The sequence below is a fragment of the Myxococcus sp. NMCA1 genome (assembly GCF_026810205.1).
In the GTDB taxonomy this organism is placed as follows: Bacteria; Myxococcota; Myxococcia; order Myxococcales; family Myxococcaceae; genus Myxococcus; species Myxococcus xanthus_A.
The window spans coordinates 5,541,631-5,599,301 of record NZ_CP113950.1; the positions used below are offsets into that span (position 1 = coordinate 5,541,631).

Here is a 57,671-nt window from a genome sequence, read left to right on the forward strand (position 1 = left end):
CATCGAGAAGACGGACAACTTCGCGCAGGCCGGCGCCTTCTATCTGGCGCTCGACGCGGGCGGGAAGGACCGCCTCATCAAGAACCTGGCCGCGGACCTGAACCAGGTGCGTGACGCCAAGGTGAAGGCGCGCATGGTGGGCCACTTCTTCATGGCCAACCCTGACTACGGCACCCGCCTGGCCAAGGCGGTCAACGTCAAGGTGGACGACGCCAAGGCCGCCGTGGCCACGCTCGCCGCCCGCTGATTCACTCTTCTCCGGGCCCTGGCAGGCGTGCTTCCGCCAGGGCCCGGCGTTTCCCGCCACTCCCCCTGGGAGAAGGCCGGGATGTGGTGGCGCACGGCGACTTCCCCCCTCTCGCCGCCCGTCACATCCCGGTCTTCCCTCAGCGGGAGCAGGCCCCCTCTCTTCTGGAGTCCTCCATGATTCGCAAGCTGCTGCTGGGAACGCTGGGCCTGTTGATGCTGGGTGCTGGGGTGCTGACGGCCGCGTGGATGTCCCTGCGCGCCACGCCCGCGCCACAAGGGCGCCTGCTGGCCACGAGCGAGGCGGAGCGCTACCTGCTGGCCGCCGCCCGTGCCGGGGAGACGGACATCGTCGCCGGGCTCGTCCAGGCGGGGACGCCGGTGGAGGCGCGGGATGCTCGCGGCTTCTCGCCGCTCATCCTCGCCGCGTACCACGGGCATGCGGACACGGTGCGCGCCCTGCTCGCCGGGGGCGCGGATGCGTGCGCTGGCGACAACAACGGCAACACCGCGCTCATGGGTGCGGCCTTCAAGGGCTATGCGGACATCGTCGGATTGCTCAACCAGCAGCCCTGCGCGGTGGACCAGAGCAACCGCTTCGGCCAGACGGCGCTGATGTTCGCGTCCTTGTTCGGCCGCGAGGAGGTGGTGGACCAGCTTCGCCAGCAGGGCGCCTCCCCCGACGTGCGCGATGGCAGCGGCCGCAGCGCCCAGGACTGGGCGCGCACGCAGGAGCCCAGCGCGCCCGTGCCGCAGGCGCCCACCGCGCCGGAGACCTCCGCCTCGGCGCGATGACACGAAGGCATTGCCCGGCCCTGGATGAGGCCCAGGAGGCCCCATCCCGGTGAAGACGCCGCCGGGAATCAGGCCAGACGGCCCGGCTGCTAGACGTACCGTGTGCCGAAGAGCTGGAGCAGCTCCGGCTCGGTGCGCAGCAGGTCCAGCGTCAGCGCTGCGTGGCCGGGCACGTAGCCGTTGCCCACCACCATGGTGACGTCCTTGCCCACGCCCTCGGCGCCCAGGGCCGCCGCGGTGAAGCTGGTGGCCATGGAGAAGAAGATGGCCGTGCCGCCGTCCTTCACCGACAGGATGGTGGCCATCTCCGTGTTGCCCACGCTGGCGCAGTTGACCACCAGGTCGCAGAGCTGGCCATCCGTCGCCCGGCTCACCGCTTCCATGACGTCCACGCCCTGCGTCGCGTCCACCTTCAGGGCCACGTCGCACAGGCCAATGCCGGACAGCAGGTCCAGCGCGCCCTGCGACACGTCGAGCGCCAGCAGCTTGCCCCGGCTCTCCAGGTTGCGCCGCGCCTGCGCCAGACACAGCGCCCCGCTCTTGCCCGCGCCCAGCACCGCCACCGTCATGCCCGGCCGCACGTGCCGGGCCACCAGCGCGGGCGCGCCACACACGTCCAGCGCCGCGAGCGCCAACGTGTCCGGCATGTCCGTGGGCAGCTTCGCGTAGATGCCGCTGGCGAACAGGAGCGCGTGTCCGCGGATGTCCACGCGGTCGATGTCCGCGTGCACCGCCTTCACCTCTTCGATGACCAGGGGCGTCAGCGTCAGGCTCACCAGCGTGGCGATGCGGTCGCCCACCTTGAGCAGCTCGCGCGCGGGGTGCCTGGCGCCCAGCTCCTTCACGCGGCCAATCAACATGCCGCCCGAGCCCGTCACGGGGTTCTGCATCTTCCCGCGCTCACGGACGATTTCCTGGATGCGCTCGCCAATGCGCTTCGCGTCGCCGCCCACCTCGCCCTTGATCTGCTTGAAGGACGCGGCGTCGATGTTGAGGCTCTCCACGTCGATGAGCAGCTCGGACTCGCGGCACGGCAGCGCAGGGTCCAACTGCTTCGCGCGCTGGGGCAGCACGCCCTTCTCGCCGACGACGCGAGACAGCCCGTAGAGGTCGATGCTCATGTTCCCGTCTCCCTGAAGGTTCTCGGGCGCCCGGCCCCGCCGCGGCGGGGCGCACCCAGGGAGGCGTCTACCCGCTTGGGCAGGGAAAAGGCCAGCGTCACGTCACGCGCGGTGGGCCGGGGCGTCCCCCAGCGGGCATCCCGTCCACCGCGAGGAGGCCCTGGCCCCGTGCGTCAGTCCTGCGCCAGGTTCGGCACCAGGACGGACAGCGAGCGCGCGAAGCGGTACGACACACCGGAGTGGCCGTCCTCGAACTCCTCGTGGACGCGCTCCACGCCCGCGTTCTTGAACTCCTCCGCGAGCATCCGCGTGCCCCAGCGGATGTTGAACTCGTCACGCGTCCCGCAGTCCAGGTACACCGTCTTCAGCTTCCGGAACGCGTCCATGAACTTCGGCACGAAGCGCACCGGATCGTGCACCAGCCACCGGTTCCACACGTCCAGCCGCAGCCGGCCCGTGTTCGCGTCGAAGGGCAGCTCCACGTTGAGCGGCTCGCCCTTCTTCGGCGAATACGCGGCGGCCATCGCCAGGACGTTCACCACCGGGAAGTCGTCCCCGCGCATCTTCGTCTCGCTCACGCGCGCCCGGAACTCGGAGTGCCACGCCTCCACGCCGCCGGCCTTCAGCAGCGCCGCCGCGGCCTTCGGCAGGTCCGGCAGGTAGCAGTATTCGAAGTAGGAATCCGCGGCGTGCGCGCCCACGTGGGAGAACAGGTCCGGGTGGTAGCGGCCCATCACCAGCGCGCCATAGCCACCGGAGCTGTGCCCCACCACGGCGCGCGAAGCCGCCTTCGGCAGGGTGCGGTAGGTGCGGTCCACGAAGCCCACCACGTCCTTGGTCAGGTAGTCGCGGTACCGGCCAATGGCGTCGCTGTTCACCCACTGGCTGCCGCCCAGCGACGTCCAGGCATCCGGGAAGACGCCAATGACGGGCGGAATCGCGCCCGACTCGACGAGCGCGTCCAGGCGCTGGGGGACGGTGGGCGCGAAGCCCGACGCGTTCGTCCAAGAGCCGCCGCTGTTGCCGAAGGCATGCAGGAAGTAGACGACGGGGTAGCGCCGATCATCCGCGCCGTAGCCCGGCGGAAGATACACGGTGAGCTTGCGGCGAGCCGGGTCCCCCAGCGGGTTCGACTCCAGCGCCGGCGACAGCAGCTCACTCGACTCCAGCAATCCATTCATCCGTGCATTCCCTTCATCGGGCCCGCGGCTACGCGCGCGAACCGGGTTGCTTCCCCAGCGCCTTCATCACCGCCTGGAGGTCCTCCCACGCCTTGCGCTTCTCCGCCGGGCTGCGCAGGAGGTACGCCGGGTGGAAGGTGGGCATCAGCTGGATGCCCTCGTAGGTGCGCCAGTTGCCGCGCAGGCGGGTGATGGGCGTGCTGTCCCGCAGCAGCGTCTGCGCCGCGAACTTGCCCAGCGCCACCACCACCTTGGGCTGGATGGCGGCCAGCTGCGCGCGCAGGAAGGGCTCGCAGGAGGCAATCTCCTCCGGCTCCGGATTGCGGTTCCCCGGTGGCCGGCACTTCACGACGTTGCAGATGTAGACGTCATCGCGGCGGTAGCCCATCGCGCCAATCATCTTCGTCAGCAGGTCGCCGGCCGCGCCGACGAAGGGCACGCCCTGCAGGTCCTCGCTCTCACCAGGGCCCTCGCCCACGAACACCAGCTCCGCGCGAGGGTTGCCCGAGCCGAACACGAGGTTCTTGCGCGTCGAGCACAGCGTGCAGCGCTGGCAGTCACCCAGCTCCCGGCGAATCTCGTCCAACGTCGGCCGCTCGCCGTTCGCCGTTCCAGGCAGCGCCCCAGCGGGCCGCGACGTGGGCGGCGGCGCATCCACACGCATCCCCGCTCCCGGCGTCCGGGGCGCCGGAGGCCGGCCCTCAACGGTGCCAAGAGCCATGCCCCCCGGACGGGCTGGGGGCGGCACCCGGGCCGGCGCTGCGACACCGTGTCCGGGCAGTCCCGCTGCACCAGCAGGAGTCGCCGGGCCCGGCCGCTCCGTGCCGATGGAACGGGGCTCCGGTGCCTGGCTTGCCAGCGGCGGCCGGGGCAGCGGTGCCTCGGGGAGAGCAGGAGGCCCAGCGTCCGCGGCCCCCTGGGTCCGGGCGAAGCGCGCGCGCAAGGAGGGAGCCGAGCGTTGGAGCTCGAGCGCCGCCTTGGCGTCAATCATCAGCACCCGGCCAGCGGCCTCCTCCTGCCAGAGGAGGTGGCGGCGCACATCGTCCAGCAGGGCACTAAGGTCCTGCGAGGCCTCGGGCGTGTCATCAATCACGGTCCTGGATCGGTATCGGACGTGGCGCCCGTGCGCAAGGAAGCGGACGCCCGAGCCGGCTGTTCGCCTCCCGCCAGAGCAGTTGCAGGCCCACGCCCGGAGTCCTACCCCGCCCTGCCCCCAGTCATCCGCCCCGGAGGCGCCCCTGGCCCACGCTATCTTGCGCCCCCAACCCGGTGTCACGCAGCGAGGAGCCGCCATGGAGCACCAGAACCCGGATTACCGCCAGGACACGGAGGCCCTGTTCACAACGGCCGCCTTCGTCATGGACCTGGGCATCCAGCCCGTGGACATCCGCCCCGGCGAGGTGGAGGCCCGGCTGGTGGTGCAGCCCCGTCACCTGCAGCAGGATGGCGTCATCCACGCTGGTGTCCAGGCGACGTTGGCGGACCATACGGCGGGCGCGGCGGCCTTCTCCGTGGTCCGCAAGGGCCAGCGGGTGTTGTCCACCAGCTTCACCGTCCACCTGCTCCAGACGGCGTCCGGTGAAGAACTTCGGTGCAAGGCCCGGGTGCTCCGCGCCGGCCGCCGGCTCATCGTCACGGAGTCCGAGGTCCACGCCATCTCCGGCGGCACGCCCCGGCTCGTGTCGAAGACCACCGTCACCCTCGCGGTGATGGAGCCCCGTTAGGACGGTGACACGAGCAGCAACTGGATGAGGGCCCGCGCCACCTCGTGCTTGCTGCCCTGGAGTTCATGCTGCGCGCCCGAGCGCGTGAGCACCGTCACCCGGTTGGTGTCCGTGCCAAAGCCCGCGCCAGGGGCCGTCACGTCGTTGGCGACAATCGCGTCCAGCCCCTTGCGCTCCAGTTTGTCGCGCGCGTGCGCCACCACGCGCTCCGTCTCCGCCGCGAAGCCCACCAGCACCGGCCGCTTCGGCTGTCCCACCACCTGGCGGGAGGCCTCCGCGAGCACGTCCGGCGTGCGCACGAGCGTCAGCGCCTCGGGCGACGTTGAAGCGCCCTTCTTCACCTTCTGCGGCGCGCGCGTCTCCGGGCGCCAGTCGCTGACCGCCGCCGTGGCGATGAACGCATCCACCGTGCCCACTCGTGAGAGCACCTCGCGCGCCATGTCGTCCGCGCTCACCACGTCCACGATGTCCAAGCCGCCGCGCTCCACGGTGCCCACGGGACCGAGCACCACTGTCACCTCGGCGCCCAGGGTCCGGGCCGCGTGCGCGAGCGCCATGCCCATCTTCCCAGTGGAGGGATTGGAGATGAACCGCACCGGGTCCAGGAACTCGCGCGTGGGGCCCGCCGTCAGCAGCACCCGCTTCCCCGCCAGCGGGCCAGCGCCAAAACGCGCCGCGACCGCCTGGACGATGGCTGGAACGTCCGCCAGTCGCCCCTCCCCCACGTCACCACAGGCCAGCATCCCCGCGCCTGGGCCCACGCGCGAGAAGCGCGGATAAGCCAGCAGGGCCACCAGGTTCTCCTGCGTCAGGGGGTTGTCCCACATGGCCACGTTCATCGCCGGCGCCAGCACCACCGGCCCCCGGAAGGCGAGCAGCGACGTCGTCACGGCGTCGTTCCCCATGCCCGCGCGGATGCGCGCCAGCAGGTCAGCGGTGGCCGGCGCCACGACGAATGCCTCGGCCCAGCGAGCCAGGTCCAGGTGGCCGAAGTTCCCCTCCTGGGCAGGGTCGAAATAGTCCGTGAGCACAGGGTGCCCGCTGAGCGCCTGGAAGGTGAGCGGAGTGACGAACTGGCGCGCGGACTCCGTCATGGCCACCCGCACCTCGGCGCCCGCACGCGACAGCTCCCGCACCAGCTCGCAGGCCTTGTACGCCGCGATGCCGCCACCCACGCCAACGACCACCCGGCGGCCCTTCAGAGTCGTCACGTCCATGCGGCTTCCTAATGCGCGGGGAGGCGGGCTCGCAACCGTCCCGGCAGGGCCTCAGCGGGCCATCATCACGACGTCACTGCTCGAAGGCACATCCACGACGCGGACCTCCGGTCCGCCTGGGGTCTCCACGTGGAAGTTGCCCCACACCAGCGTGTACCGCCCGGGACGCAGGCCGCTCAGGCGGACCTGCTCCGACCGGGGCTGGTACACGAGCTGCGCCCAGCGCGAGCGCATCAACGCCACCGCCGGAGGATTGCCCACCGCCCCCAGCTCTCCCGCGACGACCCACAGCGCCCGGCCCCGCTCCGGCTTCACCTGGACGACCAGCGACGCGGTGCCCGGCCCCGGGCCCAGGTCCAGCGACATCTCCGAGCCGCCCACCTGCACCACCAGCGCCGGCTCGCCAGAGAACTCCCGGTTCGCGCCCAGCGCGAAGCGGTAGTTGCCCGGGGAGACCTCCACGCTGTAGCCGCCATCCGGCCCGGTGACGATGGTGAGCGGTTCGCTGCGGTCCGCGTTGACGGCCTCGACCTCGAAGCCCGCCGCGGGGCTCCCGTCCTGGCGGTACACCCGGCCGCTCAAACGCGTGGCCTGCCGCAGCTTGAGCTCCACCGGCCCCCGCGCGCCCCGCTCCAACGACTGGGTGGCGCTCAACCGCCCCTTGCGCGCCGTGAGCGAGTAGCGCGTCACATAGGGCGGGCTGGCCACCGTGAAGGTGCCGTCCGGCCCGGAGAGCACGGAGTCGTCACAGACGTCGCACGACACCACGGCATCTGGCACCGGCCCGCCGCCCTCGTCGACCACGCGGCCCGAGACACCCGGCAGCTTCTCCAGCACCAGGTCTCCCAGGTCGGGCGAGACCGGGCGATCCACCATCAGCGGCTCGTAGCCCGCCGCGTCCACCGACGCGATGACGCGGTCGCCTGCCGAGGGCAACGGCAGCTCGAAGCGGCCATCCGGTGCATTCACATCGTGCTCGTCCACGCGGAAGCGGCGCACCGGCTCACCGTCATCGCCCATGACGCGCCCGCGGTAGACGTCGCGCTTCTTGAGCACCACTCGCACCGGTGGGCCACCCGCCTTGCCCTCGGCGCGCTCGATCTGGTCATAGCCCGGGTGCCGCACCTCCAAGCGGTAGCCCCGGTCCGGCCGCAGCGCACGGAACTCGAAACGGCCGCTCGCGTCGGACTGCACGGGCTCCGCGCCACGGGGCACCACCACCAACGTGGCGCCCGCTACCGGCGCGTTCTGCCCGTCCACCACCTCGCCACTGAGCGGCGCTCCGGGCTTCAGCTCCGCCTCCAGCTTCAGCGACTGCCCTTCCGTCAGCGTCACCTCCCGGCGCTCCGACGGCTGATAGTCGGGATGGGACGCCATCATCGAATACGTGCCCGCCGGCATCCCGCGCATCGGGACCATGCCATCCGAGCCGGACGGCCGGTCACTCCGGAAGATGCCCTGCTGCTCCACCCACAGCACCACGTCTGCGCCTTCCACGCGGCGGCCCTCGGCGGAGACCGTCACCTCCAACGACGCGCGAGGCTCCAGCGCCAGTTGCACGTCGGTGGCCGGCGCCGTCACCTTCAACTGGCCACCGCCCCACTCCGAGTGGTGCGCATGCAGCTCGTACAGCCCCGGCGTGGGCACCTGCGCGATGAAGCGCCCTTCCCCGTCCGCCAGCGTCGACGCGCCCGTGGGCTGCACCAACACGGACACACCCGGCGCGGGCCGGCCATAGACATCCAGCACCTGTCCGCTGATGACGGTGGCGCGCTCCATCTCCAGCTCGAGCGCCGTCTCCCCTGGCGTCACCTTCGCGGGCAGCTGCGCATCACGGAAGCCCTCGGCCTGTCCGGTCAGCACGTAGTTGCCCACGGCCAGGGGGCCCAGCGTCACCAACGCGCCGGTGCCACCGCGCTCCTGCCGGACGACTTCCCCCGTCGGCATGCGCAGCAGCAGCTCTGGTTGCGGCACGGGATGGCCGTCCTCGTCCACCACCGTGACGAGCAGGCTCCCTGCTTCCTCGAGTGCCAACGTCACCTGGGTGACGCGCTCGTCCAGTGCCAAGACGCGGGGCACGGACGCCAGGCCCTTGGCCTCCGCGGTCACCACCAATTCGTCCGGATACAAGCCGGTGAAGCGCACCGGAGCGCCGTCCGTGCGCAGCTCCCGCGACAGGTGGTCCGCGCGCAGCCGCACCAACGCGGCCGCGGGGGACCCGTTCCGGGTGACGCGGACCTCCAGGGTGCGCGCGGGCGTCAGCCTCAGGCGCACGGGCTGTGGCCCCGCCTCCACCTGGGACTCCACCGCGGGCAGGTACCCCTCCGCCGTGGCCAGCACATAGAAAGGCCCTCGCCCAGGCCCGTCAGGGTGAAGCGGCCATCCGAGCCAGTCGTGGACTCGAAGGGCAGCGGCGCCCGCCGCGACATTCCGTGCACGTGAGCCCCCGCCAAGGGCCGGCCGGCTTCGTCCACCACCTGCCCCACCAGGGTGCGCAGCGGCGGCAGGTACAGCTCCACCGGGTCTCCCGGCGCGGCCCGCTCGCGGAGCGCGACGCCCAGCCCTGGCGCGCGGGCCCACACGGAGAAGGACACGCCAGCCAGTTGCTCGAAGCGGAAGCGCCCGTCCGCGTCCGTGCTGACCGTGGCCCGCGGCGTCAGGAAGCCCTGCTGCTGCTCGAAGAACGCCAGCGTGTGCAGCGCCGTCTCACGCGCCGGGCAGGACAGGAGCGCCTGGCCACACGCATCACAATGGACGCCCAGGAGCGTCCGCTCCGCGCTGGCGGCCAGGAACACCTCCGCGCCCGCGACGGGACGACCCGAGGCGTCCAGCACACGTCCCGTGAGCGCCAACCCCTCGCCCGCGGAGGCCACGTCCACGGCGGCGAACTCCGGCAGGGCCTTGCCAGTGGCGGCGTGCCTGTCGCGAGCGGCGGGCCCCGTCTCCGTGCCGGGCCACAGCCACACCACCCCTGCCGCGAGCAGGGTCGCCATCACGCCTATGACAATCCAGTTGCGCATGCGCAGACGGCGCGGACGTTAGCCCGGGACCGGGCGCGGAACGGCCGATTCCCCCTGAAAATTCCGGACGCGTCCTTTCCCGGACGCATGGGCGAGCCGCGCCTACAGCTTGTCTTCGAGGTCATCCAGGCGCTTCTCGACCCGCTCGAAACGCTCCTGGGTCGAATCCGCCATGGAGGTCAGCAGCCGGGCCATGCGGCCCGCATGGGCCTCCATCCGGCTCATGCGTCCCGACACGGAACGCAGCCCCACGATCATGGACTCCACGGTCGACATCATCGTCTCCATGTTGCCCATCATGGAGTCCATGTTCGTCTGCATGGCCGCCATGTTCGACTGCATGGCCACCATGTTCGACTGCATGACCGCCATGTTCGTCTGCATGACCGCCATGTTCGACTGCATGGTCGCCATGTTCGACCGCATGGACACCATGCCCATCGCCATGCCTTCGACGTCCCCTTGCGTCGCCCTCAGCTCCTGGCGCAGCTCGACCACCTCGCCCAGGAACTTCACCACCACGTCGCCGCCCACCGCCCTCGCCATGCGCCGCCCTCCGACAACGGAACGGCGCGAACGTACCTGGGGCGTCTGACGAGCTTGAGATTCGGGACGAAGCTGCTTCGGTCGACGAGGGGCCATGACGCGTCCTCCTACTCCTCGGCGAACGGAGCAATCGCCTGGGCCACGGCCAGCTCCTGCCGCGCCTCGCTGAGCTCCGAGTTGGTGGCGCGAAGCCGGTCGCTGAGCACCTGGACGAAGCTCCAGAGCATCTTCACCGCGAGGATGGACTCGCGCTTCATCAGGCCCATCAGGTCCGGCCGCGAGATGACCATGGTGCGCGTGGGCTCCGTCGCCCGCACCGTCGCCGAACGCGGCGCGTTGTCGATGAGCCCCATCTCTCCGAAGTGGCCACCCGCGCGCAGCTCGGCGATCTCCACGCCGTTCTTCTCGATGGCCACCCGGCCCCGGATGACGACGAAGAGCTCCTCACCCGGCTGCCCCTCCACCACGATTTCACGCCCCGCGGGATACGTGCGCGTGGTCGCGATGGACAGCACCGCCGTCTGCTCCTTGTAGGTGAGGTGACGGAAGAGCGGAATCTTGCGCAGCGCCTCCATGCGCGACTGCGCTTCGCTCGACTCCTCGCTGACGGTGGCGCCTTCGCCCGCGACCTTCACCACCACCGCGGTGATGTTGTCCTTGCCGCCGCGCTCGTTGGCGACGTCGATGAAGCGCTTGGGCAGGTCCGCGGGCGCGATGCCGGAGATGAGCGGAAGGACCTCCTCGTCCTCGACATAGCCATGCAGGCCGTCCGAGCAGAGGATGAACATGTCCCCGGGCACCAGGTCCACGATGAGCGTGTCGACCTGGACGGACTCCTGGATGCCCACCGCGCGGGTAATCACGTTGCGGTACTGCGAGTTGGCGGCCTGGTCCTTGGTAATCGTGCCGGCCTTGAGCTGCGCGGCGACCAGCGTGTGGTCCTCCGTCAGCCGGTGACACTGGCCATGCCGCACCAGGTAGACACGGCTGTCACCCACGTGGCCGATGACGCCCTTGTTGCCGCCCACCGCGAGGCACACGAACGTCGTGCCCATGCCGCGCTTGGTCGCGTCCGACATCGCCGTCCGGTAGATGTCCGCGCACGCGCGCTGGACGGCCACCTCGACGAGCGCCGCCGCCGCGGAGCGGCTGTCCGGCGTCGGGTTGTTGCCCAGGTCCTTCAACAGATGGCGGTTGGCGGAGATGTGCTGCTTGACGACCTCCGTGGCGCGGTTGCTCGCGACCTCGCCGGCCGCGTGACCGCCCATGCCGTCAGCCACCACGTAGAGGCCGAGTGCCGCATCCACCAGCATCGCGTCTTCGTTGTGCTGCCGCCTGCGGCCGACGTCGGTCAGTCCAAAAGCTTCTGTGGTCAAGGCCACCGCGAACACTCCCGTGTGTGACAGAGGGCGACTCCGCACGTTACGCAGGCCCACGAAGACGTGGCAAGGCTCAGGGAGCCATCCTTACGGCCAGCATCCGCACAAAACCGCTGGCCGTGTAGAAGCCGACCTCCACCTGGCCGAAGCGCAACCGAGCCCCATCCGCCACCGGAACGGCCTTCCGGGGCACCAGGCGGACGCCCCCCGCCCAGGCGCCATTCTTGGACCCGGCATCCGTCAGCAGGAAGCCCGCATGGCCTTCCTCCCGGCTGAACCAGGCGTGGAACCGGGACACGCTCCCGTCGTCCAGGACCACGTCGTTGTTGCCCGTCCGCCCCACGGTGATGCCCCGCCCGAAGGCGTTCGTCCGCGATTTCACGACGGGAAACACCAATGGCCCGCTGGCCCCCAGCGTGGGGGTCCCCGCGTTCGTCACCGTCTTCAGACGGTACTCCTCCCCGTCCCCGCCGCTGCCTTCCTCCGTCGCCGGAGTGAAGACGAGCAGCGCGGCTGGCAGGTTCCGCTCGAAGACTTCTCGGTTGCGGAGGTATCGCGACACATGGGCGCTGAGCGGCTCGGGCATACGCGGCGTGCGAACAGGGTGCTCGCAAGCCACACTCTACGCAAAGCCTAGCGCCAATCCACGAACAACCCGACCATCGGGCCACCTACGAAGAAGCGGCCAAGGCTGCGGCGCTTGTAGCCAAATGCCTCGGCATACCCCACAGCGAGCCCACCGGCGATGTCCCCGAACTGGTAGCCCAGGTGGACGCGGCCCTCGATGAGGCCCGCCACGCGCCGGTCCTTCTCCAGCCCACCGTCGAAGTCCGCGCCGTAGAAGACGGGACCGCCGGTGACCTGGAAGCCCCAGTGCACCTGGCCGGGCAGGTGGTTCCGGTAGCCCACACCCAACTGCGGGCTGTGCTGGTAGAAGGAGCGCACCGCGTTCTGCGGCTTGCCCTCCTCGGCATCGGGGAACGCGAGCCCCCACGACAGACTGCCCTCCAGCAGCAAGGCGAAGGCGTCCTTGCGGTCCTGATAGAAGGTGAACTGCCACTGCACCTTCGTCTGGGAGGCCACCAGGCCGTCCTGGGCGCTGACCCCCAGAAGCACGCCGCGAGGCGCCCAGGCGGGCGTCGGAGAGCGGTGCTCCGGAGGCCGCTGCGCCTCCTGTGCGCCCGCGGAAGAGGCCAGACCAAGAACACCAACCAGCAGAACGGGAAGCTTGCGGAGCATGGGAGCCTCTTCCCGCCATGGCGCGGCCCGCTTGTCAACGGACTGTTCGTTTGGTTATGACACGCCTTTGTTACCTTCGGATGGGCCCAGGCCGGGGATGTCCTCCCGGAACCGCTCGCCGCGGGGCACAAGGAGCGGAACCCCGCATGCCAGTCGTGACAGTCCGGGCCGGAAACAAACAGCGCCCGGGTAGGTTCGACGTACTCGTCCGCAAGACCACGGAGAAGGTCTCCGACCTGCTGGAGGAAAGTGACCGGGTGCTCGTGGTCTACGAGCAGGGCTGCGCGAGCCTCTACTACGAGCGCGAAGGCGACATGCCCCACCCGCCCACGGTGAACCGCCCTTCCTGAGCGTGGTTCGCCGGCGGTCCTTCGCTACACCGCGCGCCGGCGAAGGGGCATCGTGAGGCACCGGACGCTGCCGTTGCCCCGCTCCAGCGCCTCGATGTCGACGCTCGCCACCTCGATGCCGGCCTCCTTCGCCAGAGGACGAAGGGCCACCGAGGCGCTCTCCGAGGCGAGAATCAGGTCGGGCCCCACGTAGATGAAGTTCGACATGAAGCCGCTCTCCCCTTTCGGCTCGAAGGGGATGACGCGGCGGCCCCGCTGGGCGAAGTAGCCGTCAAAGGGCTCCCAGTGCGGCGCAACGCCCTGTGCGAACACCTGGATGGGCGTGTGGCGAAGAAAGGCCCGCGCCACCACCGCCCGCGGCCCAAGCACGTTGAAGGCCAGATCCAGGTGGATGATGCCCAGGCTCTCCGGGATGCGGACGACGGCGGCCTCGCGGAAGCCCGAACGCCACGCCAGCTCCAGGAAGGGTTGAAGCGCACGCGCGTCGCTGCGCAGCCCCACGTTGACCAGCAGCCGCCCCGCGTCGAGCACGAAGACGTCCCCGAACTCGATGCGCGCGGACGTCGCGACCTCGTCGCTCGACAGCTCCGGATGGAGCTGCGACAGCGCGCGGTGCGCCACGTCGAACTCCGCCAGCCGCACGGGAAAGGCCGCCGTGCCCGTCACCAGCTGACGCCCGAGCACCGCCGCGGTGTCGCGGACAAAGACCCGGTTCACCGTGGTGTCGCTCACCGCGCGCTCGCGCTCCGGTAGCAACTCCCACAGGTCAATCGTCTGGCAACCGAGGCGCGTCAGCGTGTCCCGCAGCCGGCCAAAGGCGTCCTCCGCCTCACTGCGCGTGACAGGCCGCATGAAGCCGACCGCCGCCGCCTCCTCCGCGCTGGTGACATCCAGCGCCGCGGGCCGGAACACCGCCACGCAATCCAACTGGCCTGATTCGGACCAGCACTCGAACTCGCTGAACGCCATCTGCAAGCACCTGTCGTCACAGCGGTGAGTCAGCCCGGACTCCTGGCGCCGAGACCCCACCTGGAAAGCGCCAACCCCCTGCCTGAGCGCTGGCACCAGAAATTTACCTCGGAACTCCGTCAAGACTAGTCGGATTCAGAACGATTTCATAATAATCCAGATCTGTAGGATTTCACCTCAGGTCCGTGAGTTTCGATGAAGCCATTTTTCGGTGTCTCACAGGCCCCTGTGGATTCCCCTCTGGTCCCCGGTGTGTCTGGAGACCGCACGCGTGACGAAATCGCGGCGTGGCTCAGGGCCTATGTGGCCGAGTCCGCCGAGCTCGCGCCCGAAGAGGTCGACGCTCAGGAACCCTTCGTTCGTTACGGGCTGACGTCGAAGGACGCGGTGTTCTTGTCGGGTGAGTTGGCGGACTGGCTGGGCCGCGACGTGTCGCCCACCATCCTGTGGGAGCACCCCACCATCGACGCGCTCAGCCAGGCGCTCGGCCGTGGCACCGCGCCCGTGACGCACGCGCCCGCGACGCCCGTCACCGAGGCCGCGCAGGACGAAGCCATCGCGGTGGTGGCGCTGGGGTGCCGCTTCCCGGGAGCTCCGACGCCAGAGGCATTCTGGGCGTTACTCCAGCGCGGCGGGGATGCCATCACCGAAGTCCCCGCGGACCGTTGGGATGCGGCGAGCCTCTACTCGTCGGACCCGTCCACGCCCGCGACGATGAACACGCGATGGGGCGGCTTCCTTGAAGACGTCGGCGCGTTCGACCCGCTCTTCTTCGGCATCTCGCCCCGCGAAGCCGTGCGGATGGATCCACAGCAGCGCCTGCTCCTGGAAGTCGCGTGGGAGGCGCTGGAGCGCGCGGGACAGGCACCGCAGGGACTCCAGGGCAGTCGCACGGGCGTCTTCGTCGGCATCAGCACCAGCGACTACGCGCAGCGACAGTTCGGCGACCGCTCGTTGTTGGATGCGTACGCGGGCACTGGCAACGCGCACAGCATCGCGGCCAACCGGCTGTCGTACGTGTTGGGTCTGCGAGGTCCCAGCATGGCCGTGGACACCGCGTGCTCGTCGTCGCTCGTCGCGGTGCACCTGGCCTGTCAGAGCCTCCGCGGCCGCGAGTGTGATTTGGCGATGGCGGGCGGCGTCAACCTCATCCTGTCGCCCGAGCTCACCATCGCCTTCTCGCAAGCGGGGATGATGGCGGCGGATGGACGCTGCAAGACGTTCGACGCGTCGGCTGACGGCTACGTCCGCTCCGAGGGTTGCGGCATCGTCGTCCTCCAGCGACTGTCGGACGCGCTGGCCTCGGGCGCGCCCATCCTGGCCGTCATCCGCGGCTCGGCAGTGAATCATGACGGGCTGAGCAACGGCCTCACCGCGCCCAGCGGCGCCGCGCAGCAGGACGTCATCCAGCAAGCCCTCCGTCAGGCCCGGCTGTCGCCAGAGCAGATTGGCTACATCGAAGCCCACGGCACGGGAACGCCGCTGGGCGACCCGATTGAACTTGCGGCCCTGAGCGCCGTGCTGTCACCGGGGAGGACGGCGGAGCAGCGCTGCTTCATCGGCTCGGCGAAGAGCAACATCGGCCACCTGGAGGCGGCGGCCGGCATCGCGGGGTTGATGAAGACGGTGCTGGCCCTGAGCCATGGAGAGATTCCGCCGCAGGTCCACCTGCGCGAACTCAATCCGCACATCGCCTTGGATGCGTGCCGATTCCCGATTCCAACTCGCCGGGAGCCGTGGCCTCAAGCGCCCGGCGCGCGCATCGCGGGAGTCAGCGCCTTCGGCTTCGGTGGCACCAACGCCCACGTCATCCTGAGCGAACCTCCGTCGCGTCTCGCGGATGCACCTCGCGTCCCCGAGCGCGGCAGCCATGTCCTGACGCTGTCCGCCCGGAGCGATGCGGCCCTGCGGAACATGGCCCGGCAGTACCAGGAGCACCTCTCCCGGCCGGACGCACCCGCGCTAGCGGATGTCTGCTTCACCGCGAACACCGGCCGCAATGCGTGGCCGCATCGGCTCGCGCTCACCGCGAGCTCGCATGCGGAGATGGCGTCGCGGCTCGAGTCCTTCGCCCAAGGGCATGATGGGCCCGGGCTGCATCAGGCCGAGGCGCAGCGTGGCGCCGCGCGGCGAATCGTCTTCCTGTATCCCGGCCAGGGCACCCAGTACCCCGGCATGGGACGGCAGCTGTTCGACAGCGCGCCCGTCTTCCGTGAAGCCCTGGAGCGCTGCGACGCGCTTCTCCGTCCGCACCTGGATGTCCCCCTTCTGTCAGTGCTGTTTCCGACGACGGACGCCACCGCGCAGCTCATCCACCAGACGCGCTACACCCAGCCTGCGTTGTTCGCGCTGGGCCATGCCCTGACGGAGCTGTGGCGTTCGTGGGGCGTGGTGCCCGACGCCGTCATGGGCCACAGCGTGGGCGAATTCACGGCCGCGCACGCGGCGGGCGCGCTCGGGCTGGAGGAAGCACTGGCCCTGCTGGCCACGCGCAGCCGGCTCATCCAGGCATTGCCCCAGAACGGCGCAATGGCGGCCGTCCTGACGGATGTAGCCACGGTGCGCACGGCGCTGGAGGGCGAGCCGCTGATGGACGTCGCCGCCATCAACGGGCCGCGGCACGTCGTCATCTCCGGTGAGCGTGAAGCGGTCCAGCGCATCATCACGGCGCTTCAGGCTCAAGGTATCGAGTCACGGCCGCTCACCGTCTCCCACGCGTTCCACTCGCCACTGCTGGAGCCGATGCTCGCTGGCTTCGAGCAGGTGGCCCGCGTCCTGCCCGCCCACGCGCCACGCCTCCCGCTCATCTCGAACCTCACGGGCGAGCGCATGTCCCAGGCCCCCGACGCCGCCTACTGGCGACGACACGCGCGCGCGCCCGTCCAGTTCTTCAAGAGCCTCCAGACGCTGACGCAGGCGGGCCCCGCGCTGTTCATCGAGATGGGCCCGCACGACACGCTGCTCGGCATGGCGAAGCGCTGCGTGCCCGAGAGCGCGAGCCTGTGGCTGCCCAGCCTGCGGCGTCAGCAGGATGCCTGGGAGACGCTGCTCGGCAGCCTCGGTGCGCTGCACACGCGCGGCGTCGCCATCCCATGGAGCGCAGTGGACGCGAACCACCCGCGACGGCGTGTCCCGCTGCCCACCTATCCCTTCGAGCGTCAGCGGTACTTGCTGGACTCCACGCTCCCCTCCCCTGCCCACAGCCCGACGATGATGACCCAGACCTCTGCCGCAGCGCCCGTCGTGTCACGCAAGGAGCGCCTCCTCACGGAGCTCCGCGCGGTCGTCGCCTTGCTGCTCCAGGCACCTCCCGAGAAGCTCGACCCGCGCATGTCCTTCCTGGAGATGGGCGCCGACTCCCTCGTGTTGCTGGACGCCATCCGCAACGTGGAGAAGCGCTTCGGCGTGAAGCTGGCCATCCGTCAGCTCTTCGAGGAACTGACGACGCTGGACGCACTGGCGAGCCACCTCGACCAGACGCTGCCCGCGAGCTTCGCCTTGAGCCCCGCGCCAGCCGCGACGAGTGTTCCCGCTCCGCTCCCCGTGAGCGCGCCTCCCGCCGCCGCGAACACACTCTCCGCGCCTCCGGGAAGCGCCGTCGAGCAGCTCATCCAGCAGCAGTTGCAGCTCATGGCGCAGCAGCTCGCGCTCCTGGGCGGACGTCCCTCAGCGCCGCTTTCGCTCCCCGTCGCGGCGCAGGAAGCCCCCGCCCCCAAGGCAGCGCCCGCGAACACCGCGAAGGCTGGAGGCGCGTCACCCTTTGGCGCGGGGCCGAAGTCCGGAACGCCCGAGCGCGAGCTTCCCGCGGTGCAGCAGCGTCACCTGGACGCGCTCATCGCGAAGTACACCGCGCGCACGAAGCGCTCGAAGGAAGCAGCCGTCCGCTACCGCTCGAAGTGGAGCGACGTCCGGTGGCTGATGAACTTCCGCGCCGAGCTGAAGGAGGTCTGCTACCCCATCGTCAGCGTGCGCTCGAAGGGGTCGCGGGTCTGGGACGCGGACGGCAACGAGTACATCGACTTCTCCATGGGCTTCGGGGTGCACCTGTTCGGTCACAACCCGCCCTTCATCATGGAGGCGCTGCAACAACGTCTGGCGGAGGGCATGGAGCTGGGCCCTCAGTCGGACCTGGGCGGACAGGCCGCGGAGCTGCTCTGCGAGCTGACCGGGATGAAGCGCGTCACCTTCTGCAACTCCGGCACGGAGGCGGTGATGACGGCGCTCCGGCTGGCGCGCGCCGCGACGGGCCGCACGAAAATCGTGATGTTCACCGGCTCCTACCACGGCCACTCCGACGGCACGCTGGTAGTGGGGCGCATGGTCAATGGCGAGCCCCAGTCGCTGCCCATGGCGGCGGGCGTGTCTCCCAAGGTCGTCGAGGACGTCCTCGTACTGCCCTACGGTGAGGACCGCACGCTGGAGCTCATCCGCGAGCACCTGCACGAACTGGCGGGCGTCCTCGTCGAACCTGTGCAGAGCCGCCGTCCCAATCTCCAGCCACGGGCCTTCCTCCAGGCGTTGCGGACGATGACGCGCGAAGCAGGCGTGCCCCTCATCTTCGACGAGGTCATCACCGGCTTCCGGCTCCACCCGGGTGGTGCGCAGGCGTGGTACGGCATCGAGGCGGACCTGGTCACCTACGGCAAGGTGCTCGGTGGCGGCATGGCCATTGGCGCCGTCGCGGACCGGGGCGGCTTCGTGGACCGCATCGACGGGGGCGATTGGAACTACGGTGACGCGTCCTACCCCGCTGTCGAGACGACCTTCTCCGCGGGCACGTTCTGCAAGCACCCGCTGACCATGGCGACCACGGTGGCCACCTTGAGCCACCTCAAGGCCCAAGGGGCCGCGCTCCAGGAGAATCTGAGCCGTCGCGCCGCGGAGCTGGTCGCGCGCCTCAACGACATCTTCCAGCGCGAGCAGGCACCCATCGAGGCGGTCCACGGCGGCTCGGTGCTGCGCTTCTCCGCCGCGGGCAACACCAGCTACCTGTACCAGTCGCTCGAGATGGACCTGTTCTTCTGCCACCTCATCCAGCGCGGCATCTACATCTGGGAGGGGCGCACGTGCATGCTCTCCACGGCGCACTCGGACGAGGACCTCGACACCATCGTCCGCGCCGTCACCCAGACGGTGGCCGACATGCGCGCGGGCGGATTCTGGCCACGCACGACACCGCCCGAGCCGACCCTCGTGGAAGCACGCACGCTGCCGATGACAGAAGCGCAGCGGCAGCTCTGGGTGCTAGCCCAGATGAACCCCGGCGGCTCCATCTCATACAACCTGTCGATGAGCCTGCGGCTCGAAGGCGTGCTCCAGCGCGAGCTGCTCCAGCGCGCCATCCAGCACGTCGTCGACCGGCATGAAGCCCTGCGCATCCACGTCCACGAGTCCGGCGAGCAGCAGACCGCGGCCGCTTCGCTGGCGCTTTCCCTGACGTTGCACGACCTCTCCATCCTGCCCGCGCCGGAGCAGGCCGAGCGCCTCTCCGCCTGGTACGAGCAGGAGAGCAACACACCGTTCGACCTGCACCGCGGTGCGCCCTTCCGCGTCAACCTCCTGAAGCTGGGCGCGCAGGAACACGTCTTCGTCCTCACCGCGCACCACGTCGCGGTGGATGGCTGGTCAATGGGTGTCATCGTCCGCGAGATTGCGGCCCGCTACACCGAGCTCCGGGGAGGCAAGAGCAGCCCGCCTCCGCCCGCGATGCAGTGGGGCGAGTACGTGCAGTGGCTCCATGAGCAAGCCGGAACCAAGGAGCAGTCGGCCCACGAGCGCTTCTGGCTGAGCCGGCGCGTGGAGACGCTACCCGCGCTGGAGCTGCCCATCGACCATGGCCGCCCCGCGCACCGCAGCTACCGGGGTGCCCGGGAGACGCTGCGGCTGGACCGCGCCACCACCCAGTCCCTGCGGGAGGCAGCGGCGCAGCAACAGTCCACGCTCTTCATGCTGCTGCTCTCCGTCTACACCACGTTCCTCCACCGCCTGACGGGCCAGGATGACGTGCTGGTGGGCATCCCCACCGCGGGCCGGGGAATGGAGGGCAGCGAGGGAATGGTGGGCTACTGCGCGCACCTGCTGCCCATCGCCAGCCACGTCCAGGGCGAGCAGACGTTCTCCGAATACGTCCAGGGCCTCAAGCAGGTGCTTTGGGAGGCGTATGAGCACCAGGACTATCCCTTCGCCCTGCTCATCAAGCGCCTGGGACTGCCGCGCAGCACGAGCCACACGCCGCTCGTCAGCGTCACGTTCAACCTGGAGCGCCCGCTGGGGAACCTCCAGATGGACGGCCTGCGGACGCACTTCGTCCCGCAGCCCGTTCGCTACGCCGCCTTCGACCTGAGCCTGAACGTCATCGACGCCGAGGACGGGCTCGTCCTGGACTTCGACTACAACACCGACCTGTTCGAAGCCGCGACGCTGGCCCGCTGGGCCCAGGGCTTCCGCACGCTGCTTTCGGGCGCGCTCAAGCAACCGGAAGCGCGCGTGACCGACCTGCCGATGCTCACCCCGGCCGAGCGCCGCAAGGTCCTGGTGGCGTGGAACCAGAACCAGGTGGGCTACCGGGAGGATCTACTCACCCACCAGTTCATCGAACAGCAGGCCGCCGCGAGACCGGGCGTGCACGCGGTGGAGCTGGACGAACAGTGCATCACCTACGCCGACTTCAACCGGCGCGCGAACCAGCTCGCGCACCACCTGCAAGGCCTGGGCGTCGGACCGGGCGTGCTGGTGGGCGCCTTCATCGACCGCTCGCCGGAGATGCTGGTGACGTTGCTGGCCATCCTCAAGGCCGGTGGCGCCTACGTGCCGCTGGACCCCGCGCACCCCGTGGAGCGGCTGCGCTTCCTGCTGGATGACGCGCGCGCGGCCGTGCTGGTGACGAAGCAGTCCCTCGCGGAGCGTCTGCCCGCGCACACCGCGAAGGTCGTCCACCTGGATACGGACGCCGTCACGCTGGCGTCCCGCCCCACGGAGAACCCGCCCAACACCGCGACGGCCACGTCCCCCGCCTACGTCATCTACACGTCCGGCTCCACGGGGGAGCCCAAGGGCGTCGTCATCAGCCACGGGCAGATGGCGGTGCACTTCCAAGACATGCAGCTCCACTTCGAGCTGACCGAGCGCGACCGCGTGTTGCAGTTCGCCTCGTTCAACTTCGACGCGTCCCTGGAGCAAATTCTGCCGACGTTCATGACGGGCGCAACGCTGGTCCTGCGCGGCAACCAGGTCTGGACGCCCGAGGAACTGGCCCGGCGTGTCGTCGAGCAGCGGCTGTCGGTGATGAACTTCCCCACGGCGTACTGGCAGCAGCTCACGCAGAGCTGGGCCGAATCGCCGCCGGCCATCGGCGCCCATGACTTGCGGCTGGTCATCATCGGCGGCGACACCGTGCTGCCCAAGGTCCTGGAGCTGTGGCAGCACGGCCCGCTGGGCAACGTGCGCACGCTCAATGCCTACGGCCCCACCGAGACGCTCATCACCGCGACCACCTTCGACATCCCCAAGGGCTGGAGCGCCACGCGCGTCCCGATTGGCCGGCCGCTGTCGAACCGCCCCTGCTACGTGCTGGACCGGCACGGCTCGCCCGTGCCCATCGGCGTGGCGGGCGAGCTGCACATCGGCGGACCGCTGGTCGCTGCGGGCTACCTCAACCGCCCGGAGCTCACCGCGCAGCGCTTCGTGCCGGACCCGTTCAGCGACGACCCGGCGGCGCGCCTCTACCGGACTGGAGACCTGGTCCGTTACCGGCCCGACGGCACGCTCGAGTTCCTGGGACGCACCGACCACCAGGTGAAGGTGCGCGGCTTCCGCATCGAGCTGGGAGAAATCGAATCCGCGCTGAGCGCGCACGAGCACGTCCAGGAGGTCGTCGTCACCGTCCGCGAGGAGCCAGGCGCGCTGGCCGGACATGACAAGCGGCTGGTGGCCTACGTGGTGCCCTCCACGCAGGGCAGCGTGACGCCCGCGGCGCTTCGCCAGTTCCTGCTGGAGAAGCTGCCGGACTACATGGTCCCCGCCTTCTTCGTCCTCCTGGAGGCCATGCCACTCACGGCCAGTGGGAAGCTGGACCGCAAGGCGCTGCCCGCGCCCGACCCGGAGGCCAGCGCGCCCACGCGTCCCTTCGTCGCGCCGCGCACGCCCACCGAGCAGACGCTGGCGGATGTGTGGATGAAGGCCCTGCGCCTCCCCCGCGTGGGCATCCACGACGACTTCTTCGAACTGGGCGGTGACTCGCTGCTGGCCACGCAGGTGGCATCGCGACTGCGGGACGCGCTCAAGGTGGAGCTGCCGCTGGAGCGGCTCTTCAAGCAGACGACCATCGCCGGGCTCGCGGAGCACGTGGACACCGTCCTGTGGGCGTCACGCGCTGCCGAGGACACCAGCGTCAACGGCGCGAGCCGTGAAGAGGGGGAGCTGTGAACACGATCGACGGACTGTTGACCCGGCTGCGCCAGCACGACGTGCGGCTGTGGATGGAAGGCGAACGCCTGCGCTTCAACGCCCCTCCGGGCGTGATGACGCCCGACCTGCTTGGAGAGATGAAGTCCCGTAAGGAGGAGCTGGTCTCCTTCCTCCAGCAGGTGGGCCAGTCACTCCAGAGCGCCGCGGACCTCATCCCCGCCGGCCCTCGCGACGGGGAGTTGCCGCTGTCCTCCGGCCAGCAGCGCATGTGGTTCCTGGAACAGTTCCAGGGGCCTGGTGGCGCGTACAACATGCCCGCCGCGCTGCGGCTCGAAGGCGCCCTGGACGTCGCAGCGCTTCAGCGGAGCCTGGACGAAATCGTCCGCCGTCACGAGGTGCTGCGCACGAGCTATGGGCAGCACCAGGGCCAGCCCTTCCAGCGCGTCTCACCGCCCGCGTCCGTGACGATGCCCGAGGTGGACCTCCAGCACCTCCCCGCCGACGCACGTCAGGCCGAGGTCCGGCGGCGTGCGACGGAGGAGGCCGGCCGGCCCTTCGACCTGTCGCGAGACCTGCCCCTCCGGCTGTCCCTGTTGCGGTTGGACCCACGCGAGCACGTGCTGCTGCTCACGCTCCACCACATCGCCTGCGACGGCTGGTCCCTGGGCGTCCTCATCCGCGAACTGGCGGCGCTCTACCGCGCGTTCAGCACGGGCGAGCCCTCTCCGCTTCCCGAACCGGCCCTTCAATACGGTGACTTCGCGCGCTGGCAGCAGGAGCGAGCCACCCGTGGCGACCTCCAGCCGCATCTCTCCTGGTGGCGCGACCACCTGGCCGGCGCCCCTGCGATGCTGGAGTTGCCCACCGACCGGCCCCGCCCCGCGAACCAGCGCTTCCACGGCGCGACCCATCGCTTCACCGTGCCTTCGGAGCTGACCGCCCGGCTCAAGCAGCGGAGCCGCGAGGCGGAGGCCACGTTGTTCATGACGCTGTTGTCCGCGTTCGGCGTGCTCCTGTCCCGCGGCAGCCGGCAGGAGGACCTCGTCATCGGCACGCCCATCGCCAACCGGGTGCCCCAGACGGAGCCCCTCATCGGCCTCTTCGTCAACTCACTGCCGCTGCGGCTCCAGGTGGACGGCGCGCGTCCGTTCGCCGAGCTGCTGGCCCGCGTGCGCCAGGACACGCTGAGCGCCTACGCGCATCAAACGCTGCCCTTCGAGCAACTGGTCGAAGCGCTCCAGCCGCCGCGTGACCCGAGCTACTCCCCGCTGTTCCAGGTGCTGTTCACGCTCCAGAACACGCCGTCCGAGGTCCTCTCGCTGTCCGGCCTCACGTTGGAGCAGTTGGAGTTCGAGAGCGGCACCACGCAGTTCGACCTCTCCCTGTCGATGGCGGAGACGGCGCAGGGGCTGGTCAGCGAGCTGAACTACAACACCGACCTGTTCGATGCGGCCACCGTCGCGCGGATGTCCGGGCACCTCCTCACGCTGCTCGCGGCCATCGCGGAGAACCCCACCCGGTCCGTGAGCGACCTGCCCCTGCTGACCGAGCCCGAGCGACTGCGACTGCTGCGGGAGTGGAACGACACCGCGCTCGACCTGCCCCTGCCCGACAGCCTCCACGGCCTCTTCGAACAGCAGGCCGCGCGCCGCCCGGACGCCACCGCCGTGCGCTTCGAGTCGCGCGCCCTGACCTACCGGGAGCTGGATGAACAGGCGAACCGGCTGGCGAACCACCTGCGCCAGCTCGGCGTGGAGCCGGGGCACCGCGTGGGCATCTTCCTGGAGCGCTCGGTGGAGCTGCTCGTGGGTTTGCTCGGCATCCTGAAGGCGGGCGCGGCGTATGTGCCGCTGGACCCGCTGTATCCGCCGGACCGGCTGGCGCACATCTTGGACGACAGCGGCGTCTCACTGCTGCTGACCGAGCCGGAGCTGGCCGCACAGGTCCCCGCCTATCGTGGCAAGCGCCTGGTGCTGGCCGAGGCCTCCGGCGCCCCCACGACGCCGCCCCAGGTGACGCTCGCGGGCACGAACCTGGCCTACGTGCTCTACACGTCCGGTTCCACGGGCCGTCCCAAGGGCGTGGCCGTGCCGCACGCCGCGGTCGTCAACTTCATGGCGTCCATGCAGCGGGGGCCTGGGATGACCGACCAGGACACGCTGTTCGCCGTGACGACGGTCGCCTTCGACATCTCCGTGCTGGAGCTGTTCCTGCCCCTGAGCGTGGGCGGCAGCGTCGTCATCGCCAGCCGCGAGACGGCCGTGGATGGCACCCGGCTGATGCGGGCGCTGGTGGAGAGTGGCGCCACGGTGATGCAGGCAACGCCTTCCACGTGGCGGATGCTGCTGACGCTGGGGTGGAAAGGCAGCCCCGCGCTGAAGCTCCTCTGCGGTGGAGAGGCGCTCCCTTCCGAACTGGTCGAGCCGCTGTGCTCGAGCGGTGCGTCCCTGTGGAACATGTACGGCCCCACGGAGACGACCATCTGGTCCACCACCACGCGCCTGGAGCCGGGACGCCGCATCACCCTGGGCCGCCCGATTGGCAACACGCAGGTGTATGTGCTGGACGCGGCCATGCATCCGGTGCCCATGGGCGTGATGGGCGCGCTGTACATCGGCGGGCACGGCGTGGCGCAGGGCTACCTCCACCGTCCGGACCTGACGGCGGAGCGCTTCGTGCCAGACCCCTTCGGGCAGGTGCCGGGCGGCCGGCTCTACGCCACGGGCGACCTGGTGCGCGCGCTGCCGGACGGCACGCTGGAGTACCTGGGCCGCGGCGACGGGCAGGTGAAGCTGCGCGGCTTCCGCATCGAACTGGGGGAGATTGAAGCCCGGCTGGCGCAGGTGCCGGGCGTCCTGGAAGCCGCCGTAAAGCTGTGGGACGTGTCGGGCCACGCGGAGCTCGTCGCCTACGTGCGCCCCGGCGCCGAGCCCGCTCCCGAAGCCCTGACGATTCGCCAGCATCTGACGTCTCACCTGCCGGCGTACATGCTGCCGAGCCACTTCGTGACGCTGGAGTCCTTCCCCCGGACAGCCAACGGCAAGCTGGACCGCAAGTCGCTCCCCGCGCCGTCGGCGAACCAGCGCGCCTCGACGGCCTACGAGGCGCCACGCACGCCCACGGAAGTCCAACTCGCGGCCATCTGGCGCGACGTCCTCGCGGTGGAGCAGGTCGGCGCGCATGACAACTTCTTCGACCTGGGAGGCCAGTCGATGAAGGCCGTCCAGGTGGTGGCGCGCATCCAGGAGTCCTGGAAGGTGGACGTGTCACTCCGCGTCCTCTTCGAGCACCCCACACTCGACGCGCTGGCGAAGCACCTGGAGACACTCCAGCAACCCAGTTCGCCCGCCGTCCCCCCGCCACTGGTGGCCCGGCCCCGGCAAGCCCGCCTCGTCCAGGCCGCGACGCGCGCCGAGCTGAACCTCCCTGACTCGACTTCTTCGAAGAAGGAGTAGCGCCTCGGGTCCACGCCACGACTGGCGTGGCCCGTTCCGCCGCTGCCCCGTTCCTCGCCCTCAAATCTCCGCCAGCCGGTTCTCACCCAGACATGACCGCTGAATCCTTCGTCTTCCCCGTCTCCTTCGCGCAGCAGCGGCTGTGGTTCCTCCACCTGATGCAGCCGGAGAACCCGAGCTACCACATCGCTGGCGCGGTCCGACTCGGAGGCACGCTCGATACGGCCGCGCTCCAGCGCGCCTTCGACGTCCTGGTGGAACGGCACGAATCGCTCCGCACCACCTTCGCGCAGGAAGAGGGCCAGCCCGTCCAGGTCGTCGCGCCCGAAGGCACCGCGTCCTTCACCGTCACCGACCTGTCTTCACGGCCGCAGGCCGAGCGGGAGGCGGAAGCGCGGCGGCTCGCCACCGAGGAGATTCGCCAGCCCTTTGACCTGATGAAGGGCCCGCTGCTGCGCACGCGGCTGCTGCGGCTGGCGGACACCGACCACGTCCTGGTGCTGACGATGCACCACATCATCTCGGACGGTGCGTCGCTGGGCATCCTCATTCACGAAATGACGCAGCTCTACGGCGCGTTCATCGCCCAGCGAGAGCCGGAGCTGCCCGAACTGCCCATCCAGTACGCGGACTTCGCCGAGTGGCAGCGCGAATGGATGGCGACGGAAGGCGCGCTCGACGCGCACGTGGCGTACTGGAAGCAGCAGCTCGCGGGCGCGCCCGTGTTGCAGCTCCCCACGGACCATCCGCGCCCGGCCGTCCAGACGCAGCGCGGAGACGCCCTGCCCCTGCACCTGCCGACGGCGCTGGTGAAGGCCCTCCTGCAGGTGGGCCAGCGTGAGAACGCCACCCTCTTCATGACGGTGCTGGCCGCGTTCCAGGCCTTGCTGTCGCGCTACACGCACCAGACGGACATCCTGGTCGGCGCGCCGCAGAACAGCCGCAACCGGGTCCAGACGGAGAGCCTCATCGGCTTCTTCGTCAACACGCTGGTGCTGCGCGCGGACCTGTCCGGCAACCCGTCCTTCCGCGAGCTGCTCCAGCGCGTGCGGGAGGCGACGCTGGGCGCGTATGCGCACCAGGACATTCCCTTCGAGAAGCTGGTGGAGGCGGTGCAACCCGCCCGCAACCTGGCCTACACGCCGCTGTTCCAGGCCGCGTTCAACTTCCAGGGAATGGCGGGCCAGGCGCTGGCCCTGCCCGGCGTCACCATCCAGCAACTGGACCTGCAACCGGGCACGTCGAAGTTCGACGTGACGCTGGACCTCCAGGAGACCGCGGACGGCCTGCGCGGCTTCGTCGAGTACAACAGTGACCTCTTCGACCGCGCGACCATGGAGCGCTTCGCGGGGCACTTCCAGACGCTGCTCGCGGGCGTCGCGGCCAACGCGGAGCTGCGCCTGGACGCGCTGCCGTTGCTCACGTCGCCCGAGCGGCACCAACTCCTCGATGTCTGGCCCGCGCTGAAGTCCTTCCCGGGCACGGACACCCTGCACGGCCGCTTCGAGGCCCAGGTGCGCCAGCGCCCTGACGCCATCGCCGTGGTCGCCGATGGAGAGCGCCTCACCTACGCGGAGCTGGACCGGCGGGCAAACCAGCTGGCCCATGCGCTGTTCGCGCGAGGCGTCCAGCCTGAGGCGTTGGTGGGCCTCTGCGTGGAGCGCTCCCTGGCCACGGTGGTGGGCATCCTCGGCATCCTGAAGGCGGGAGCCGCCTACGTGCCGCTCGACCCGACCTATCCTGCGGACCGTCTGGCCTTCATGGTGGCGGACAGCCGGATGTCGCTGGTGGTGACGCAGCGGCCCCTCATCGACCGCCTACCCGCCGAGGGCGCGGAGCTGCTCATCCTGGATGAAGCCGCCGAGGAACTGGCGCGGCAGCCCACCCACGCGCCCGGACTCGCGACGACGCGGGAGCAGCTTGCGTACGTCATCTACACCTCCGGCTCCACTGGGCTGCCGAAGGGCTCCCTGCTTCCGCACGGCAACGTGATGCGCCTGTTCGAGGCGACGGAGCACTGGTTCCACTTCAACGAGAACGACGCGTGGACGCTGTTCCACTCGTACGCGTTCGACTTCTCCGTCTGGGAGCTCTGGGGCGCCCTGCTCTACGGCGGCCGGGTGGTGGTGGTGCCCTACCTCGTCTCGCGCTCGCCGGATGCCTTCTTCCGCTTGCTGAGCGATGAGCGCGTCACGGTGCTGAACCAGACGCCCGCGGCCTTCCGTCAGCTCATCCAAGCCGAGGAGCGCCTGGGCGCGGAGGCGCCGCCCCTGTCACTGCGCTACGTCGTCTTCGGCGGCGAGGCCCTGGAGCCGGCCACCCTCGTTCCCTGGTTCCGCAAGCACGGGGACGCCCAGCCTCGGCTCATCAACATGTACGGCATCACCGAGACGACGGTGCACGTCACCTACCGTCCCATGGATGCCGCCGAGGCGGAGCGCACGCAGCAGAGCCCCATTGGCGTCGCGATTCCCGACCTCCAGCTCTACGTGCTGGACGCACGGCTGGAGCCGGCGCCCATTGGCGTGGCGGGTGAAATCTTCGTCGGTGGCGCGGGCCTGGCGCGTGGCTACCTGGGCCGGCCACAGCTCACGGCGGAGCGCTTCGTCCCCCACCCGTTCAGCCGCGAGCCCGGTGCCCGGCTCTACCGCACGGGCGACCTGGCACGCTTCACCGCGGACGGGCAGCTCGAGTACCTGGGCCGCATCGACCACCAGGTGAAGATTCGCGGCTTCCGCATCGAGCTGGGCGAAATCCAGACGGTGCTCAGTCTGCACCCGGCGGTGCGCGAGGCGCTGGTGCTCGTGCGTGAGAGTTCGCCCGGGAACAAGTCCCTGGTGGCCTACGTCGCGTCGTCCGAGCAGCCTCCGCCCAGCGTCAACGAGCTGCGCCAGCACCTGCTCGGCAAGCTGCCGGACTACATGGTCCCCAGCGCCTTCATGATGATGGAGCGCTTCCCGCTCACGGCGAACGGCAAGGTGGACCGCAAGGCCCTGCCGGAGCCCGAGGGCGCGCGCGCGGACCTGGCCGACCAGTACGTCGCGCCTCGGACGAAGGTGGAGGAGGCCCTGTGCGCCATCTGGGCCCAGGTGTTGGAAGTCCCGCGCGTGGGCATCCACGACAACTTCTTCGCACTGGGAGGCGACTCCATCCTGAGCATCCAGGTGCTCACGCTGGCGCAGAAGCAGGACATCCGCTTCTCGTTGCAGCAGCTCTTCCAGCACCAGACGGTGGCGGAGCTCGCGGAGGCCGCCGGGAAGGCCGAGCCGGCGCGTGAGGTCTTCCCGCGCACCGAGCCCTTCAGCCTCATCTCCGCCGAGGACCGGGCGAAGCTGCCCGAAAGCGTGGAGGACGCCTACCCGCTGGCACGCATCCAGGCCGGCATGCTCTTCCACATGGAGCTGGCACCCACCTCGAACATCTACCACAACACCGACAGCTTCCATCTGCGCCTGAAGGCACCGTTCGATGCCGCGCGCTTCGTGGAGGCCGTGCAGGTGGTGACGGCACGCCAGCCCGTGCTGCGCACGGCGTTCGACATGACGTCGTACAACGAGCCGCTGCAACTGGTGCACCGCGAGGCCCGGCTCTCCGTCGAAGTCACCGACGTCCGCCACCTGTCCACCGAGGCGCAGGACGCCGAGGTCCGCAAGCTGCTGGAGGACGAAAAGCAGCAACACTTCGACCTCGCGTGCCCGCCGCTGCTGCGCTTCTTCATCCACATCCGTGGTGAACGAGACTTCCAGTTCACGCTCACGGAGTGCCACGCCATCATCGACGGCTGGAGCCTCCACTCCACGCTGGTGGAGATGTTCAACCACTACTACGCCCTGGTGAACCACCAGGAGCCGCCGCGCTTCGAGCCGCTGAGCATCACCTACCGCGACTTCGTGGCCATGGAGCGGCAGGCCCTCGCGTCCGAGGACCACCAGCGCTACTGGCGCGAGCTGCTCCAGGACGGAAATGTCATGCGCGTGCCGCGCTGGCGCCGTCCACTGGCGGAGGGCGAGCCGCGCATCGCCACCGTGAAGGTACCCATCTCTCCTGAAGTGGGAGAGGGCCTGAACGCCCTGACGCGCACCGCGGGCGTCCCCTTCAAGAGCATCCTGCTCGCGTCGCACCTCAAGGTGATGAGCGTGCTGAGCGGCCAGGAGGACGTCATCACCGGCACGGGCGTCAACAGCCGCCCCGAGGAAGGCGATGGCTCGAAGCTGCGCGGCATCTTCCTCAACACCGTGCCCTTCCGCCTGAAGCTGGCCCCGGGCAGCTGGTCGTCGCTGGTCCGCGCCGCCTTCGACGCGGAGCGCGCGCTCTACCCGTACCGCCGCTACCCCATGGCGGAGATCCAACGGCAGTGGGGCCGCGAGACGCTCTACGAAGTCATGTTCAACTACATGCACTTCCACGTGCTCCACGACATCGCGGGCACGCTCGCGGAGCTGGAGGCGCTGAGCACCATCCGCTCCGAGGGCACCAACGTCACCCTCGCCGTCCACTTCCAGACCGAGCCGCACACGCAAGAGCTCACGCTGGAGCTTGACTACAACGCCGTCGAGCTGGACCACGCCCAGGTGGAGCAGATTGGCGCGTGCTTCGCGCGTGTCCTCCATGCGCTGGCCTTCGAGGCCGATGCCCCGCACCACACCTCCAGCCCGCTGCCCGTCGACGTGCAGCGCCGGATGCTGGTGGAGTGGAACGACACCGCCGCCGCGCTGCCCGTGGAGCCCACGTTCCTGGCCCGATTCGAGGCGCGCGCCGCTGCCACGCCGGACGCGCTCGCCGTGGTCGATGGCGAACGGACGCTGACGTACCGGGAGCTGGACACGCGCGCCAACCAACTGGCGCATCATCTGCTGTCCGTGGGCGCGGGCCCGGAGTGCGTGGTGGCGCTGGGCCTGGACCGCTCCGTCGAGCTGGTCACCAGCCTGCTGGCCACGCTCAAGGCCGGCTCGGCCTACCTGCCGATGGACCCGAGCTACCCCGCTGAGCGACTGGCCTACATGCTGTCCGATTCGCGCGCCGTGGTGCTGCTCACCACACAGGGGCATGAGGCCTCGTTCGCGGGCGCCAACGCTCCTCGGCTCCTGGTGGAGCAGGAAGCGGTCCGGCTGGCGACGTTGCCGACAGAGGCACCGGCTTCGACCGCATCTGGGGACTCACTGGCGTACGTCATCTACACCTCGGGCTCCACCGGCCTGCCCAAGGGCACGCTGCTCACGCAGCGCGGTCTGCTCAACTACCTGACGTGGGCCCAGGACGCCTACGCGGTGATGCCGGGCCAGGGCTCGCTGGTCCACACGTCCATCGCGTTCGACGCCACCATCACCAGCCTCCTCACCCCGCTGCTCGCCGGGGCGACGGTCCACCTGGTGCCGTCGGGGCGAGAAGTGGAAGCGCTTGCGCTCGCGCTTCAGCAGCCGCAGGGGCATGACCTGGTCAAGCTCACGCCGGCCCACCTGCAGGTGCTGTCCGGGCTGATGGCGCCGGATGCACTGTCGAGGCTGACCGGCACCTTCGTCGTGGGTGGTGAGGCCCTGCCGCCCTCCACCGTGGCCTTCTGGCGGAAGCACGCGCCCCAGGTCCGACTCATCAACGAGTACGGCCCCACGGAGACGGTGGTCGGCTGCTCCATCCACGACGTCAGCGCGGGTGAACTGCCCGACGGCATCGTCCCCATCGGCAGGCCTATCGCCAACACGGCGCTCTACGTGCTGGACGCGCGCATGCAACTGGTGCCCGTGGGTGTCACGGGTGAGCTCTACATCGGCGGAACAGGCGTGGCGCGCGGCTACCTGGGCCGCCCTGCCCTCACCGCCGAGCGCTTCGTGCCGGATCCATTCGGCCAGAAGCCGGGACAGCGGCTCTACCGCACTGGCGACCAGGCCCGCTTCCTGCCGGACGGCACGCTGGAGTTCCTCGGCCGTCGCGACGGGCAGGTGAAGCTGCGCGGCTATCGCATCGAGCTGGGCGAAATCGAAGCCACCATCCGCCAACACACATCCGTGCGGGACACGGTCGTCATCGTGCGCGAGGACGCCCCTGGGGACCGGCGACTGGCCGCCTACGTCGTCCCGCACGTGAACACGGCGGCGGATACGGCCGGCCTGCGCGCCTTCCTCCAGCAGCGGCTGCCCGAGCACATGGTGCCCGCCGCCCTGGTCGCGCTGGAGGCCCTGCCGCTCACGGCCAATGGCAAGGTGGACCGCAAGGCCCTGCCCGTCCCCGACGGCCTGCTGTCCTCCGCGTCCCTCGCGGCGCCGCGAAACGGCACCGAGGAGTTGATGGCCAGCATCTGGGCGGACGTGCTGCGCACGAACCGGGCTGGCATCCACGACCACTTCTTCGACCTGGGAGGCCACTCGCTGCTGGCCACGCGCGTGGTGTCGCGGATTCGCGAGGCCTTCGGCGTGGAGCTGCCCATCGCCGCGCTCTTCGAGGCGCCCACCATCGCAACGCTATCGGAGCGCGTCCAGGTGCTCCAGGCCCAGCAGGCCGGTGAAGCACCGCCCCCGCCGCTCCAGCCCTACTCCCGCGATGGCGAGCTGCCACTGTCCTTCGCGCAGCAGCGGCTCTGGTTCCTGTACCAGATGGAGCCGGACAGCCCCTTCTACAACATGCCCGCCGTCATCCGGCTGACGGGCGCGTTGGACCCGGACACCGTGCAGCGCTGCCTGGAGGCGCTCATCCGCCGGCACGAGTCGCTGCGCACGACGTTCCGGATGAACGGCCAGACACCCGTCCAGGTCATCCACCCGCCCGCGACACCGAAGGTGGAGATTGCCGACCTGCGCGGCCTTCCGCCCGAGCGCCGTGAAGTCGAAGCGCGGCGCCTGTCCGACGAAGAGGCCCGCCGTCCCTTCGACCTGACGCGAGGCCCGCTCTGCCGGATGGGCCTCATCCAGTTGGACGACCAGGAACACCTTCTGCTGTTGACCCTGCACCACATCATCGCCGACGGCTGGTCGCTGTCCGTGCTGGTCCGCGAGGTCGCCGAGCTCTACGGCGCCCTCTCCGCGGGCCAGCCTCCGCCGCTGGCCGCGCTCCCCGTCCAATACGCGGACTACGCGCGATGGCAGCGGGAGTGGCTGTCTGGCCCGGTGTTGGAACGGCAGCTCGACTACTGGAAGCAGCGGCTCGCCGGGGCCCCGCCCCATCTGGACCTCCCCACGGACCGTCCACGGCCTCCGGTGCAGAGCTTCCGCGGCGCCACGCATCGGAGCGTGCTGCTGCCCGTGGATGCGGCCAAGGCGTTGCAGGCGCTCTGCCGGAAGGAGAGCGTCACCCCGTTCATGGCGGTGATGGCGGCCTTCCAGACGCTGATGCACCGCTACACCGGCGAGACGGACATCGTCGTCGGTACGGACATCGCCAACCGCAACCGCTCCGGCACCGAAGGGCTCATCGGCTTCTTCATCAACCAGCTCGTCATGCGTGGCGACCTGAGCGGGGACCCCAGCTTCCGGTCCCTGCTGGCGCAGACGCGGCGGGTGGCGCTCGATGCCTACGCTCACCAGGACCTCCCGTTCGAGGAGCTGGTGAAGGCGCTCAACCCGGAGCGCGACCTCAGCTACTCGCCGCTGTTCCAGGTGAAGCTCATCCTCCAGAACGCGCCATCCTCCGACCTCCACCTGGACGGGCTGACGCTGAGCGAGGAGACCAGCACCACCGGCGCCGCCAAGTTCGACATGACGTGGGTGGCCACGGAGACCGAGCAGGGCCTGGAGTGCCTGTGCGAGTACAGCACCGACCTGTTCGACGCGGCCACCATCGACCGGATGATGGGCAACCTGCGTGAGCTGCTCCTGGGCGCCATGGCCGTGCCAGACGAGCGCGTCTCCCGCCTCCCGCTGCTGTCCCAGCCGGAGCGTCAGCAGTCGCTGCTGGCGTGGAACGACACCGCCACGCCCCGAAGTCCGGGCCTCTGCGCGCATCACCTCTTCGAGCAGCAGGCGGCGCGGACGCCAGACGCGGTGGCCGTGTCCTTCGAGGGACAGCAACTCACCTACCGCGAGCTGGACGCGCGGGCGAATCAGCTCGCCTGGCACCTGAAGACGTCCGGCGTGGGGCCCGAGGTCCGCGTGGGCCTGTGCGTGGACCGCTCGCTGGAGCTGGTGGTGGGAATCCTCGGCATCCTCAAGGCCGGGGGCGCGTGGCTGCCGCTGGACCCGTCCTATCCGGTGGACCGGCTGACGCTGATGATGCGTGACGCGGCCATCCCGGTGCTCGTCACGCAGGAGCACCTGGCGGATGAGCTCCCCGCGCTAGGGCTGCTGGTCTGCCTGGACACGGACTGGCCGCTCATCGCCAGTCAGCCGCAGACGCCGCCCGCGGTGGAGATGTCCGAGGACAACCTCGCGTACATCATCTTCACGTCGGGCTCGACGGGCCGGCCCAAGGGCACGCTGCTGCCCCACCGGGGCCTGTGCAACACGGCGCTGGCCGCCATCCAGGCCCACCGCGTCCACGAGAAGAGCCGCGTGCTTCAGTTCGCCGCCTTCGGCTTCGATGCCTCGGTTTGCGAGGTGTTCTCCACGCTGCTCGCGGGCGCGCAGCTCTGCCTCGCCCCCCGGGACGCCATCATGCCTGGCGCGCCGCTCCAGGGCCTGCTCGCCGCGCAGGAAATCACGGGCGTCACGCTGACGCCGTCGGTGCTGGCGCAGCTGGAGCCGGAGACGTTGCCGAAGCTGGAGTCCGTCGTCTCCGCGGGCGAGGCCTGCTCGCCGGAGCTGGCGCGCCGGTGGCTGAAGTCCTGCCGCTTCATCAACGCGTACGGCCCCACCGAGGCGACCATCTGCGCGTCGGTGGACGAGTCGGTCGACCCCGACCGGCTGGGCATCGGCCGTGCGTGGGCCAACGTCCGGCTCTACGTGCTGGATGGCCAGATGCAGCCGGTGCCGGTGGGCGTGCCGGGTGAGCTGTTCATCGGTGGCGTGGGCGTCGCTCGCGGCTACCTGGGCCGGCCGGACCTGAGCGCCGAGCGCTTCGTGCCGGACCCGTTCGCTGTGGAGCCCGGAGGACGGCTGTACCGGACGGGTGACCGGGTGCGGTGGCTGGCCGAAGGGCGACTGGAGTTCCTGGGCCGCCTGGACCACCAGGTGAAGCTGCGCGGCTTCCGCATCGAGCTGGGCGAAATCGAAGCGGCGCTGGCCGAGCACCCGGAGGTGCAGGACGCCGCGGTGCTGGTGCGGGAGGAGGCACCGGGCCGCAAGCAACTGGTGGCCTACATCGTCGCCGACGATGTGGAGCAGCCGCCCGAACAGGACGCCCTGCGCCGGGCCCTGGAATCACGCCTGCCCGAGTACATGGTGCCGTCCGCCTTCATCATGCTGAAGGCCATGCCGCTGACGTCCAGCGGCAAGGTGGACCGCAAGGCCCTGCCCTCGCTCGCGCAGGAGCAGGTGAAGCGCGAGCACGTCCACGTCGCGCCCCGCAACCCGGTGGAGCAAGCGCTCGCGGACATCTGGGCGAAGGTGCTGTCCCGCGAACGCGTCAGCATCCACGACAACTTCTTCGAGCTGGGCGGCGACTCCATCATCAGCATCCAGGTCATCGCGCGGGCACTGGAGGCCGGGCTGCACATCAGCCCTCGTCAGTTCTTCCAGTACCAGACCATCGCCGCCCTGGCCCCGCACGTGGGTCAGGCCCAGGTCGTGGAGAGCGAGCAGGGCCCGGTGACGGGCGCCGTCCCGCTCACGCCCATCCAGCACTGGTTCTTCGAGTGGCAGCTCCCGCACCTCCATCACTACAACCAATCGCTGCTGCTGGGACTGCGTCAGCCCGTCGCCGCGTCCGTGCTCCAGGACGCGCTGCGGGCCCTGGTCGCGCACCACGACGCGCTCCGCCTGCGCTTCGAGCGGACCACCGACGGTTGGCGTCAGGAGAGCCTGGGCCTCGACAGCACCGTGACGCTGCGCGAGGTGGACCTGTCCGGATTGGACGAGGCCGCGCAGCGCGCCGCATTGGAGGAAGAAGGCCAGCAGGCACAGGCGGGCTTCCGGCTGGAGGAGGCTCCGCTGGTGGTGGCAGTGCGCTTCCACCTGGGTCCGCAGCGTGGCGACCGGTTGCTGCTCGGCATCCACCACCTCGCGGTGGATGCCGTGTCCTGGCGCGTGCTGCTCATGGACCTGGAGACGGCGTGCCAGCAGCTCAGCCAGGGCCAGCCGGTGGCGCTGCCTCCGAAGACGACGTCCTTCCAGGCCTGGGCTCGCCGCCTGGAGTCCTTCGCGGCCAGCGTGGAGCTGGAACACGAAGCCGACTATTGGCTGAGCCAGGGTGAAGACACGGCGCCGCTCCCCGTGGACACAGCGGACGGTGACAACACCCTGGCGTCCGCGCGCACGCTGACGGTGGCGCTGGAGGCCGAGGAGACCCGGCTGCTGCTTCAGGAGGTGCCGACAGCCTGGCGCGCCCGCATCGACGAGGTGCTGCTGACGGCGCTCGCGCAGGCGCTCTCCACCTGGACGGGACAGCGTCGACTGCGCGTCCAGTTGGAAGGCCATGGCCGCGAGGACCTGTTCGACGGCGTGGACCTGAGCCGCACCGTGGGCTGGTTCACCAGCGCCTACCCGGTGACGCTGGAGTTGCCTCGGGATGGCAGCGTGGGTGACGAACTCCGCGCTGTGCGTGATTCGTTGCGGCACGTGCCGCGCAAGGGCCTGGGTTACGGCCTCGTGCGCTACCTGCGCCAGGACGAGCGAGGCACCCGGCTCCGTGCGCAGCCGGAAGCGCCGGTGGCCTTCAACTACCTGGGCCAGCTCGACTCGGCGCTGCCTACCTCGTCGCTGCTGGCGCCCGCGGACGAGCCCTTCGGCGCGCAGCAGGGGGCGCTCGGCCAGCGACGGCAGGTGCTGGAGGTGAATGCGCACGTACTTGGCGGCAAGCTGGAGGTGTCCTTCACCTACAGCGAGGCGCTGCACCGGCGCACCACAGTGGGCGCACTGGCCCAGGGCTACCTCCACGCGCTCCGGGCGCTGGTGGACCAGCGGCGCGGCGCGGACGCGGCGCGGTTCTCCCCCGTGGACTTCCCGCTGGCGAAGGTGACGCAGGCCACGCTGAACGGCCTGATGCAGTCACACCCGGAGGTGGAGGACCTCTACCCGCTGTCGCCCATGCAGCAGGGCATGCTCTTCCACGCCATGCTCGACCCGGACTCGGGGATGTACTTCGAGCGTGCGGCGTGGACGCTGGACGCGGACCTCAACCGCGAGGCCCTGCGCGAAGCCTGGCAGCAGGTGATGGCGCGCTACCCCATCCTCCGCACCTGCTTCGTGGGCGAGGAACTGGAAGCGCCGCTCCAACTCGTGAAGCGCAAGGCCGTGCTGCCTTGGGAAGAGCAGGACTGGAGCCACCTGTCCGAGCCGGAGCAGCAGACCCGGCTGTCGGCCTGGATGGACGCGGACCGTGCGCGGGGTTTCAACCTGAAGCAGGCGCCGCTGATGCGCATGGGGGTCCTGCGCCTGGGTGTTCGGACATGGCGCGTGGTGTGGAGCTTCCACCACCTGTTGCTCGACGGGTGGAGCGTGGGCCGCGTCCTCAATGAGATGCTGGCCATCTACGACGCGCAGCTCCGTCAGCAGCCGGTGCGTCTGGAACAGCCGCCTGTGTTCCGCGACTACATCGCCTGGCTCCAGGGCCGGGAGATTTCGCAGGCGGAGTCCTGGTGGAAGCAGGCACTGCGGGGCTTCGGCGAACCCACGCCCCTTCCCGGTGAGACGGGAGGCCAGGCGCGCACCGCGGCGCAGGTCATGGGCGAGCGCAAGGTCCACCTTGCCGCCGAGGTGACGGAGCAGCTCCGCGCCTTCTCACGGCGTCACCAGGTGACACTCAGCACGCTGGTCCAGGCGGCCTGGGCCCTGGTGCTCGGACGTCACGCGGGACAGGACGACGTCGTCTTCGGCGTCACCGTCGCGGGCCGTCCGCCGGAGCTCCCGGGCGTGGAGCAGATGGTGGGTCTGTTCATCAACACGCTGCCGGCCCGCGTGTCGCTGCCGGCCCAGAGCAAGGTGGTGGACTGGCTGAAGGCGCTCCAGGCGTGGCAGGTGGAGCGGGCTCCGTTCGAGTACGCGCCGCTGGTGAAGGTCCAGGGCTGGAGCCCCGTGCCGCGTGGCACCCCGCTCTTCGAGAGCCTCGTCGTCTTCGAGAACTACCCCGTGGAGGACTCGGTGCGGCAAGGCGCGGGCGCGCTGGAGGTGCGCGACGTCACCGCCCAGGAGCGCACCAACTACCCGCTGACGCTCTCCGCCCATGCGGACAAGGAGTTGATGCTGAACCTGGACTTCGAGTCCCCGCGACTCAGCGTGGAGGCCATGGAGCGGCTGCTGGAGCAGCTCCAGACGGTCCTGGTGGGCATCCTCGACGCGGAGGACAAGCACCTGTGGGAGCTGTCACTGCTCACGCAGGAGGCCCGTCGCGAGGTGCTGTTCGACTGGAACGACACGCACGTCCCTGGATTGGACGCGTGCCTCCACGAGCTCTTCGAGGCGCAGGCGCTGCGGTCGCCGGACGCTGTCGCCGTGGTCGCGCCGGAGGCGGGCTCGCTGACGTACGGGCAGCTCGACGCGAAGGCGAACCAGCTCGCGCACCACCTGCGCGCCCGGGGCATTGGCCCCGAGGTGCTGGTGGGCGTGTGCCTGGAGCGGACGCCGGAGCTGCTGGTGGCGCTGCTGGGCATCCTCAAGGCGGGCGGCGCCTACGTCCCGCTCGACCCCACCTACCCGGCCGAACGGCTGGCCCACATGGCCTCCGAGGCCCGGCTCTCCCTGCTGCTCACCCAGCAGTCCCTGGTGGAGACCTTCGTCAACCCCTCTGTGTCCCTCTACCTGCTGGACACGGAGGCACCGGCACGCGCCGCGCTGCCCACTCAAGCTCCGACGCGGCTCACCACGCTGGACAGCCTGGCGTACGTCGTCTTCACCTCCGGCTCCACGGGCACGCCCAAGGGCGTGATGATCTCCCACCGGAGCTGGACCAACGCGTACCTCGGCTGGGAGCGGAGCTACGGACTGCGGGAGCACTGCCGCAGCCACCTGCAGATGGCCAGCTTCTCCTTCGACGTGTTCGCGGGCGACCTGTCTCGAGCGCTGTGCTCGGGCGGCAAGCTGGTGCTCTGCCCGCGTGAGTGGCTGCTCGAACCGCCCCGCCTGCTCGCGCTGATGAAGGAACATGCCGTGGACTGCGCCGAGTTCGTCCCGGCCGTGCTGCGCGGACTGCTCCAGCACCTGGAGGAGACGGGCCAGTCGCTGGACTTCATGCGCGTGCTCGTGGCCGGTTCCGACGCCTGGTACGTGAACGAGTACCACCGGCTCCAGGCCGTCATTGGCGACGACACGCGACTCATCAACTCGTATGGCGTCAGCGAAGCGACCATCGACAGCACGTGGTTCGAAAGCGGCGACCTGGGCCCCGGCGACACGCAACTGGTCCCCATCGGCCGTCCCTTCGCCAACAACCGGCTCTACGTGCTGGACACGCACCAACAGCCGGTGCCGGCCGGCATCGCGGGTGAGCTCTTCATCGGCGGCGAGGGCGTGGCGCGCGGCTACTGCCACCGTCCCGACCTGACCGCGGAGCGCTTCGTCCCCGACCCGTTCGCGACCGAGCCCGGCGCGCGACTCTACCGCACGGGAGACCGGGCGCGGTACCTGCCGGGCGGCGACCTGGAGTTCCTCGGCCGGGCGGACACGCAGGTGAAGTTGCGCGGCTTCCGCGTCGAGCTGGGCGAAATCGAGTCCGCGCTCGGCAAGCACCCGGCCGTCCAGAGCGCGGTGGTGCTGCTGCGCGAGGACCCGGGGACGCCCCGCCGGCTCGTCGCCTACGTGGTGGGCGCGGACATCCGCGACACGGCGGTGCTCCGCGACCACCTCAGAGAGAGACTGCCCGACTACATGGTGCCGGCCGTCTTCGTGCGCCTGGAGGCCATCCCCCTCAGCCCGAACGGCAAGGTGGACCGCAAGGCCTTCCCGGCGCCGGACGCGGCTCAGCGCACGGGCGAGCAGCGGCTGGTCGAGCCCCGCTCGGAGACGGAGGCGAGCCTGCTCACGCTCTGGAAGGACGTGCTGGGCCAGACGTCGCTGGGCGTCACGGACGACTTCTTCGACGTGGGCGGGCACTCGCTGCTGGCCACGCAGATCATCTCGCGCACCAACGCGATGTTTCAGGTGACGCTGCCGCTGCGCGCCCTCTTCGAGCACCCCACCATCGCAGGGATGGCCGAGCAGGTGGTGCTCGCGCAGTTGGAAGGCGTGGACGAAGCCGCGCTTGCCTCCGCCATGGAGGAAGTCGGCGACCTGTCGGACGCGGACCTGGAAAAGCTCCTGGAGGGGACGAATGAGTGACCTGCTCAAGAAGCTCGCGGGCCTCTCCCCGGAGAAGCGCGAGGCGGTGCTCAAGAAGCTGCGACAGCAGAACGTGGTCGCCGCGCCGAAGGAAGAGGCACGCACGCCCGGCATCCCGCGCGTCTCACGGGAGCAGCCGCTGCCGCTCTCCTTCCCGCAGCGCCGACTCTGGTTCCTGGACCAGTTCGAGCCAGGGACGCCCGCCTACAACATCCCGGAGTTCGTACGCCTCACCGGACCGCTCCACGTCCCATCCCTGGAGCGTGCGCTGAACGAGGTCATCCGGCGCCATGAGGTGCTGCGCACGACCTTCGTCGCGAAGGACGGCGAACCCCAGCAGCGCATCCTCCCGGAGCTGATGCTGTCGCTGGGCGTGCTGGACCTGAGCTACCTGCCAGGCCCCAAGCGCGAGCCCCTGTGCGAGGAACTGGCGCTCCAACTCGCGGGGACGTCCTTCGACCTCGCGGTGGGGCCGCTGCTCCACGCGAAGCTGGTGCGCATGGGCGACGAGGACCATGTCCTCCTGCTCGTCGTGCACCACATCGTGTCGGATGGCTGGTCCACCGGCATCTTCGTCCAGGAGCTGACGGCGCTTTATGCCGCCTTCTCTCAGGACAAGCCGTCACCGCTGCCGGAGCTCCCGCTCCAGTACGCGGACTTCGCGGCATGGCAGCAGCAATGGATGCAGGGCGACGTGCTGGCGTCGCAGCTCGACTACTGGCGCCAGCAGCTCGAAGGGAGCGAGAGCGCGCTCAAGCTGCCCACCGACAGGCCGCGCCCGCGCGTGCGCACCTACGCGGGCGGCAAGCGGAGCTTCCAGGTGGACCCGGCGGTGGCCCAGCAACTGAAGACGCTGGGGACACAGGAGAAGGCGTCGCTCTACATGGTGCTGCTGGCGGCGATCCAGACGCTGCTCCACCGCTACACGCGCGAGCCGCGCATCAGCGTCGGCACGTACATCGCGAACCGGAACCGGACGGAGGTGGAGCCCCTCATCGGCTTCTTCCTCAACACGCTCGTCATGCGCACGGAGCTCGAAGGCAATCCCACCTTCCGGGAGCTGCTGCGGCGCGTGGTGGACGTGACGCTGGGCGCCTACGGGCACCAGGACATCCCCTTCGAGAAGCTGCTGGAGGAGCTGGCGCCGTCGCGCGACACCAGCCACTCCCCCTTCTTCCAGGTGATGCTGGTGCTCCAGAACACGCCCACGCCGCCAGCCGAGCTGGGCGCGCTCCGGATGGAGTCATTCAGCGTCTCAGGTGAAGCCTTCGCGCAGTTCGACCTGACGCTGTGGTTCTCCGAGGAGGCCGGTGGCCTGCAAGGCATCTGGGAATACAACCGGGACCTCTTCGACGCCTCCACCGTCGAGCGGATGGTCGCCCACTTCCAGACGCTGCTCGCGGGCATCGCCGCGAACCCGGCCCAGCGGCTCATCGAGCTGCCGGTGCTCCCGGCGAATGAGCGTCAGCGCATCTTGCGGGATTGGAACCAGGCCCGGCTCGACGTGCCGCCGGGCACCTGCCTCCATCACCTCATTGAGGCGCACGCAGCGCGCACACCCGACGCCATCGCCGTCGCCGACCCCGAGCGCCGGCTCACCTACGCGCAGCTGAACGCGAAGGCCAACCAACTGGCGCACCACCTGCGCTCCGTGGGAGTGGGCCCCGAGCGAATCACCGGCGTCTTCCTGGACCGCTCCGTGGACATGGTGGTCGCGGTGCTCGCCGTTCTCAAGGCGGGCGGCGCCTACGTGCCGCTGGACCCGTCGTATCCGCCGGAGCGCACGGCGTTGATGCTCGCGGACAGCCGGCCCGCGGTGCTCATCACCCGCCAGGGACTGGCGTCCCTCCTGTCCGCGCCGCTGCCACTCGTGGTGGCCATCGACACGGACGCGGACACCATCGCCGCGATGCCCACGACGACGCCTGAAGGCGGCGCGAGCCCCGAGCACCTCGCCTACGTCGTCTACACGTCAGGCTCCACGGGCCGCCCCAAGGGCGTGATGATTTCGCACCAGAGCTTCGCCAACGCCTACCTCGCCTGGGAGCGCGATTACCGGCTGCCGGAGCTGCGCGCCCACCTGCAGATGGCGAGCTTCTCCTTCGACGTGTTCTCCGGCGACCTCGCCCGGGCGCTCGGTTCGGGGAAGACGTTGGTCCTCTGCCCGCGCGAATGGCTGCTCGAGCCCGAAAAGCTCTACGGCTTGATGCAGCGCGAGCAGGTGGACAGCGGCGAGTTCGTCCCCGCCGTGGTCCGGCTGCTGATGGGGTACCTCCAGGAGCACCAGCTCCGGCTGGACGTCATGCGCCTGCTCATCGTCGGCTCGGACACCTGGGACATGCGCGAGTACCACCAGCTCCGCGGCCTGTGCGGCCCGGACACGCGGCTGGTGAGTTCCTACGGCCTGAGCGAAGCCACCATCGACAGCACGTACTTCGAACAGCCGGAGCCCACTCCCAGCGAGCAGATCGTCCCCATTGGCCGGCCCTTCGCCAACTCGCAGATGTATCTGCTGGACAGCGCGATGCAGCCAGTGCCCATCGGCATTCCAGGGGAGCTCTTCGTGGGCGGCGACGGGCTCGCGCGTGGCTACTGGGGCCAGGCGAACCTGACCGCCGAGCGCTTCGTGCCCAATCCGTTCAGCGCCACACCGGGCGCGCGCCTGTACCGCACAGGCGACCTGGCCCGCTACACGGAGGACGGCACCCTCGCATTCATCGGCCGCAACGACACGCAGGTGAAGATTCGCGGCCACCGCATCGAGCTGGATGAAATCAAGGCGAAGCTGCTGGAGCACTCCGCGGTCCAGGGCGTGGAGCTGCTCGTCTACGAGGACGCGGGCAACAAGCAGCTCGTCGCCTACCTCACGCTCACGGCACCCGACGTGGCCACGGCCGATGACTTGCGGCAGCACCTCAAGAAGCACCTGCCGCCGTACATGGTGCCCGCCGCCTTCGTCATCCTGGCCGCCTTCCCGCTGACCCCCAACGGCAAGGTGGACCGCAAGGCCCTGCCCGCGCCGGAGAGCGTCCGCCGCGACGCGCAGGACGGCTTCGTCGCCCCGCGCGACGAGGTGGAGACCCGGCTCGCCGCCATCTGGGAGGAGTTGCTGGCAGTGCGCCCCATTGGCGTGCACGACAACTTCTTCGACCAGGGAGGCCATTCACTCCTGGCCGTCCGGCTGATGGTGCGCATCCGCGAGCAGTTCGGCCGCGCCCTTCCGCTGTCGGCCCTCTTCCAGAACCCCGCGTTGGAGCAGCTCGCCAAGGCGCTTCACGAAGAGGCCTCGCCCGCGCCGTGGTCGCCGCTGGTGACGCTCCAGCCGGGAGCCGAACGCCCCGCCCTGTTCTGCGTCCCGGGCGCCGGTGGCAACGCCGTCTACCTCCGCGAGCTGGCCCAGGCGCTGGGCCCCACCCTGCCGGTGCATGCCTTCCAGGCACGCGGGCTCGATGGACGCGCGGAGCCGCACCGCTCCGTCGAGGAGATGGCCGCGTGCTACGTCGAAGCACTCAAGCAGGTACAGCCCCAGGGGCCGTACCACCTGCTGGGCCACTCCTTCGGCAGCTGGGTCGCCTTCGAGATGGCGCAGCAGCTCCGGAAGCAGGGCGAATCGATTGCATTCCTGGGCATCCTCAACACCACCGTCCCCGTGAACGAAGCACCGCCGAGCGAGGCGCCCCCGTTCGACGACGCGGACTGGATGGCCTCCGTCGCGAGCACGGCGGGCCGTCTCTATGGCGTGGACCTGGGCATCTCCGCCGAGACACTCCGACCGCTGTCCCCCGAAGCGCGCCATGAGCACCTGACGCGCAGGCTGGTCCAGGCGGGCCTCCTCCCCGACGGCGCGGACAGCCAGCAGGTCCAGGGCTTCATCGAGGTCTACAAGGCCGCGTACGAGATTGACTACGTCCCCCGGGACACGCTCCCCATTCCTGTCGCCCTCTTCCGGGCCCAGGAGCGGCACGAGGAAGACGGCATCGTCCCCGAGTCCTTCACGGACGACCCGAGCTGGGGCTGGGGCCGCCACGCCTCCACGGCCGTCACGCCCGTGACGGTGCCGGGAGACCACATGACGATGCTGGCCGCGCCGCACGTCCAGGTGCTGGCGGAGCACGTGCGCCAGGGCCTCTTCCGAGCCGGAGCCATTCGATGACGGCGCCGCCGTCCTTCCCCATGAAGTCCGCCGTCGTCATCTGGCTGGGACAGGTCCTGTCACTGCTGGGCTCGGGGCTGACGAGCTTCGCGCTCGGCGTCTGGACGTACAAGACGACGGGCGACGTGACGCAGTACGCGCTGGTCATGCTCTCCGCGACGCTGCCCGCCATCCTGCTCGGGCCGGTGGCCGGAGCGCTCGTGGACCGCTGGAACCGCCGCTGGGTGCTGGTGCTCAGCGACGCGGCCGCCGGCCTGTCGAGCCTCGTGCTGGCGCTGTTGCTGTTCAATGGCTTGCTCCAGCCCTGGCACGCATACGTCACGACCGCCGTGGTGTCGTCGGCCAGCGCGTTCCAGCAGCCGGCCTTCGCCGTGCTCGTCTCCACGGTGGTGCCACAGCAGCACCTGGGACGGGCCAACGGACTGGTGCAGGTCGGGCTCGCATTCTCCCAGTTGGTGGCCCCCATGTTGAGCGCCACCCTGATGGAGCTGATTGAACTCAAGGGCATCCTGCTAATCGACGCGACGACGCTCGTGCTCGGCGCGCTGCCCATGCTCCTGGCGCGAATCCCCCGGGAGCACCTCGTGTCGTCTTCCGGCGAGGAGCGGGTGCCGCTGTTCGAGGCGATTCGGGCTGGCGGTGCCTACCTGCGCGCCACCCCAGGACTCCTCGCGCTCATTGGCTTCCTCGCGGCCAGCAACTTCCTGACCGGCACGGTCGAGGTCCTCGTCACGCCGCTGGTCTTGTCCTTCGCGGACGTGCGCACCCTGGGCGCGCTCACCACCGCGGGTGGCGTGGGCATGTTGGCGGGCAGCCTGGTCATCAGCGCCTGGGGTGGCCCCAAGCGACTGGTGAATGGCTTGCTCGGGTTCCAGCTCACCTGTGGACTCGCGCTCATCTGCGTCGGGCTGGCCACCTCCGTTCCCGTGCTGGCCGGTGTCGCCTTCGCGTTCTTCTTCGGCCTCCCCATCATCAACGGCTCCAGCCAGACGCTCCTCCAGCGCATCGTGCCCCTGGCGCTGCGCGGCCGTGTCTTCGCTTTCACCAGCACCATCACCGGGGCCATGTTGCCGCTGGCGTACACCATCGCCGGCCCCCTGGCGGACCACGCCTTCGAACCCGCCATGGCCTCGGGAGGAAAGCTCGTCCCCCTGCTGGGTGCGTTCGTCGGCGAGGGCCCGGGCCGAGGCATCGCCTTGATGTTCCTCATCGCGGGCGTGCTGGCGGTCCTCATGACGCTGCTGTCCACGCTCTACCGCCCGCTGCGTGAGCTGGAGGCGCCCCCTCAGGACGCGCCTTCCGCCGAACCCGCGGCGAGCCCCTGAACCCTCCCCTCTTCCCACGACTTCCCAAGGAGACCCGCCGTGCCGAGTCCCAGCCGTTCCGTGCAGACCCTCACCGACCTGCTGCGCTGGCGCGCCTCGAATCAGAGCGAGGCCCGCGCATATACGTTCCTCCAGGATGGTGAAGGCCAGGAGACCACCTGGACCTATGGCGAGTTGGATCGCCAGGCCCGCGCCATTGCCGCGGCGCTGCAGGAGCACAAGGGCGCTGGCGAGCGAGCGCTGCTGCTGTATCCACCGGGGCTCGACTACATCGCGGCGTTCTTCGGCAGCCTGTACGCGGGCGTGGCCGCGGTGCCAGCCTATCCTCCCGCGCAGCTTCAGGCCGTCACGCGCATCCTCTCCATCCTCCAGGATGCGAAGCCGCGCTTCGCGCTCACCACGCGCGAAATCCTGGAGAGCGTGAACGCGCTGGCCGACGCCTACCCCGTCCTGAAGGACATCCGCTGGATTGCCACGGACGCACTGGAGGAAGGGCTGGAGGACGGCTGGAAGCGTCCCGCCATCACCGGCGACACGCTGGCCTTCCTCCAGTACACGTCAGGCTCCACGTCGACGCCCAAGGGCGTGATGGTGCTGCACCGGAACCTGATGTCCAACGAGGACATGATTCGTCAGGGCTTCAGCCACGACGACCATTCATCGGTGTGCGGTTGGCTGCCGCTGTACCACGACATGGGGCTCATCGGCACGGTGCTCCAGCCGATGTACATGGGCGCGCACTCCGTCGTGATGTCTCCGTGGTCTTTCCTGCAGCGCCCCATCCGCTGGCTGAACACCATCACGAAGTACCGTGCGACGACGAGCGGCGGGCCCAACTTCGCCTACGCGCTCTGCACGCGAAAGGTGAAGCCGGAGCAGCTCGCTTCGCTGGACCTGAGTTCGTGGCGCGTCGCCTTCAATGGCGCGGAGCCCGTGCGGGCGGAGACGCTGGCGGAGTTCGCGGACACCTTCGCGCCCACCGGCTTCCGCCGGGAGGCCTTCTACCCCTGCTACGGCCTCGCGGAGGCGACGCTCTTCGTGTCGGGAGGCATCACCTCCGAGCTGCCACGCCACCTCACCGTGGATTCGGCGGCGCTCGAGCAGAACCGCGCCGTGGCCGCCCCGCCGGGCCCGTCCGCGCGGACGCTCGTCAGCTCCGGGCGGAGCTGGGGTGACAGCCTCATCCGCATCGTGAATCCAGAGACGCTGGTGGCGTGCGCACCGGGCGAGGTGGGCGAAATCTGGACGGCCGGGCCCCACGTCACCCACGGCTACTGGGGACGCGAGGAGACGAACGCGGAGACCTTCCAGGCGCGCATCCAGGGCAGCGAGGAAGGTCCCTTCCTGCGTACCGGTGACCTGGGCTTCATGATTGACGGCGAGCTGTATGTCACCGGCCGCATCAAGGACCTCATCATCGTCGACGGCCGGAACCACTACCCGCAGGACCTCGAGCTGACGGCCGAGAGCCAGCACCCGGCGCTCCGTCCTGGCTGCTCGGTGGCGTTCTCCGTCGACCATCCGGAGGGCGAGCGGCTGGTGGTGCTGGTGGAGGTCAGCGCCCGCTTCGCGCCGTCCGAACAGGGCGATGGCGCCCAGACCCTGGACGGGAGCGCGCTCCAGAAGACCATCCGTCAGGCAGTGGCCGCCGCGCACTCCGTGGACGTCCACGAGGTCGTCCTGCTCCAGCAGGGCGAGGTCCTCAAGACGTCCAGTGGCAAGGTCCAGCGGCGCGCCTGCCGGGCGAAGTACGAGGAGGGCAGCCTCCAGCGCTGGGCGGCGTAGTCCGTCCCGCGCGGCTTGATGAAGCAGGCCCTCGCTACCTGCGAGGTCCGAGCACGATGATGGCCATCCCCAGGATGGCGACGAGCGCGCCCACGAGGTCCCATGTCGTGGGCCGCTCCCCTTCCACGAGCCACAGCCAGACGAGCGCCACGGCGATGTACACCCCGCCGTAGGCAGCATAGGTGCGGGCCGCGCCCGTCGGGTGCAGCGTCAGCAGCCACGCGAAGACGGCGAGGCTGCCCGCCGCGGGCACGAGGAGCAGTGGCGACTTCCCCTGTCGGAGCCATAGGTAGGGCAGATAGCAGCCCACCACCTCGGCCACCGCGGTGACGACGAAGAGCCCGAAGGCGTACAGCAGATGCACGGCGTGACACCTTTCGTGAAGCGCGGTCGAGGTGCTGCCGCGTCGCCAAGCCCATGCTCCGAGCCTTCCATCAATCCCCCGCCCTTCCCAGTCCAGAACCTGGACCTCTGGCATCGGCTCACCCGCGGACACTCCGGCAGTGAATCGGACTCGATGGCATGCTGGCGCCTTGTATGCGCGCGGCGGCTGAGGCATCCGGAGGGAGGCGGGAGACAGCACCCGCGCCTTCCGGGAACGGTCCGCGCCGCTTCCCCTGGACATCCCACCGGGTACCCGCGACATGACGCTCATCCCGCCGCCAGAGGTCCAGGACGCAGCCCCTCGCAGGAAACGGTGGCCGCGCGCCGTCGCTTGGACCCTGGGCGCGCTCATGGTGTTGGAGGTCTCCATCAACGTGGCGCTCAACATGGGCGCCGTCCAGGCCATCATGCGCCGGTCCACCAGCCGGACCGAGCTTGCCTGGAAGCGCGCCTGGTGGCTCTGGCCTTTCGGACACCTCCACCTCCGGGACTTCACGCTGACCCATCAGAATCAGAACCAATGGTGGCAGGTGAACATGGACACGTTGGAAGCCAACGTGTCGCTGACCGCCCTGCTTCGCAAACGCGTGGACGTGCAGCGCATCGACGGACATGGCGCGCGCTTCCGGCTTGAACCGTCGTTCGGCATCGAGAAGGAACCCCCACCGGGCCCAGACTACCGCCCGTGGGTCATCCAGCTGGCCGACGTGACGGTCCATGAGGTTCGCGAGCTGGACTTCGGCCGGGTCCGCTTCGTGGGGAACCTGGACGTGCAAGGCTCGCTGGACATCAAGGGCCGGGAGCGCATCCACGTCGAGACACCTTCGATTCGCGTGGTCTCCGGTGCCATGGAGTTCGACCGGACCCCTGTCACCCGGCTGGAGCGCCTGGAGGCAAAGGCACAGCTCGAGGTGCCCTTCACGGACGAAGAGGGCTGGGACCTCTCACGGGCGCTCAGCGCGCAGGTGACGAGCCAGATGGAGCTGCTCCCACTGGACTGGCTGAACGAGCACCTGGGGTCGAACAACGCCGTCTCCCTGAAAGGGGGCGAAGGCAAGGTGGACCTGGACCTCCACCTCAAAGACGGCGCGCTGGCCGATGACAGCCGAATTGACGTCCAGGGCCAGGAGTTGAACGTACGGGCGGGTCCCATCCGAGCGCGTGCGCCCTGGGCCCTCAAGGCCTCGCTGACGTCGGAGCGCCCGGACACGCGGAAAGGGACAGCAACGCTCACCTTCGCGCCTGTGCGGGTGTCCGGTCCCGAAGGCACGGGTGCAGAGGTCCCTGAAATCACCCTCACGGTCCTCGCGCGTCGCAGCGCGGAGCAATCGGACTGGGAGTTGGAGCCGGACCTCCGCGTGGCCAGGAGCCGGCCGTTGGACTTGAGGATGCTCAATCCCTGGCTGGCGCGGACGATTGAAATCGACTCCGGCTCCATGACGTTGCAGAGCCGGGAGCGTGCGCAGTCCGCGAAGGCGCGAGACACCCTGCGGCTGAGCGTGGACTCCGACCTCGTCTCCGGGCGCATGGGAGCGTCAAGGTGCTGCTGCGTGCCGAGGCGGACGTGGACGCCCGGAACCTGTCGTGGGACACGAAGTCCCTGACACTGACGGGGACCACGCTTCGACTGACGAACGTGTCCACGAATGGCCCCGTGCCCATCCGCGCTTGGAGCGGCGTCTTCACCCTCCCCCAGGCCCGACTGTCCCTGTCGCCGACAGTGCTTTCGGCACGCTTCGCCAGCAAGCTCACAGACACACAGCCTGTCGCCGCGCTGCTCACGTCCGCCAAGAATCTGCCGCGCTTCCTGACATCCCTGCTCAACATCCGGGACGTCTCGGTGACGGGCCGGGTGCAGATTGACGAGGGCGGGCTCCAACTGCGCGAACTGAAGGCGGACGGCGAGGGCTTCTCGCTGCGAGGACACCTGGACCTCGCAGGGGGAGAGCTGCAGGGCGCGCTCCTGGCAACCCTGGGCGCCCTCACCGGCGGAATCGAATTCAAACCCGGCGGACAGAACCTGCACCTGCTGAACGCGAAGCAGTGGTTCGCGAAACATCCCGAGCCGCCGCTCCGGTAGGCGCTGCCTTCGCGCCACGAATCAGGCGGAAACGCCGGGCTGCTGCCGCAGGTACGTGCGGATGGCGTCGATGGCATGGCGCACCTTGGCCGGCTGTCCTGAGCGCCGTGGCGTGACGGCCCAGAGCTGCACGGGGGAGAGGCGCCACTCGGGCAGGAGCACTTCGAGCCGTCCCTGTCGCAGCTCGTCTTCCACGTCCGCCAGGATGCAGCGCGTGATGCCCAGTCCCGCCGCGCACATCTGGTGGAGGGTGAGCTGGTTGTTGCTGGAGACCCGCGGCGTCACCCGGACAGTACGGCTCGTTCCGGAAGGGCCCTGGAGGTCGAATACCAGGGACCGGCCGTCCGCCACGACCGCGAGCCACGCGTGCTCAGGCAGGTCCTCGAGCGTGCGTGGCCTCCCCGCCTTCTTCAGGTAGCCCGGGGCTGCACAGAGCCCCAGGTGGACGTGGCAGAGCGGCTGCGCTACCCAGGAGGAGTCTTCCATTCGGCCAGCCCGGAGCGCCAGGTCGATGCGCTCATCAATGAGGTCGACCAGGCCATCATCCGCTTCGAGGCGAAGTTTCAGAGACGCGTGTCTGGCGAGCAGTGGCTCCAGCGCGGGCGCCACGTAGCGAGCCAAGCCGAGCGGCAGGGAGATGCGCAGCTCGCCCGCGGGCGTGTCCCTGGCAAGCGAGAGTTGCTCACGGGCTCGCTCCGCCACCTCCACCATTTCACGGCAGTGGGTGGCGAACCGAGCACCGGCATCCGTGAGCGACAATTTGCGGTTTGAGCGCCGCACCAGGATGACGCCGAAGGACTCCTCCAGGATTCGGAGCTGCTGACTCACCGCGGAGGTGCTGATGCGGAGGTGCCGTGCCGCCGCGCTCAGCGAACCCGCGCGTGCGATCTCCGCGAAGAGCGCCATGCGTTTCAGGTCGTCCATGTTGAAGCGCAGCTTAAAGTTGATTCACTGAGACAGCCACTGCCGGGGTGAGCATCACCGCCGTACCGTGACTGCCATGACACCACAACGAATCGCAGTCTTCGGAGCAACCGGTACCGTGGGTTCGCTCCTGGTTGATGTCCTCGTGAAGCAGGGGCACCAGGTCCGGGCACTGTCCCGCAAAGCCACCGCCCGTCCCGACGCTGAGGCCGTGCGCTTCGACTTCTCCCAGCCCAGCAAGCTTGGCGCCATTCTGGAGGGAGTGGACGCAGCCTATCTCCTCATGCCTGCGGACAGCCTGAACGTCATCGAATACATGGGCCCCGTCATCCGCGCGGCGGCCGAGCGTGGCGTGAAGGTGGTGTTCCAGTCCGTCATGGGCGTGGAGGCGAACGAGGCGGACCCGTATCGACAGGTCGAACTGCAACTGGAGCGTTCGGGCGTTCCCTACGTCATCCTTCGGCCCAACTGGTTCTCCGACAACTTCCACCTCATGTGGAGCCATGACATCCGCGCGGGACAGCTCCCGCTCCCGGCGGGTACCGGTGAAACGAGCTTCATCGACGCGCGCGACATCGCGGAAGCCGCCGCGGCGGCACTCACGACTCGCCAGTTTGACGGGCAGGCCTTCACGCTCACCGGTCCCACGGCGCTCAGCTTCGCCAAGGCGGCCGCCGTCATCTCCCGCGTGACGGGCCGGCCGCTCGAATACGTCGCGCTCTCGGAAGGCGCCTTCATCCTGCGCATGCGCGATGCCGGCTTCGACACTCCGTATGCAGAGATGCTCGCCGAGCTCTTCGCCGCTGTGCGCGAGCAGTGGACCGCGACGACCACGGACGGGGTTCAGTTGCTGACCGGCCACGCGCCACGTTCTTTCGAGCAATACGCCGAGGAGCGAATGAAGCCGTAGTACGCACACCGGCCCGGTGCGCGCCTCCCGCCATGCATGCGCCCCCAGGCTCTTCATCGCGGAGGAGCAGGCGCGGCGAACACCGTCTTCCAGTCGTCGCGCATACTGACGACGGTCCACCCACCCTCCCTCGCCGCCCGCAACGAGGCGCCGTCCTTCTCCTGATAGGCGAACTCACGCCGCGCGTCGTCGTGATTGATGAGCAACTGGAAGGAGGGCCCGTGCCGCAGCCGCGAGGCCTTCAGCATGGCGATGTCACCGCCGCTGCGGACGTTGCCCACGACGAACACCGGAGACCTGCCCACGTGGAGGTCATTGCCCACCGGCTTGCCGGCCTTGTCGTTGATGTGGTCCACGCGGGGTTCGCGCCACAACACGGCTTGGCCGTCGCGCGTCTCGAACTTCTCCTCCAGGCTGCTGCCGATGACCTGCTGGGGAGGAATGCCATACAGGGACTCGGAGAAGACACGCATGAAGTCGATGCCGCCACCCGAGCTGATCCACGTCTGGAAGCCGTGGTCGCGCAGGTACCGGAGCAATTCGAGCATGGGCTGGTAGGCGAGCTGCGTGTACGGCACGCCGAGCTTCGGATGGCGGGCGGTCTTCAGGAACTGGCGCACCTCTGCCTGGAACTCCTCCTGCGTCATGTCCGCGTGGGTGGCGGCGACCAGCTCCATCAGCGTCTTCTCGCCGCCGTCCATCAAGGTGTCGACGTCCCCTTCAAGCACGGCCTTGAAGGGCTGCCGCCGCCGGAGAGACGGGTCCTTCGCGGCCATCTCGCGGACACGCTTCACGAGGAAGGCGCCCTCCACCGCCGGCTTCTCTTGCCAGAGCGTGCCGTCGTTATCGAAGACGGCGATGCGCTCCGGCTCTGGAACGAAGTCCGGGCTCCCCTCCGTCGTGACCCGGGTGACGAAGCCGACGAGCGCCTGCTTCACCGGCCCTTCATTCCAGGAGGGAAGCGGGTCGGCCGTCGAGGCTTGTGCCAACGCCGCTAGCGGGAGGACCCACCCAAGCAGCAGCACGGCCGCGACAGGAAGGGAGAGACGCGTTGGACCGCCGGGCCGCAAGGACATGGAATACCTCTCCCGCGACACGCTGGGAACGCTGGGGCCGCTTCGCAATGCGCGTGGCGAGAACTCGCCCAATGCCCCAGACGTGGGCTGGCGGCCCTCCGCCGGACCACACACCTGAGTCCGGGGCGAAACGGAACCCCGGCATTCCAGGGTGACTGTTGGACCGCGGGAGGATGTACACCTTGGGCCGCTGTCCCATGTGCCCCGCTCTCCCCTGGCGCCCGCTCGCGGCACTGCTAGGCCTGCTCTTCGCGGCGTGCGCCACCGCGCCGCCCCGCTCCCCCTTGCTCGAACACATCGGCCGGTCGGACCTGAGCGTCGCGGCGCTGCGAGTCCGGATGAGGGACCTGGCCCGCCGGCTGCCCGGAATGCTGGAGGCGGCGGCAGACGACCTCGCCGCGCGATCGGACTCGCGGGAGGTGCACCGAGCCATGCTGGAGTTCATGAGCAACGGAGTCCCCATGCTCCAGACCGCGCTGCTCCAGCCGGACCCGGTGGCGGGGCTGGTGGATGCCTGGGCCCTGCTGGCCCAGCTCCAGGACACCCTTCCCCGGCGGGCCGCGAGCGTGCCTGCCCTGGTGCCTCGGGCCCGGCGCGAGTTGGGGGAGATGGAAGCAGAGGTCGCGGCGGTTTGGGTGGACCTCTCCGGCCATGCGGATGTCTCGCGAGCGCGCGCGCTCATCCACCAATGGGCCGCCGAGCATCCCCTCACCGGCCCCCTCACCGCGCGCGAGTCCACAGCACCGCTCCTGGCATCCATCTCCACGCTCTCCCGCGTCAGCCCGATGGGCGCGGCGGCGGTGCTGCTGGAGGACACCCGAGACCTCACGACGCGGCTGGACCTCTATGCCTCCAGCCTCCCTCGACAAGTACGATGGCAGGCGGAGCTCGCCGCCAGCGACGTGGCGGACCTCCCTGTCCTCGGTACCGCCCTGGGGGAATTGGAGCGAACGGTGGACGTCCTCAACCAGTTCGAAGGACTGGCCGCCAGCGCTCCAGCCGTGTTGTCGCGTGAGCGAGTCGCCGTGCTTTCCGCGCTGACACAGGAACGCATGGCCCTCCAGGCGTTCGTCTCCGCTGAGCGCCAGGCCCTCATGGGGGATGTGGACCGGGAACGCACGGTGCTGATGGAAGCGTTGCGCGCGGAGCGAATCGCAGCGCTTCAACAGGTGAACGGACTGGCGCGAGGCTGGGTGGACCACACCTTCGATCGGGCGGCGGACCTGGTGGGCCGCGTCTGGCTGGGCCTGCTCGGGCTGGGCGTGTTGCTCGCGGGGGGGCTCCTGGCGCGCGGGCGGCGCGGGCGCACCGCAACCTGACGTCTATCCAGGGAGCGTCTCCCAGGCACGGGGATGGGGGGCGAACACCCCGGGGCAGTGGCAAGGCATGGGGTGCCCAGGTGACGACCCCGGTCCCTCTCCGCATCGACCCCATTGCCCGCCGCGAGCCATGTGGTATAGAGCCGCCCCGAAACGCGAAGTACCCGCCCCGTTGCCAAAGCTGTTGCACGGACACCGGGCGAGCAGGTAGGAAGGCAGTGGAAGTTCCGCAGTAAAAGCCGTAGGTTGCATCCCACTTACGGCCAGGTAGCTCACCTGGTTAGAGCGGCGGTCTCATAATCCGCAGGTAGTCAGTTCAAGTCTGACCCTGGCCACTACCCCGGCGTCACCTTCACGGTGACACCGGGGTTTTTCTTTTCAGGGCGCCTTTTCCAGCATCCACACGTGGCCGTCCGGGTCCTTGAACGTCCCCGAGTAGCCCCAGGGTTTCTGGCCCGGGGTGGACGGAATCTCCGCCCCTGCCTCCCGCGCCTTGGCGACGAACGCGTCAATCTGCGCCTCCGTCTCCAGGGACAGACTCAGGATGCACTCCGAAACGCCCTGCTCCGCGACCTTGTTGCCCCCCGCCACCCAGCCGAACCCTCCGGTGGGGATGAGCATCAGGCTGACGCCCGCGTTGAGCGTGAAGTGGACGGGCTCGGGCATCGCGTCGTCCGCCGTCTCGACGACGAGGCGAAAGCCGAGCCCCTCTCGGTAGAAGCGAAAGGCCCGCTCCAGGTCCCGCGTCGGCAGACTCACGACGACATGGGGACTGCGCGGTGCCAGGTCCTGCGGGGAAGATTGTGCTGCCACGATGACCTCCAGGGAATGGGCTCCTGCGAGTGAGACGCCCCTCCGCGCCCGGAATCATCGCCTCCCCTACGAAAAAGGCCGGGGCTCGACGGCTCCCCGGCCCGGGTACGGCCTACTGGCAGTCGCTCAGCGGGAAGACGTAGTCACGGCGCGGCGTCTGGCCGGGGTCCTGGTTGATGGCCGCGACGCTCAGCTCGCTGTAGTTCACCGTCGTGCTGCTGCCGATGACCATCTGCGTCTTCTGCACGCGCGTGGTGGACAGCACCACCTTGCCCACCGAGCCGCTCGGCTCGACGCGGAAGCAGTTCATGATGCGCGGATCCACCGTGGACCGGCGGCACTGGTTGTACTGCCCCAGAATCTCGCGCTTCGTGTACGTGCAGCGACAATCCCAGGGGTCGTACTCCTCGGAGACGTACGCGGCCTCGAAGCCGGTCGCCGTCTGGACGACCTCCAGGTGCGTGCCGCCCTGGAACTCGTCACAGCGCAGCACCACGTCGCCCACGGCGCCCTGCTTCACTTCCGCCGTCTCGGCAATCACCTCGGCCTCGGCCGCCGGGTCCTGCGGCTGGGCACCGTTGCAACCCGCGCCCATGAGGGCGCTCATCAAAATCATCGCGGAGAAACGAATGGGGGAACGCATTCCAGCTCCTGAAGAAAGGTCCGGGTCATCCCGGACCTCTCACATGGGAGCTTTTCCCGTGATGAAGCGCAATACACTTCTCCGTCACATCGACACATCCGTACTGCGTGTCCCAGCTGTCAGGACATCCGGAGCGCCGTCCACAGCGACAGGGCGCCGAAGATGAAGAAGAGGCTGGCGGCGGCCCACCGCACCCAACTCATCTGCACCCGCCCAGCGAGCCGGTCCCCCAGGAACACGGCCAAGCCGTCCGACAACATCATCCCGGCCGTGGTGCCCAAGGTCACCGTCAACGGCGCCTGATAGCGCGCCGCCACCGCCATGGTGGCCAGCTGCGTCTTGTCTCCCATCTCCGCGAGGAAGAAGAGCACCACCGTGGTGAGGAAGGCCCCGAAGCGCGGCGGCTTGCCTCCGTCTTCATTCAGCGTGTCCGGCTTGAGCGTCCACAAACCGAAGCCGATGAAGAGCACCGCCAGGAGCAGCGCCATCCACTTCGCCGGCACGTGCGTGGACACCCAACTGCCCACGCTGGACGCCAGCGCATGATTGGCCACGGTGGCGACGAAGATGCCCGCCAGCACATGCCACGGCTTGCGAAACCGCGTGGCCAGGGAGAACGCGAGCAACTGCGTCTTGTCCCCCATCTCACTGGCGGCCACCAACACGAACGAACCCACGAGCGCTTCCAACATGACGACTCCCTCGCAACCACAGGGCCGGGGTTCAGACTCGTGGGAGACGCCAGGGCAGCACGCGCGCACGACGGACCTCGGCCAGGAAGAAACGACAATCCCTGTCCGAAGGTCTCGTTCGTCTCGCGAACATCACGAGGTGGGGGCCCGGGCTGTTTCCAGCCAGTGTGTCGAGCTTCCCGCCGCCAGCGCCGCTGGCGTGAACTACTCCCCTAAGGCAACCGGCGAAGTAGCAGCGCGATATGGCTCTGTCAACGCGAGGTGCGGCACGGCTCGGGCCCCTGGCCCCCGGCGCATTTTTTGACGGCGTGCCTGTCCGCCCGCCTAATGCCGCGGACAGGCAGGTAGCGGCCTGTAGCAGCCACGCCCGGAGGAAGTCCGATGCAGGATGGAAGCGCCAGTCCCCTGAGCCCCGAGGCTCCGTCGTCCCCGGCGGCCACGGAAGTGTCTGTCGACGTCCGAGGCCCGGACGCCGACATCGTCTCCACCCACGTCCTGGTCCCCGAGGAGCAGGTCCAGAAGCTGCGCGAGTTGGCGCGGCGGACCCGCATCCACCAGAGCGAGTACCTGCGCGAGGCCGTGGATGACCTGCTGGGCAAGTACGGCCGTGGCGCGCCCAAGGAGGAAGGCCAGTCATGAGGTCTGCCGCCGTCGCGTCCCGCGCGTCTCTTCCTCGCACGCGTGAGCTGATGCCCGCTTCGATGCTGCGCGACGCCGACGCGGCCCGGATGCTTCGTACCCGCCTGGACGCCGAGCGGCCGGCCTCGATTCGCGAGGCCATTGTCCGCTGGTTGGATCAGGAACTCTGACACACTGCGTCCGGCCCCCCATTGGAGGCCGGACGTGACGCCGGGGTAGGCTCCGCGATTCTTTTTCGGAAGGAGCCCCACACCCCATGCGTCTCCCGATTGTCAGCGCCGCACTCGCGCTCGCCGCCGCCGGCTGTGCCACCTCCGGCTTCGACAAGCTCTACCCGGGCATGTCGTCCCATCAGGTCGTCGATGCCATGGGCTCAGGGCCCACGCGCGCACAGGAGTTCCCGGACAACTCCACCGCCTGGTACTACGGCGATGACCGCTGCGTGCTGATGCGCGACGACAAGCTCGTCGCCAAGGCCACGTCCGAGGACTCCACCACCATCAACACCCCCGTCGTCTCCGTGCGCGACACCTCGAAGGCCCTGTGCGCGCCAGAGGGCTACGCCTCCTCGGAGAAGCGGGAGCAGGTCATCGACACTCCGTTCGGCACCCTCAAGGGCAACATCGACCCGAAGGCCGCCATGGAGAAGGTGAAGGGCGTGGTGACGGGCAAGAGCGGTGACACCGCCCCCGCGAAGACGGAAGCCGCTCCCGCCGAGACGGAGCAGGCGGCGTCGCCCACCCCGTAGGAAGCCGCGTTCGACATCCGGGGCCGGAATGCGGCCCCGGCGTCAGGCGGAGGGTGCCGCCGCCTCGCCGTCCTTGTCGTCCAGCTTGCCGGCGATGTCCTTGAACGACAGGTGGCCCATGGACAGCAGGATGAGGCCCAGGCCCACCTGCTGCACCGTCTGGCACAGCCACATGACGTTGGCGTAGGCCAGCCCGCTG

At 69.5% G+C, this 57,671-nt stretch carries 33 protein-coding genes, 1 tRNA gene and 1 pseudogene (2 of these 35 only partly in view); 18 read left to right on the top strand and 17 right to left on the bottom strand.

The annotated features are described in order from the left end of the window. Together OZ403_RS22820 and OZ403_RS22825 are read left to right on the top strand one after the other, a co-directional pair. Positions 1–247, top strand: partial view of a catalase gene (locus tag OZ403_RS22820; protein ID WP_442929608.1) — the 3' portion only. The gene continues 1,289 nt to the left of window position 1, outside the view; only the last 247 of its 1,536 coding nucleotides appear in the window; the start codon falls outside the window, past its left edge; the stop codon is at positions 245–247. A 176-nt stretch (positions 248–423) separates the two neighbouring features. After that, the gene (locus OZ403_RS22825) at positions 424–1,041 is read left to right on the top strand and encodes an ankyrin repeat domain-containing protein (RefSeq protein ID WP_140792962.1); all 618 of its coding nucleotides are present in this window, start codon (positions 424–426) and stop codon (positions 1,039–1,041) included. Positions 1,042–1,130: 89 nt separating this feature from the next. Here OZ403_RS22825 and OZ403_RS22830 read toward each other — a convergent pair whose 3' ends face one another. The 3 genes from OZ403_RS22830 to OZ403_RS22840 all read right to left on the bottom strand — a co-directional run bounded on the left by OZ403_RS22830 (position 1,131) and on the right by OZ403_RS22840 (position 4,436). Then, positions 1,131–2,162, bottom strand: a complete 1,032-nt coding sequence (locus OZ403_RS22830; protein WP_140792964.1) for an L-erythro-3,5-diaminohexanoate dehydrogenase — start codon at positions 2,160–2,162, stop codon at positions 1,131–1,133. Between the two features lie 173 nt (positions 2,163–2,335). Continuing rightward, the gene (locus OZ403_RS22835; RefSeq protein WP_140792965.1) at positions 2,336–3,343 is read right to left on the bottom strand and encodes an alpha/beta hydrolase; all 1,008 of its coding nucleotides are present in this window, start codon (positions 3,341–3,343) and stop codon (positions 2,336–2,338) included. A gap of 28 nt (positions 3,344–3,371) precedes the next feature. After that, the gene (locus OZ403_RS22840) at positions 3,372–4,436 is read right to left on the bottom strand and encodes a uracil-DNA glycosylase (RefSeq protein WP_174258862.1); all 1,065 of its coding nucleotides are present in this window, start codon (positions 4,434–4,436) and stop codon (positions 3,372–3,374) included. A gap of 199 nt (positions 4,437–4,635) precedes the next feature. Here OZ403_RS22840 and OZ403_RS22845 point away from each other — a divergent pair, with 199 nt between their 5' ends. After that, positions 4,636–5,067 (top strand): PaaI family thioesterase, encoded by a 432-nt coding sequence (locus OZ403_RS22845; protein ID WP_140792966.1) that lies wholly within the window; start codon positions 4,636–4,638, stop codon positions 5,065–5,067. On the opposite strand, the gene coaBC is transcribed toward OZ403_RS22845, so the two are convergent. The 6 genes and pseudogenes from coaBC to OZ403_RS22875 all read right to left on the bottom strand — a co-directional run bounded on the left by coaBC (position 5,064) and on the right by OZ403_RS22875 (position 12,468). Continuing rightward, positions 5,064–6,284 carry a bifunctional phosphopantothenoylcysteine decarboxylase/phosphopantothenate--cysteine ligase CoaBC gene (coaBC, locus tag OZ403_RS22850; RefSeq protein ID WP_268781725.1) on the bottom strand — a complete coding sequence of 407 codons (1,221 nt, stop codon included), beginning with the start codon at positions 6,282–6,284 and terminating at the stop codon, positions 5,064–5,066. The two genes, OZ403_RS22845 and coaBC, sit on opposite strands and share 4 nt — an antisense overlap. Positions 6,285–6,335: 51 nt before the next feature. Continuing rightward, positions 6,336–9,304 (bottom strand): annotated as a pseudogene (locus OZ403_RS22855) (carboxypeptidase regulatory-like domain-containing protein). Between the two features lie 102 nt (positions 9,305–9,406). After that, positions 9,407–9,850 carry a hypothetical protein gene (locus OZ403_RS22860; RefSeq protein WP_268781726.1) on the bottom strand — a complete coding sequence of 148 codons (444 nt, stop codon included), beginning with the start codon at positions 9,848–9,850 and terminating at the stop codon, positions 9,407–9,409. A gap of 107 nt (positions 9,851–9,957) precedes the next feature. Then, positions 9,958–11,241 (bottom strand): Stp1/IreP family PP2C-type Ser/Thr phosphatase, encoded by a 1,284-nt coding sequence (locus OZ403_RS22865; RefSeq protein WP_140796553.1) that lies wholly within the window; start codon positions 11,239–11,241, stop codon positions 9,958–9,960. A gap of 61 nt (positions 11,242–11,302) precedes the next feature. Further along, positions 11,303–11,815: an FHA domain-containing protein gene (locus OZ403_RS22870; protein WP_268781727.1), complete on the bottom strand. Its 513-nt coding sequence runs from the start codon at positions 11,813–11,815 to the stop codon at positions 11,303–11,305. 47 nt (positions 11,816–11,862) lie between these two features. Further along, positions 11,863–12,468 (bottom strand): hypothetical protein, encoded by a 606-nt coding sequence (locus tag OZ403_RS22875; RefSeq protein WP_140792974.1) that lies wholly within the window; start codon positions 12,466–12,468, stop codon positions 11,863–11,865. 146 nt (positions 12,469–12,614) lie between these two features. Here OZ403_RS22875 and OZ403_RS22880 point away from each other — a divergent pair, with 146 nt between their 5' ends. After that, entirely contained in the window at positions 12,615–12,818 is a 204-nt protein-coding gene (locus OZ403_RS22880) for a hypothetical protein (protein WP_140792976.1), read from the top strand. 24 nt (positions 12,819–12,842) lie between these two features. On the opposite strand, the gene OZ403_RS22885 is transcribed toward OZ403_RS22880, so the two are convergent. Continuing rightward, positions 12,843–13,787 (bottom strand): arginine deiminase family protein, encoded by a 945-nt coding sequence (locus OZ403_RS22885; RefSeq protein WP_268781728.1) that lies wholly within the window; start codon positions 13,785–13,787, stop codon positions 12,843–12,845. A gap of 195 nt (positions 13,788–13,982) precedes the next feature. On the opposite strand from OZ403_RS22885, the gene OZ403_RS22890 reads away from it, so the two are divergent. The 6 genes from OZ403_RS22890 to OZ403_RS22915 all read left to right on the top strand — a co-directional run bounded on the left by OZ403_RS22890 (position 13,983) and on the right by OZ403_RS22915 (position 47,244). Next, positions 13,983–22,211, top strand: coding sequence for a non-ribosomal peptide synthetase/type I polyketide synthase (locus OZ403_RS22890; RefSeq protein WP_268781729.1), 8,229 nt, complete (start codon positions 13,983–13,985; stop codon positions 22,209–22,211). Then, positions 22,208–25,648 carry a non-ribosomal peptide synthetase gene (locus tag OZ403_RS22895; RefSeq protein ID WP_268781730.1) on the top strand — a complete coding sequence of 1,147 codons (3,441 nt, stop codon included), beginning with the start codon at positions 22,208–22,210 and terminating at the stop codon, positions 25,646–25,648. Before OZ403_RS22890 ends, OZ403_RS22895 begins: the two co-directional genes overlap by 4 nt. A 92-nt stretch (positions 25,649–25,740) precedes the next feature. After that, positions 25,741–39,981, top strand: coding sequence for a non-ribosomal peptide synthetase (locus OZ403_RS22900; RefSeq protein ID WP_268781731.1), 14,241 nt, complete (start codon positions 25,741–25,743; stop codon positions 39,979–39,981). Further along, positions 39,974–44,134, top strand: a complete 4,161-nt coding sequence (locus OZ403_RS22905) for a non-ribosomal peptide synthetase (protein WP_268781732.1) — start codon at positions 39,974–39,976, stop codon at positions 44,132–44,134. The genes OZ403_RS22900 and OZ403_RS22905 overlap by 8 nt, the downstream gene beginning before the upstream one ends. After that, a complete protein-coding gene (locus OZ403_RS22910) occupies positions 44,131–45,459 on the top strand; it encodes an MFS transporter (RefSeq protein WP_268781733.1) in 1,329 nt (442 codons plus the stop codon). Before OZ403_RS22905 ends, OZ403_RS22910 begins: the two co-directional genes overlap by 4 nt. A gap of 39 nt (positions 45,460–45,498) precedes the next feature. Beyond that, on the top strand, positions 45,499–47,244 hold the full coding sequence (locus OZ403_RS22915) for a fatty acyl-AMP ligase (protein WP_268781734.1): 1,746 nt from the start codon (positions 45,499–45,501) through the stop codon (positions 47,242–47,244). 34 nt (positions 47,245–47,278) lie between these two features. Here the strand turns inward: OZ403_RS22915 and OZ403_RS22920 are convergent, their stop codons facing one another. Then, a complete protein-coding gene (locus OZ403_RS22920) occupies positions 47,279–47,608 on the bottom strand; it encodes a YnfA family protein (RefSeq protein ID WP_140798873.1) in 330 nt (109 codons plus the stop codon). Positions 47,609–47,888: 280 nt separating this feature from the next. Here OZ403_RS22920 and OZ403_RS22925 point away from each other — a divergent pair, with 280 nt between their 5' ends. Together OZ403_RS22925 and OZ403_RS22930 are read left to right on the top strand one after the other, a co-directional pair. Continuing rightward, positions 47,889–49,232 (top strand): hypothetical protein, encoded by a 1,344-nt coding sequence (locus OZ403_RS22925; protein WP_268781735.1) that lies wholly within the window; start codon positions 47,889–47,891, stop codon positions 49,230–49,232. Continuing rightward, positions 49,169–49,708 carry a hypothetical protein gene (locus OZ403_RS22930; protein WP_268781736.1) on the top strand — a complete coding sequence of 180 codons (540 nt, stop codon included), beginning with the start codon at positions 49,169–49,171 and terminating at the stop codon, positions 49,706–49,708. Before OZ403_RS22925 ends, OZ403_RS22930 begins: the two co-directional genes overlap by 64 nt. 21 nt (positions 49,709–49,729) lie before the next feature. On the opposite strand, the gene OZ403_RS22935 is transcribed toward OZ403_RS22930, so the two are convergent. Beyond that, the gene (locus tag OZ403_RS22935) at positions 49,730–50,632 is read right to left on the bottom strand and encodes a LysR family transcriptional regulator (protein ID WP_140798874.1); all 903 of its coding nucleotides are present in this window, start codon (positions 50,630–50,632) and stop codon (positions 49,730–49,732) included. Positions 50,633–50,750: 118 nt separating this feature from the next. Here OZ403_RS22935 and OZ403_RS22940 point away from each other — a divergent pair, with 118 nt between their 5' ends. Further along, positions 50,751–51,542, top strand: coding sequence for an NmrA family NAD(P)-binding protein (locus OZ403_RS22940; RefSeq protein WP_268781737.1), 792 nt, complete (start codon positions 50,751–50,753; stop codon positions 51,540–51,542). Between the two features lie 53 nt (positions 51,543–51,595). On the opposite strand, the gene OZ403_RS22945 is transcribed toward OZ403_RS22940, so the two are convergent. Then, on the bottom strand, positions 51,596–52,480 hold the full coding sequence (locus tag OZ403_RS22945; RefSeq protein WP_237077335.1) for an HAD family hydrolase: 885 nt from the start codon (positions 52,478–52,480) through the stop codon (positions 51,596–51,598). Between the two features lie 335 nt (positions 52,481–52,815). Here OZ403_RS22945 and OZ403_RS22950 point away from each other — a divergent pair, with 335 nt between their 5' ends. Together OZ403_RS22950 and OZ403_RS22955 are read left to right on the top strand one after the other, a co-directional pair. Then, positions 52,816–53,937, top strand: coding sequence for a chemotaxis protein (locus OZ403_RS22950; protein WP_268781738.1), 1,122 nt, complete (start codon positions 52,816–52,818; stop codon positions 53,935–53,937). 261 nt (positions 53,938–54,198) lie between these two features. Next, a tRNA-Ile gene (locus OZ403_RS22955) sits at positions 54,199–54,272 on the top strand. Between the two features lie 43 nt (positions 54,273–54,315). Here the strand turns inward: OZ403_RS22955 and OZ403_RS22960 are convergent. From OZ403_RS22960 to OZ403_RS22970, 3 genes are all read right to left on the bottom strand, one after another. Then, positions 54,316–54,750 carry a VOC family protein gene (locus tag OZ403_RS22960; protein ID WP_268781739.1) on the bottom strand — a complete coding sequence of 145 codons (435 nt, stop codon included), beginning with the start codon at positions 54,748–54,750 and terminating at the stop codon, positions 54,316–54,318. Positions 54,751–54,862: 112 nt separating this feature from the next. After that, the gene (locus tag OZ403_RS22965; RefSeq protein ID WP_140793002.1) at positions 54,863–55,393 is read right to left on the bottom strand and encodes a hypothetical protein; all 531 of its coding nucleotides are present in this window, start codon (positions 55,391–55,393) and stop codon (positions 54,863–54,865) included. Positions 55,394–55,512: 119 nt separating this feature from the next. Further along, entirely contained in the window at positions 55,513–56,085 is a 573-nt protein-coding gene (locus OZ403_RS22970) for a TMEM165/GDT1 family protein (RefSeq protein ID WP_268781740.1), read from the bottom strand. A gap of 381 nt (positions 56,086–56,466) precedes the next feature. Here OZ403_RS22970 and OZ403_RS22975 point away from each other — a divergent pair, with 381 nt between their 5' ends. From OZ403_RS22975 to OZ403_RS22985, 3 genes are all read left to right on the top strand, one after another. Beyond that, complete coding sequence (locus OZ403_RS22975; protein WP_140793006.1) at positions 56,467–56,724, top strand: ribbon-helix-helix domain-containing protein; 258 nt, start codon at positions 56,467–56,469, stop codon at positions 56,722–56,724. Then, on the top strand, positions 56,721–56,894 hold the full coding sequence (locus OZ403_RS22980; RefSeq protein WP_174258863.1) for a hypothetical protein: 174 nt from the start codon (positions 56,721–56,723) through the stop codon (positions 56,892–56,894). Before OZ403_RS22975 ends, OZ403_RS22980 begins: the two co-directional genes overlap by 4 nt. Before the next feature lie 86 nt (positions 56,895–56,980). Continuing rightward, positions 56,981–57,472: a hypothetical protein gene (locus OZ403_RS22985; protein WP_140798882.1), complete on the top strand. Its 492-nt coding sequence runs from the start codon at positions 56,981–56,983 to the stop codon at positions 57,470–57,472. A gap of 42 nt (positions 57,473–57,514) precedes the next feature. On the opposite strand, the gene OZ403_RS22990 is transcribed toward OZ403_RS22985, so the two are convergent. Further along, a protein-coding gene (locus tag OZ403_RS22990) for a lysylphosphatidylglycerol synthase transmembrane domain-containing protein (RefSeq protein ID WP_140793010.1) crosses the window boundary here: on the bottom strand, positions 57,515–57,671 show its 3' portion. 911 nt of this gene lie beyond the right edge of the window; 157 of the gene's 1,068 nt are visible here — the last part of the coding sequence; its start codon lies beyond the right edge, outside the window — the gene reads right to left on this strand; the stop codon is at positions 57,515–57,517.

What these genes read in the sequence shown, in the direction of transcription:
- OZ403_RS22870 (WP_268781727.1), bottom strand. Translation starts at nt 11,815, where the DNA reads ATGCCCGAGCCGCTCAGCGCCCATGTGTCGCGATACCTCCGCAACCGA.
- OZ403_RS22875 (WP_140792974.1), bottom strand. Translation starts at nt 12,468, where the DNA reads ATGCTCCGCAAGCTTCCCGTTCTGCTGGTTGGTGTTCTTGGTCTGGCC.
- OZ403_RS22900 (WP_268781731.1), top strand. Translation starts at nt 25,741, where the DNA reads ATGACCGCTGAATCCTTCGTCTTCCCCGTCTCCTTCGCGCAGCAGCGG.
- OZ403_RS22950 (WP_268781738.1), top strand. Translation starts at nt 52,816, where the DNA reads ATGTGCCCCGCTCTCCCCTGGCGCCCGCTCGCGGCACTGCTAGGCCTG.
- OZ403_RS22905 (WP_268781732.1), top strand. Translation starts at nt 39,974, where the DNA reads ATGAGTGACCTGCTCAAGAAGCTCGCGGGCCTCTCCCCGGAGAAGCGC.
- OZ403_RS22885 (WP_268781728.1), bottom strand. Translation starts at nt 13,787, where the DNA reads ATGGCGTTCAGCGAGTTCGAGTGCTGGTCCGAATCAGGCCAGTTGGAT.
- coaBC (WP_268781725.1), bottom strand. Translation starts at nt 6,284, where the DNA reads ATGGACGTGACGACTCTGAAGGGCCGCCGGGTGGTCGTTGGCGTGGGT.
- OZ403_RS22890 (WP_268781729.1), top strand. Translation starts at nt 13,983, where the DNA reads ATGAAGCCATTTTTCGGTGTCTCACAGGCCCCTGTGGATTCCCCTCTG.
- OZ403_RS22925 (WP_268781735.1), top strand. Translation starts at nt 47,889, where the DNA reads ATGACGCTCATCCCGCCGCCAGAGGTCCAGGACGCAGCCCCTCGCAGG.
- OZ403_RS22980 (WP_174258863.1), top strand. Translation starts at nt 56,721, where the DNA reads ATGAGGTCTGCCGCCGTCGCGTCCCGCGCGTCTCTTCCTCGCACGCGT.
- OZ403_RS22985 (WP_140798882.1), top strand. Translation starts at nt 56,981, where the DNA reads ATGCGTCTCCCGATTGTCAGCGCCGCACTCGCGCTCGCCGCCGCCGGC.
- OZ403_RS22860 (WP_268781726.1), bottom strand. Translation starts at nt 9,850, where the DNA reads ATGGCGAGGGCGGTGGGCGGCGACGTGGTGGTGAAGTTCCTGGGCGAG.
- OZ403_RS22835 (WP_140792965.1), bottom strand. Translation starts at nt 3,343, where the DNA reads ATGAATGGATTGCTGGAGTCGAGTGAGCTGCTGTCGCCGGCGCTGGAG.
- OZ403_RS22970 (WP_268781740.1), bottom strand. Translation starts at nt 56,085, where the DNA reads ATGTTGGAAGCGCTCGTGGGTTCGTTCGTGTTGGTGGCCGCCAGTGAG.
- OZ403_RS22910 (WP_268781733.1), top strand. Translation starts at nt 44,131, where the DNA reads ATGACGGCGCCGCCGTCCTTCCCCATGAAGTCCGCCGTCGTCATCTGG.
- OZ403_RS22825 (WP_140792962.1), top strand. Translation starts at nt 424, where the DNA reads ATGATTCGCAAGCTGCTGCTGGGAACGCTGGGCCTGTTGATGCTGGGT.
- OZ403_RS22935 (WP_140798874.1), bottom strand. Translation starts at nt 50,632, where the DNA reads ATGGACGACCTGAAACGCATGGCGCTCTTCGCGGAGATCGCACGCGCG.
- OZ403_RS22830 (WP_140792964.1), bottom strand. Translation starts at nt 2,162, where the DNA reads ATGAGCATCGACCTCTACGGGCTGTCTCGCGTCGTCGGCGAGAAGGGC.
- OZ403_RS22845 (WP_140792966.1), top strand. Translation starts at nt 4,636, where the DNA reads ATGGAGCACCAGAACCCGGATTACCGCCAGGACACGGAGGCCCTGTTC.
- OZ403_RS22965 (WP_140793002.1), bottom strand. Translation starts at nt 55,393, where the DNA reads ATGCGTTCCCCCATTCGTTTCTCCGCGATGATTTTGATGAGCGCCCTC.
- OZ403_RS22880 (WP_140792976.1), top strand. Translation starts at nt 12,615, where the DNA reads ATGCCAGTCGTGACAGTCCGGGCCGGAAACAAACAGCGCCCGGGTAGG.
- OZ403_RS22975 (WP_140793006.1), top strand. Translation starts at nt 56,467, where the DNA reads ATGCAGGATGGAAGCGCCAGTCCCCTGAGCCCCGAGGCTCCGTCGTCC.